Source organism: Micromonospora sp. NPDC050686 (assembly GCF_040654475.1).
GTDB lineage: Bacteria > Actinomycetota > Actinomycetes > Mycobacteriales > Micromonosporaceae > Micromonospora.
This window is the reverse complement of sequence record NZ_JBFAID010000051.1, coordinates 1-50,695: the sequence shown is the minus strand read 5'-3', so window position 1 is coordinate 50,695 and position 50,695 is coordinate 1. Positions and strand designations below refer to the sequence as shown.

Annotated in this window: 52 protein-coding genes and 1 pseudogene; 19 read left to right on the top strand and 34 right to left on the bottom strand. The window is 72.8% G+C overall.

The window, feature by feature from the left end:
- Nucleotides 1-67 precede the first annotated feature (67 nt).
- Nucleotides 68-1,084, top strand: coding sequence for an ABC transporter ATP-binding protein (locus tag AB0H57_RS26230; protein WP_357510834.1), 1,017 nt, complete (start codon nucleotides 68-70; stop codon nucleotides 1,082-1,084).
- A gap of 46 nt (nucleotides 1,085-1,130) precedes the next feature.
- Here AB0H57_RS26230 and AB0H57_RS26225 read toward each other — a convergent pair whose 3' ends face one another.
- The 6 genes from AB0H57_RS26225 to AB0H57_RS26200 all read right to left on the bottom strand — a co-directional run bounded on the left by AB0H57_RS26225 (nucleotide 1,131) and on the right by AB0H57_RS26200 (nucleotide 5,759).
- Nucleotides 1,131-1,760, bottom strand: coding sequence for an SAM-dependent methyltransferase (locus AB0H57_RS26225; RefSeq protein WP_357510846.1), 630 nt, complete (start codon nucleotides 1,758-1,760; stop codon nucleotides 1,131-1,133).
- 266 nt (nucleotides 1,761-2,026) lie between these two features.
- Nucleotides 2,027-2,977, bottom strand: a complete 951-nt coding sequence (gene tatC / locus AB0H57_RS26220) for a twin-arginine translocase subunit TatC (RefSeq protein ID WP_357510832.1) — start codon at nucleotides 2,975-2,977, stop codon at nucleotides 2,027-2,029.
- Between the two features lie 18 nt (nucleotides 2,978-2,995).
- Nucleotides 2,996-3,280, bottom strand: coding sequence for a Sec-independent protein translocase subunit TatA (gene tatA, locus AB0H57_RS26215; protein WP_357510830.1), 285 nt, complete (start codon nucleotides 3,278-3,280; stop codon nucleotides 2,996-2,998).
- Between the two features lie 214 nt (nucleotides 3,281-3,494).
- Nucleotides 3,495-3,743, bottom strand: coding sequence for a hypothetical protein (locus AB0H57_RS26210; protein ID WP_357510828.1), 249 nt, complete (start codon nucleotides 3,741-3,743; stop codon nucleotides 3,495-3,497).
- Between the two features lie 10 nt (nucleotides 3,744-3,753).
- Nucleotides 3,754-4,764: a YafY family protein gene (locus AB0H57_RS26205; RefSeq protein ID WP_357510826.1), complete on the bottom strand. Its 1,011-nt coding sequence runs from the start codon at nucleotides 4,762-4,764 to the stop codon at nucleotides 3,754-3,756.
- Nucleotides 4,761-5,759: a WYL domain-containing protein gene (locus tag AB0H57_RS26200; RefSeq protein ID WP_357510824.1), complete on the bottom strand. Its 999-nt coding sequence runs from the start codon at nucleotides 5,757-5,759 to the stop codon at nucleotides 4,761-4,763. Before AB0H57_RS26200 ends, AB0H57_RS26205 begins: the two co-directional genes overlap by 4 nt.
- Nucleotides 5,760-5,877: 118 nt before the next feature.
- On the opposite strand from AB0H57_RS26200, the gene AB0H57_RS26195 reads away from it, so the two are divergent.
- Nucleotides 5,878-6,861, top strand: a complete 984-nt coding sequence (locus AB0H57_RS26195) for a cation diffusion facilitator family transporter (RefSeq protein ID WP_357510823.1) — start codon at nucleotides 5,878-5,880, stop codon at nucleotides 6,859-6,861.
- 56 nt (nucleotides 6,862-6,917) lie between these two features.
- Nucleotides 6,918-8,003: a DUF3866 family protein gene (locus AB0H57_RS26190; RefSeq protein WP_357510821.1), complete on the top strand. Its 1,086-nt coding sequence runs from the start codon at nucleotides 6,918-6,920 to the stop codon at nucleotides 8,001-8,003.
- A 6-nt stretch (nucleotides 8,004-8,009) separates the two neighbouring features.
- On the opposite strand, the gene AB0H57_RS26185 is transcribed toward AB0H57_RS26190, so the two are convergent.
- Nucleotides 8,010-8,501 carry a peroxidase-related enzyme gene (locus AB0H57_RS26185; RefSeq protein ID WP_357510844.1) on the bottom strand — a complete coding sequence of 164 codons (492 nt, stop codon included), beginning with the start codon at nucleotides 8,499-8,501 and terminating at the stop codon, nucleotides 8,010-8,012.
- 302 nt (nucleotides 8,502-8,803) lie between these two features.
- On the opposite strand from AB0H57_RS26185, the gene AB0H57_RS26180 reads away from it, so the two are divergent.
- The gene (locus tag AB0H57_RS26180) at nucleotides 8,804-9,760 is read left to right on the top strand and encodes a hypothetical protein (RefSeq protein ID WP_357510819.1); all 957 of its coding nucleotides are present in this window, start codon (nucleotides 8,804-8,806) and stop codon (nucleotides 9,758-9,760) included.
- Between the two features lie 89 nt (nucleotides 9,761-9,849).
- On the opposite strand, the gene AB0H57_RS26175 is transcribed toward AB0H57_RS26180, so the two are convergent.
- The 8 genes from AB0H57_RS26175 to arc all read right to left on the bottom strand — a co-directional run bounded on the left by AB0H57_RS26175 (nucleotide 9,850) and on the right by arc (nucleotide 17,825).
- Nucleotides 9,850-10,044 carry a hypothetical protein gene (locus tag AB0H57_RS26175; RefSeq protein WP_357510817.1) on the bottom strand — a complete coding sequence of 65 codons (195 nt, stop codon included), beginning with the start codon at nucleotides 10,042-10,044 and terminating at the stop codon, nucleotides 9,850-9,852.
- 59 nt (nucleotides 10,045-10,103) lie between these two features.
- Nucleotides 10,104-11,462: a Pup--protein ligase gene (pafA, locus tag AB0H57_RS26170; RefSeq protein ID WP_357510815.1), complete on the bottom strand. Its 1,359-nt coding sequence runs from the start codon at nucleotides 11,460-11,462 to the stop codon at nucleotides 10,104-10,106.
- 300 nt (nucleotides 11,463-11,762) lie between these two features.
- Complete coding sequence (prcA, locus tag AB0H57_RS26165) at nucleotides 11,763-12,596, bottom strand: proteasome subunit alpha (protein WP_357510813.1); 834 nt, start codon at nucleotides 12,594-12,596, stop codon at nucleotides 11,763-11,765.
- A gap of 69 nt (nucleotides 12,597-12,665) precedes the next feature.
- Complete coding sequence (prcB, locus tag AB0H57_RS26160; RefSeq protein WP_357510811.1) at nucleotides 12,666-13,505, bottom strand: proteasome subunit beta; 840 nt, start codon at nucleotides 13,503-13,505, stop codon at nucleotides 12,666-12,668.
- Nucleotides 13,424-13,963 (bottom strand): endonuclease VII domain-containing protein, encoded by a 540-nt coding sequence (locus AB0H57_RS26155; RefSeq protein ID WP_357510809.1) that lies wholly within the window; start codon nucleotides 13,961-13,963, stop codon nucleotides 13,424-13,426. The genes prcB and AB0H57_RS26155 overlap by 82 nt, the downstream gene beginning before the upstream one ends.
- 77 nt (nucleotides 13,964-14,040) lie before the next feature.
- Nucleotides 14,041-14,250, bottom strand: a complete 210-nt coding sequence (locus AB0H57_RS26150; RefSeq protein WP_357510842.1) for a ubiquitin-like protein Pup — start codon at nucleotides 14,248-14,250, stop codon at nucleotides 14,041-14,043.
- Nucleotides 14,251-14,357: 107 nt separating this feature from the next.
- Entirely contained in the window at nucleotides 14,358-15,875 is a 1,518-nt protein-coding gene (gene dop, locus AB0H57_RS26145) for a depupylase/deamidase Dop (RefSeq protein ID WP_357510807.1), read from the bottom strand.
- A gap of 168 nt (nucleotides 15,876-16,043) precedes the next feature.
- A complete protein-coding gene (gene arc, locus AB0H57_RS26140; RefSeq protein WP_357510805.1) occupies nucleotides 16,044-17,825 on the bottom strand; it encodes a proteasome ATPase in 1,782 nt (593 codons plus the stop codon).
- A 178-nt stretch (nucleotides 17,826-18,003) separates the two neighbouring features.
- Between arc and AB0H57_RS26135 the strand changes: the two genes are divergently transcribed.
- A complete protein-coding gene (locus AB0H57_RS26135) occupies nucleotides 18,004-18,300 on the top strand; it encodes a ferredoxin (protein WP_357510840.1) in 297 nt (98 codons plus the stop codon).
- Between the two features lie 198 nt (nucleotides 18,301-18,498).
- Here AB0H57_RS26135 and AB0H57_RS26130 read toward each other — a convergent pair whose 3' ends face one another.
- The 3 genes from AB0H57_RS26130 to AB0H57_RS26120 form a co-directional block, all read right to left on the bottom strand.
- On the bottom strand, nucleotides 18,499-19,068 hold the full coding sequence (locus AB0H57_RS26130) for a hypothetical protein (RefSeq protein WP_357510803.1): 570 nt from the start codon (nucleotides 19,066-19,068) through the stop codon (nucleotides 18,499-18,501).
- Between the two features lie 220 nt (nucleotides 19,069-19,288).
- Nucleotides 19,289-20,260, bottom strand: coding sequence for a tRNA (adenine-N1)-methyltransferase (locus AB0H57_RS26125; protein WP_357510801.1), 972 nt, complete (start codon nucleotides 20,258-20,260; stop codon nucleotides 19,289-19,291).
- Nucleotides 20,257-21,411 carry a site-2 protease family protein gene (locus AB0H57_RS26120; RefSeq protein WP_357510799.1) on the bottom strand — a complete coding sequence of 385 codons (1,155 nt, stop codon included), beginning with the start codon at nucleotides 21,409-21,411 and terminating at the stop codon, nucleotides 20,257-20,259. Before AB0H57_RS26120 ends, AB0H57_RS26125 begins: the two co-directional genes overlap by 4 nt.
- An 81-nt stretch (nucleotides 21,412-21,492) precedes the next feature.
- Between AB0H57_RS26120 and AB0H57_RS26115 the strand changes: the two genes are divergently transcribed.
- From AB0H57_RS26115 to AB0H57_RS26100, 4 genes are all read left to right on the top strand, one after another.
- A complete protein-coding gene (locus AB0H57_RS26115) occupies nucleotides 21,493-22,416 on the top strand; it encodes a PD-(D/E)XK nuclease family protein (protein WP_357510797.1) in 924 nt (307 codons plus the stop codon).
- Between the two features lie 184 nt (nucleotides 22,417-22,600).
- A complete protein-coding gene (locus AB0H57_RS26110; RefSeq protein ID WP_357510795.1) occupies nucleotides 22,601-23,287 on the top strand; it encodes a response regulator transcription factor in 687 nt (228 codons plus the stop codon).
- A gap of 352 nt (nucleotides 23,288-23,639) precedes the next feature.
- Complete coding sequence (locus AB0H57_RS26105; RefSeq protein WP_357510793.1) at nucleotides 23,640-24,410, top strand: ABC transporter ATP-binding protein; 771 nt, start codon at nucleotides 23,640-23,642, stop codon at nucleotides 24,408-24,410.
- 52 nt (nucleotides 24,411-24,462) lie between these two features.
- Nucleotides 24,463-27,018, top strand: coding sequence for an FtsX-like permease family protein (locus AB0H57_RS26100; RefSeq protein ID WP_357510791.1), 2,556 nt, complete (start codon nucleotides 24,463-24,465; stop codon nucleotides 27,016-27,018).
- 51 nt (nucleotides 27,019-27,069) lie between these two features.
- On the opposite strand, the gene AB0H57_RS26095 is transcribed toward AB0H57_RS26100, so the two are convergent.
- Both AB0H57_RS26095 and AB0H57_RS26090 read right to left on the bottom strand, forming a co-directional pair.
- Nucleotides 27,070-27,717: an HAD family phosphatase gene (locus AB0H57_RS26095; RefSeq protein ID WP_357510789.1), complete on the bottom strand. Its 648-nt coding sequence runs from the start codon at nucleotides 27,715-27,717 to the stop codon at nucleotides 27,070-27,072.
- Between the two features lie 136 nt (nucleotides 27,718-27,853).
- Nucleotides 27,854-28,615 (bottom strand): neutral zinc metallopeptidase, encoded by a 762-nt coding sequence (locus AB0H57_RS26090; protein ID WP_357510788.1) that lies wholly within the window; start codon nucleotides 28,613-28,615, stop codon nucleotides 27,854-27,856.
- A 128-nt stretch (nucleotides 28,616-28,743) separates the two neighbouring features.
- Here AB0H57_RS26090 and AB0H57_RS26085 point away from each other — a divergent pair, with 128 nt between their 5' ends.
- Entirely contained in the window at nucleotides 28,744-29,166 is a 423-nt protein-coding gene (locus AB0H57_RS26085; protein ID WP_357510786.1) for a hypothetical protein, read from the top strand.
- A 4-nt stretch (nucleotides 29,167-29,170) separates the two neighbouring features.
- On the opposite strand, the gene AB0H57_RS26080 is transcribed toward AB0H57_RS26085, so the two are convergent.
- The 3 genes from AB0H57_RS26080 to AB0H57_RS26070 form a co-directional block, all read right to left on the bottom strand.
- Nucleotides 29,171-29,383, bottom strand: a complete 213-nt coding sequence (locus AB0H57_RS26080) for a hypothetical protein (RefSeq protein WP_357510784.1) — start codon at nucleotides 29,381-29,383, stop codon at nucleotides 29,171-29,173.
- Between the two features lie 111 nt (nucleotides 29,384-29,494).
- Entirely contained in the window at nucleotides 29,495-29,707 is a 213-nt protein-coding gene (locus tag AB0H57_RS26075) for a hypothetical protein (protein WP_357510782.1), read from the bottom strand.
- Nucleotides 29,708-29,787: 80 nt separating this feature from the next.
- On the bottom strand, nucleotides 29,788-30,699 hold the full coding sequence (locus AB0H57_RS26070; protein ID WP_357510780.1) for a LysR family transcriptional regulator: 912 nt from the start codon (nucleotides 30,697-30,699) through the stop codon (nucleotides 29,788-29,790).
- 70 nt (nucleotides 30,700-30,769) lie between these two features.
- Between AB0H57_RS26070 and AB0H57_RS26065 the strand changes: the two are divergent.
- The 4 genes and pseudogenes from AB0H57_RS26065 to AB0H57_RS26050 form a co-directional block, all read left to right on the top strand.
- Nucleotides 30,770-31,585 (top strand): annotated as a pseudogene (locus tag AB0H57_RS26065) (dihydrodipicolinate synthase family protein); the annotation flags it as partial.
- A gap of 12 nt (nucleotides 31,586-31,597) precedes the next feature.
- Complete coding sequence (locus tag AB0H57_RS26060; protein WP_357510838.1) at nucleotides 31,598-32,152, top strand: DinB family protein; 555 nt, start codon at nucleotides 31,598-31,600, stop codon at nucleotides 32,150-32,152.
- Nucleotides 32,153-32,310: 158 nt separating this feature from the next.
- Nucleotides 32,311-32,586, top strand: coding sequence for a hypothetical protein (locus tag AB0H57_RS26055; RefSeq protein WP_357510778.1), 276 nt, complete (start codon nucleotides 32,311-32,313; stop codon nucleotides 32,584-32,586).
- Nucleotides 32,587-32,904: 318 nt separating this feature from the next.
- Nucleotides 32,905-33,471 carry a snapalysin family zinc-dependent metalloprotease gene (locus AB0H57_RS26050; RefSeq protein ID WP_357510776.1) on the top strand — a complete coding sequence of 189 codons (567 nt, stop codon included), beginning with the start codon at nucleotides 32,905-32,907 and terminating at the stop codon, nucleotides 33,469-33,471.
- Nucleotides 33,472-33,583: 112 nt separating this feature from the next.
- Here the strand turns inward: AB0H57_RS26050 and AB0H57_RS26045 are convergent, their stop codons facing one another.
- From AB0H57_RS26045 to AB0H57_RS26035, 3 genes are all read right to left on the bottom strand, one after another.
- Complete coding sequence (locus tag AB0H57_RS26045; protein ID WP_357510774.1) at nucleotides 33,584-34,294, bottom strand: VOC family protein; 711 nt, start codon at nucleotides 34,292-34,294, stop codon at nucleotides 33,584-33,586.
- Between the two features lie 199 nt (nucleotides 34,295-34,493).
- Nucleotides 34,494-34,865 (bottom strand): VOC family protein, encoded by a 372-nt coding sequence (locus AB0H57_RS26040; protein ID WP_357510772.1) that lies wholly within the window; start codon nucleotides 34,863-34,865, stop codon nucleotides 34,494-34,496.
- A gap of 117 nt (nucleotides 34,866-34,982) precedes the next feature.
- Nucleotides 34,983-35,630 (bottom strand): TetR/AcrR family transcriptional regulator C-terminal domain-containing protein, encoded by a 648-nt coding sequence (locus AB0H57_RS26035; protein WP_357510770.1) that lies wholly within the window; start codon nucleotides 35,628-35,630, stop codon nucleotides 34,983-34,985.
- Nucleotides 35,631-35,738: 108 nt separating this feature from the next.
- Here AB0H57_RS26035 and AB0H57_RS26030 point away from each other — a divergent pair, with 108 nt between their 5' ends.
- The gene (locus AB0H57_RS26030) at nucleotides 35,739-36,845 is read left to right on the top strand and encodes an FAD-dependent monooxygenase (protein ID WP_357510768.1); all 1,107 of its coding nucleotides are present in this window, start codon (nucleotides 35,739-35,741) and stop codon (nucleotides 36,843-36,845) included.
- A gap of 15 nt (nucleotides 36,846-36,860) precedes the next feature.
- Here the strand turns inward: AB0H57_RS26030 and AB0H57_RS26025 are convergent, their stop codons facing one another.
- Nucleotides 36,861-37,358, bottom strand: a complete 498-nt coding sequence (locus AB0H57_RS26025) for a DinB family protein (RefSeq protein ID WP_357510766.1) — start codon at nucleotides 37,356-37,358, stop codon at nucleotides 36,861-36,863.
- A 138-nt stretch (nucleotides 37,359-37,496) separates the two neighbouring features.
- Here AB0H57_RS26025 and AB0H57_RS26020 point away from each other — a divergent pair, with 138 nt between their 5' ends.
- Nucleotides 37,497-38,108: a GNAT family N-acetyltransferase gene (locus AB0H57_RS26020; RefSeq protein ID WP_357510764.1), complete on the top strand. Its 612-nt coding sequence runs from the start codon at nucleotides 37,497-37,499 to the stop codon at nucleotides 38,106-38,108.
- Between the two features lie 122 nt (nucleotides 38,109-38,230).
- Here the strand turns inward: AB0H57_RS26020 and AB0H57_RS26015 are convergent, their stop codons facing one another.
- Complete coding sequence (locus AB0H57_RS26015; protein ID WP_357510762.1) at nucleotides 38,231-39,151, bottom strand: LysR family transcriptional regulator; 921 nt, start codon at nucleotides 39,149-39,151, stop codon at nucleotides 38,231-38,233.
- A gap of 230 nt (nucleotides 39,152-39,381) precedes the next feature.
- On the opposite strand from AB0H57_RS26015, the gene AB0H57_RS26010 reads away from it, so the two are divergent.
- On the top strand, nucleotides 39,382-39,735 hold the full coding sequence (locus AB0H57_RS26010; protein WP_357510760.1) for a DoxX family protein: 354 nt from the start codon (nucleotides 39,382-39,384) through the stop codon (nucleotides 39,733-39,735).
- Between the two features lie 158 nt (nucleotides 39,736-39,893).
- Here AB0H57_RS26010 and AB0H57_RS26005 read toward each other — a convergent pair whose 3' ends face one another.
- Nucleotides 39,894-40,538 (bottom strand): N-acetyltransferase, encoded by a 645-nt coding sequence (locus AB0H57_RS26005; RefSeq protein WP_357510758.1) that lies wholly within the window; start codon nucleotides 40,536-40,538, stop codon nucleotides 39,894-39,896.
- 298 nt (nucleotides 40,539-40,836) lie between these two features.
- Nucleotides 40,837-44,352, bottom strand: a complete 3,516-nt coding sequence (metH, locus tag AB0H57_RS26000; RefSeq protein ID WP_357510836.1) for a methionine synthase — start codon at nucleotides 44,350-44,352, stop codon at nucleotides 40,837-40,839.
- Between the two features lie 325 nt (nucleotides 44,353-44,677).
- Here metH and AB0H57_RS25995 point away from each other — a divergent pair, with 325 nt between their 5' ends.
- Together AB0H57_RS25995 and AB0H57_RS25990 are read left to right on the top strand one after the other, a co-directional pair.
- Entirely contained in the window at nucleotides 44,678-45,547 is an 870-nt protein-coding gene (locus tag AB0H57_RS25995) for a PAC2 family protein (protein ID WP_357510756.1), read from the top strand.
- A 132-nt stretch (nucleotides 45,548-45,679) separates the two neighbouring features.
- Nucleotides 45,680-46,471: a GntR family transcriptional regulator gene (locus tag AB0H57_RS25990; RefSeq protein ID WP_357510754.1), complete on the top strand. Its 792-nt coding sequence runs from the start codon at nucleotides 45,680-45,682 to the stop codon at nucleotides 46,469-46,471.
- Between the two features lie 60 nt (nucleotides 46,472-46,531).
- On the opposite strand, the gene mshC is transcribed toward AB0H57_RS25990, so the two are convergent.
- The 4 genes from mshC to AB0H57_RS25970 all read right to left on the bottom strand — a co-directional run bounded on the left by mshC (nucleotide 46,532) and on the right by AB0H57_RS25970 (nucleotide 50,184).
- Nucleotides 46,532-47,770 (bottom strand): cysteine--1-D-myo-inosityl 2-amino-2-deoxy-alpha-D-glucopyranoside ligase, encoded by a 1,239-nt coding sequence (gene mshC, locus AB0H57_RS25985; protein ID WP_357510752.1) that lies wholly within the window; start codon nucleotides 47,768-47,770, stop codon nucleotides 46,532-46,534.
- A gap of 67 nt (nucleotides 47,771-47,837) precedes the next feature.
- Nucleotides 47,838-48,656, bottom strand: coding sequence for an SCO1664 family protein (locus AB0H57_RS25980; RefSeq protein WP_357510750.1), 819 nt, complete (start codon nucleotides 48,654-48,656; stop codon nucleotides 47,838-47,840).
- Nucleotides 48,653-49,225, bottom strand: coding sequence for a DUF3090 domain-containing protein (locus AB0H57_RS25975; RefSeq protein ID WP_357510748.1), 573 nt, complete (start codon nucleotides 49,223-49,225; stop codon nucleotides 48,653-48,655). Before AB0H57_RS25975 ends, AB0H57_RS25980 begins: the two co-directional genes overlap by 4 nt.
- A gap of 245 nt (nucleotides 49,226-49,470) precedes the next feature.
- Complete coding sequence (locus tag AB0H57_RS25970) at nucleotides 49,471-50,184, bottom strand: histidine phosphatase family protein (RefSeq protein ID WP_357510746.1); 714 nt, start codon at nucleotides 50,182-50,184, stop codon at nucleotides 49,471-49,473.
- Nucleotides 50,185-50,695 lie beyond the last annotated feature (511 nt).

Genomic DNA, 50,695 nt, shown 5'->3' with positions numbered 1-50,695 from the left:
CGGGACGCCGTCTCATCTCAGTCCTCAAGGGACAAGCGCCGCAAGCGTTCCCGGAAGGGGACCTCTGATGAAGGAAGGTAATGCCATCAGCGCCGACGTGCTCGCCGAGCTCGACGACCTGCGGGTGTGGTTCCCGGCCGCCGGCAGCGCGCCGGTACGCGCCGTCGACGGGGTGTCGCTCCGGGTGCGCCGGGGCGAGACTCTCGGCCTGGTCGGCGAGTCCGGCAGCGGCAAGTCCACCACCGGCCTGGCCCTGCTCCGGCTGGTCGACCCCACCTCCGGCCGGGTCCGGGTGGCCGGGGAGGACGTGACCGGCTGGTCCCGTCGCCGGCTGCGCGCCGTACGCCGGCGGGTGGCCATGGTGTTCCAGGACCCGCAGGCGTCGCTGGACCCCCGGCACACCGTGGCGGCCAGCGTCGCCGAGCCGCTGGTGGTGCACCGGCTGGTCGACGGCGCGGACGCCCGGCGCCGCCGGGTCGCCGAGCTGCTAGACCTGGTGGGCCTGCGCCCCGAGCTCGGCGAGCGGCACCCGCACGAGCTGTCCGGCGGGCAGCGGCAGCGGGTCGGCATCGCCCGGGCGCTGGCCGGCGAGCCGGACCTGGTCGTCCTCGACGAGCCGATCGCCTCGCTGGACCTGAGCGTGCAGGCGCAGATCATGAACCTGCTGCGCCGGCTGCAACGGGAACTCGGGCTCACGTACCTGTTCATCTCGCACGACCTGGCCGCCGTGGAGCACATGAGCGACCGGGTCGCGGTGATGTACCTGGGGCGGATCGTGGAGACCGGTGACCCGGCGCAGATCTACCGCGAGCCGGCGCACCCGTACACTGCGGCGCTGCTGTCGGCGGTGCCGGTGGCGGACCCCGCGGTGGAACGGGAACGCCGGCGGATCATCCTGACCGGCGACATTCCCAGCCCCGTCGACCCGCCGAGCGGCTGCCGGTTCCGCACCCGCTGCCCGCGCGCCCGGGCCGACTGCGCGGAGACCGACCCGGCGCTCGACGTCGTCGCCGGCGACCACCGGGCCGCCTGCCTGTACGCCGGGGAGGCGGTCCGCGAGATGCGCGCGACGCCCTCGGCGTGACACCGCCCCGCCCGCGCGGCGGCGGGCGGGGCGGAACGGCCATCGGTCAGCCGTGCTTGCGGCCGACCGCGGAGTATTCGGAGGTGGGGGTGCTGTCGTTGCCGTCCGGCCGCCACCGCTCGCGGGTGGGGTGCGAGACGACGAGGTAGCTGCCGGCGGGCATCGCCGCCACCAGGCGCCGGACGATCGCGGTGGCCGCGTCGTCGTCGACCACGAAGTTGAGGATGCCCAGCAGCATGACCGCCATCGGCTGGTCGAAGTCGAGGGTCCGGGCCGCCTCCGCCAGGATCCGCTCCGGGTCGCGCAGGTCCGCCTCGACGTAGTCGGTGGCCCCCTCCGGGCTGCTGGTGAGCAGGGCGCGGGCGTGCACCAGCACCATCGGGTCGTTGTCGACGTACACCACGCGGGACTCCGGCGCGGTGGCCTGGGCGACCTGGTGGGTGTTGTTGGCCGTCGGCAGGCCGGTGCCGATGTCCAGGAACTGGCGGATGCCGCACTCGCCGGCCAGGTGGCGGACCGCCCGGCCGAGGAACTCGCGGTTGAACCGGGCCGACTGGACCAGCTCCGGCATGAGGGCGAGGACCTGCTCCGCGGCCTCCCGGTCGGCGGCGAAGTTGTCCTTGCCGCCGAGCAGGTAGTTCCACAGCCGGGCCGAGTGCGCGACGCTGGTGTCCAGTCCGGCGGTGCCGGCGCTGGTGGAGGGGTTCGTCGCTGACGCTCCTTTGTGTCCGTCAACGAACGATTCCGCCCAGCCTAGGCCGCCCGCCGCCCCCTCCGTTCCCGCACCCCCGCTCCCCCGCGCCCGCCCTCCTCGCGTTGATCATGGAGTTAGGGGGGAAGTCGGACAATTTCCCCGTGATCAACGGGGCGGGGCGGGTGGGGGCGGAGACGGCGAACGCCGCCCCGGGGTGAGGCGGCGTTCGGCGTTCGACGGGGTGGGGGTCAGGTCATGTCGTCGTAGCGGCGTTCGATCGGGGCCGGAGGGGCCACCGGCTCGGGCGCGTCGACCGGGGCGACCCCGTCGACCCGGTGCCCGGCCTCGACCGGCTCCGGGGTCAGGTCCAGCGGCGACACCTCGTCGTCGGCCAGGTCGGAGTAGAGCTCCTTGCCCCGGCCCCGGCGGCGGTCGTTGAGGAACGCCACCCCGACCGCGGCGAAGTACAGCGCGCAGAGGCAGATCGCCAGGGCGGTCATGCCGAACGGGTCCGGCGTGGGCGTGACGACGGCGGAGAACGCGAAGAACACGAAGACCGCGATCCGCCACCAGCCCAGCAGCCGCTTCGCGCTGGCCAGCCCGACGAAGTTGAGCATCAGCACGACCAACGGGAACTCGAACGCCACCCCGAACAGCAGGATCAGGTTGGTGACGAACGAGATGTACCGGGTGACCTCGAGGGTGGTGGCGATGTCGTCACCGGAGATGTTGAGCAGGAACTCCAGGCCCTTGGTGGTGACGAAGAACGCCAGCACCGCGCCGGCGGCGAACAGCGGCGCGGCCAGGGCGGTGAAGACGTACGCGTAGCGCCGCTCGTGCCGGTGCAGGCCCGGGGCGATGAACGCCCAGAGCTGGTACAGCCAGACCGGGGCGGCGATGATCAACCCGACCCAGAGCCCGATCTTCAGGTTCAGCAGGAAGAGGTCCGCCGGCCCGAGCTGGACGAAGCTGCATCTGCCGTCGACCATCCGCGCCTGCGGCAGGCTGCAGTACGGCTCGGAGAGCAGCTTGCGGACCGGCGTGGCCAGCCAGATGCCGAAACCGAAACCAATCAGGATCGCCAGCGAGGCGCGGAAGAGCCGGTTGCGCAGCTCACGGATGTGCTCGATGAGGGTCATCGAGCCGTCGGCGGCCCGTTCGAAGGTGCTCGGGCCGCGCTTGCGGAGGGCGAAGGCCACGGTGTCGGGGCCTCTCGGTCAGTTGTCGCGGACGCGCTGCACCGGGTCGACCGGCGGGGCGACCGGCTGCTGCTGCGGCTGGGCGTAGGGCTGCTGCTGGGGCGGCAGCGGCTGGTAGCCGGACTGGGCGTCGGCCTTCTCCGCCAGGTCGCGGTCGTCGTCCTGCAGGCTCTTGGTCTCCGCCTTGATGATCCGCAGCGAACGGCCCAGCGAGCGGGCCGCGTCGGGGAGCCGCTTCGCGCCGAAGAGCAGGATCAGCACGACCACGAGTACGGCGATGTGCCACGGCTTGAGGGCACCCATGGGAAGCTCCAGTCGCTCTGTGTCGGAGGGTGGGTCGCAGCCCATCGTACGTGCGCCGAGGGCCGTTGCCACCCGCCGGGCCGCCCCTGATGGGTCCCGGCCGGTGAAGTCTTGACCACCGCCGAGTGTCCCGTCAACCACCTACCGGGACCGTCCGGGCGCGAAACGGGCGGCAAACCCGCAGCTGAACCGCGGGTCGACCGACCGCGATCGATCACTCGCCCCGCTTGGCCTTGATCAGCTCCACCCGCTGCTGCGCCGTCTCCGCCCGGTGCTGGAGCGCCTCGGCGCGCTCGGTGAGCGCCTCGGCGGCCTCCCGCAGCGCCTCCGCCTCGACCTGCCGGCGTTGCAGGGCCACCGCCGCCCGGCGCAGCCGCGGCAGCCGCCCCAGCACCGGCCGGGCCGACAGGGCCAGCACGACGAGCGGGACCAGCACCAGCGCAAGCACGATCCACTTCACCACGGCGGTCAGCCTACTGGGTGCGCCCGGCCACCGCCGGGTCGGCGGGCGCCACCGGCGTCGCGTACGCCTCCAGCGCGGCCACCGCCTGGGCGCGGACCTGCTCGGCCAGCTCCGCCGGGGCGACCACGGTCACCTCCGGGCCCAGCCCGAGCACGAACCGCCGGGCCCAGCCCAGGTCGGTCACCCGCAACGACACCAGCCACTGCTCGCCGTCGGCCACCACCTGCTCGCACGGGTAGTACTCGGTGATCCAGCGCTCTCCCCGGCCGATCCGCAGGGTGATCAGCGGCAGGTCCGGCGACGGGCGGAACACCCCGCCGGTGAGGTCCTGCGGGCGGGCCTGCGGCGGCACCACGGCCGGCTCGTCCAGTTCGACGACCGCGTCGACCCGGTCGGCCCGGAACAGCCGCACCGCCTCGGCCCGGCGGCACCACGCCTCCACGTACGCCCGGCCGCCGACCATCAACATCCGCAGCGGGTCGATGACCCGCTGCGTGGTCTCGTCCCGGGCCGCCGTGTAGTACGTGATCCGCAGCGCCCGGCCGCGCTCCACGGCGGCGCGCAGCTCGCGGACCCGGGCCGTGTCGCCCGGCAACCGCACCTCCACCGGCGCGCCGGCGAGGTCGCCCGCCGCGTCCTCGATCTTCGCCAGGGCCCGCTCGACGGCCTCCCGGTTGGCCACCCCGGGCGTCTCGGCGAGCATCCGCAGCGCCACCACCAGGGCCAGCGCCTCGTCGGGCGTGAGCCGCAGCGGCCGGTCGATCCCGGCGTCGTAGGTGATCGTCACCCGGTCGCCGTCGAACGCCATGTCGATCAGGTCACCCGGCCCGTAGCCGGGCAGGCCGCACACCCAGAGCAGTTCCAGGTCCTCGCGCAACTGCCGCTCGGTGACCCCCAGGTCACCGGCCGCCTCGGCGATCTCGATCCCCGGGCGGGCCAGCAGGTAGGGCACCAGGTTGAGCAGCCGGGCCAGCCGGTCCGCCGAGGCGCGGGAGCCGCGCGCCGCGGCCGGGCGGGTCACCGGGCACCCCCGGCCACCATCAGGTCGTCGTGCCGGGTGGCGATCTCCTTGAGCCGCTGGATGACCGCCTCCCGCACCTCCGGCGGGTCGAGCACCCGCACGTCCGGGCCGTACCCGACGATCTGGCCGGCCAGATAGTCGGCGTCGGCGTACGGCAGGACCAGCCGATCGCCGTCCGGCCCGGCATCGGAGCGCACCGCCCAGCGGCGCAGCCCGGCCGCCCGGCCCGGCGCGACCAGCACGGTGGCCCGACCGGTCCGCTCGGCCGGCCCGGACCAGCGGGCGACGTGGCTGATCAGGTCGACGTCCGCGGGCGGCTGGTAGCTGCCCGCCGCGCCACTGGGCCGGACCGCCCCGACCACCCGGGACAGCCGGAAGCAGCGGGTGGCCGCCCGGTCCAGGTCGTGGCCGACCACGTACCAACGGCCCCGCCAGCAGACCACGCCCCACGGCTGCAACCGGCGCCGGGTGGGGGCGTCCCGGTCGGGCACCCGGTAGTCGAAACTGACCTCCCGCCGGTCCCGGGCGGCGGCGGTCAGCGGCGCGAACCCCGGGTCGACCGTCACCATCGGCTCCAGCCCGAGGGTGGCCTGCGGGTCCACGTCGACCCCCGCGGCGCGCAGCTTGGCCAGCCCCGAGGAGGCGGCGGCGGCCAGGCCGGCGTGCTGCCACAGCCGCGCGGCGATGCCGACCGCGGCGGCCTCGTCCGGTTCGAGCGGAATGTCGGGCAACGCGTATTCGCGGGGGGCGATCCGGTACCCGGGCTCGGCGTCGAACACGCTCGCCGTCCCGGTCTCCAGCGGCACGCCCAGCTCACGCAGCTCGGCCTTGTCCCGCTCGAACTTGCGCTGGAACGCCTCGTGGTCCTTGGCGTCGTCCGGGTCGTGCTCGTACCCGGGCACGGTCGCGGCGATCTGCGCGGCGGTCAGGAACCGTCGCGTGGACAGCAGACAGATCACCAGGTTGACCAGGCGTTCGGTGCGGGTCCGCGACACGGGTAGACGCTAGCAGCCCCGGCCGCACGCGCACGTACCCCGGCGGGCGTGCCGCGCCGTGCGCCACACCCTGCGGGACACCCGGCGGGGACGCCGTCGCGGACTTAGGGTGATCCGCATGCCGTCGGAAGCCGAAGCGAAGAGCGAGAGCGTGGGCACGGTGCTGGTGGCCGGCACGGCCAACCTCGCGATCGCCGTGGCCAAGCTGGTCGCCGGCCTGATCTCCGGCTCCGCCGCGATGCTCTCCGAGGCCGCCCACTCGGTCGCCGACACCACCACCGAGGTGCTGCTCTATCTGGCGCTGCGCCGGGGCGCGCGGCCCGCCGACATCCGCCACCCGTTCGGCTACGGCAAGGAGAGCTACGTCTGGGCGTTCCTGGCCGCGGTGTTCACCTTCGTCGCGGGCGCCGGCTTCGCCATCACCCACGGCGTCACCACCATCCTCGTGCACAAGCACAGCGGCAACTACCTCGCCTCGTACGTGGTGCTGGCGATCTCCTTCGTCATCGAGGCGGTGTCGCTGGCCCGGGCGGCCCGCCAGATCCGCCGCGAGTCCCGGCGCTGGCTGACCACCCCCGGCCGGTTCCTCCGGCTGACCGCGGACACCACCGTCAAGGCGGTCTTCCTGGAGGACAGCGCGGCGCTGATCGGCCTGCTGCTGGCCGGCGTCGGTGTCGGCCTGTCCCACCTCACCGGCGACGAGCTCTACGACGGGATCGCCTCCATCCTGATCGGCGTGCTGCTGCTGGTGGTCGCCGTCGTCCTGGCCCGCAGCAACATCTCGCTGCTGGTCGGCCGGGCGGTGCCGGAGCGGGTGCACCGCGAGATCGAGCGGGAACTGAGCGACCTGCCCACCGTGGACCGGATCGACACACTGATGACCATGCAGCTCGGCCCGAAGGACATCCTGGTCGCCGCCAAGGTCGACTTCCGGGACGAGGCCACCGGCGCCGACATCGAGGCCGCCGCCGACGAGGCCGAACGGCGGCTGGCCGCGCGCTACCCCGAGGTGGCGTACGTCTTCCTCGATCCCACCCACTCCCTGCCCCGCCTCGACGCGCACCGCGCCCGGCGTACCCAGGAATCCACCGACCAGCCGTGACGACGCGCGCGGACCCCGGCGACGGCGGCGGCACGGCCGCGGATAGCGTGCCGGTCATGGTGCGATGGCGGACCGGTTCGGTCACGGCGGTACGGCGGCGATGGACCGGCGCGGTGGAACTCGACGTCACCCTGCCCGACTCGACCGCCGTGCGCGCCCTGGCCTACCCGGCCCTGGTCGGCGAGCCGCGGCCCGGCGACCGGGTGCTGCTCAACGTCGGCGCCCTGCTGATGGGCCTCGGCACCGGCGGGTACGCCCTGGTGGTGGCCCTGCCCGACCGGCTGCCCGCGGACCCGCCGCAGGCCGGCGACACCCGCGACGCCGGTCACCTGGTCAAGGCCCGCTACACCCCGTTGCAGCCGATCCTGCTCGGCGTGGACGAGGAGGCCTCCCCGCACCACGACCTGCTCGCCGCGGCGGAGGACGTCGGCGGCATGCCGGTGGTCACCGCCGACCTGCATTCGGCGCTGCCGGCCGTGCTCGCCGGGATCCGGGCCGACGCCCCGGACGCGCGGGTGGCCTACCTGCTCACCGACGGCGGGGCGCTGCCCGCCTGGTTCTCCCGCACCCTGGCCGGGCTCGCCGGCCACCTCGCCGGCACGATCAGCGTCGGGCAGGCCTTCGGCGGCGACCTCGAGGCGAGCACCCTGCACAGCGGCCTGCTCGCCGCCCGCCACGTGCTGCGCGCCGACCTGGCGGTCGTCGCGCAGGGGCCGGGCAACCTGGGCACCGGCACCCGGTGGGGGTTCTCCGGGGTGGCCGTCGGGGAGGCGGTCAACGCGGTCGCCACGCTGGGTGGGCGACCCGTCGGCTCGCTGCGCGTCTCCGCCGCCGACCCCCGGCCCCGGCACCGCGGCGTGTCCCACCACAGCCTCACCGCGTACGGCCGGGTGGCGCTCGCCGGGGCGGACCTGGTGGTGCCCGACGGCCTGGACCGGGCGCTCGCCGCGCAGGTGCACGCGGCCCTGGCCCCGCTCGCCGCCCGGCACACCGTCGTCACCGTGCCCACCGACGGGCTGGACGCGGCGCTGCGGGCCAGCCCGGTCGGTCTGTCCACCATGGGCCGCGGGCTCGACGCCGACCACGCCTACTTCCTGGCCGCGGCCGCCGCCGGCCGGCACGCGGTACGCCTGCTCGGCTGACGGGCGTCAGTCCGCCCGGTAGCCGTGGGTGACGATCCGGTCGGCGGCCTGCGCGTACGCCGCCGGATCGCGGGGCGCCCAGGTGCCCAGGCCGTCGACGTAGCGGTTGAACATGCAGAACGCGGCGGCGATCAGCACCACGTCGTGGATCTCCAGGTCGGTGGCGCCCGCGCCCCGGGCCGCCTCGACCAGTTCGGTGGTGACCTCCCGGCCGTCGCGCCGCACCGCCGCCGCGATCCGCAGCAGCGCCCGCAGCTTCGCGCTCACCGGCGCGGTGTCGACGTCCCGGCGCACCTGCTCCACCAGCGACATCCCCGCCGGCAGTTGCGCGGCGGCGAACGCCGAGTGCGACGAACAGCAGAAGGTGCACTCGTTCAGGCCCGACACGTAGGCGGCGATGAGCTCCCGCTCGCCCGCCGTCAGCGTGGGGTGCGGGGCGCGCAGCAGCACCTCCGCGAGGTCGTTCAGCGGCCGCGCGGTCTCCGGACGGAACCGCATCGGGCCGTTGATGCCCGGGTGGGTCCGCTCGTCCAGGCCAAGATCGATGTGTGCGGTCACGGCACCCTCCGGTCGTCGCACGGTGGCCCGCTCGACGCTGCCAGCCGCCCCCGCCGGCCGCACCTTCCGTCGTGCCCAATCCGGCCCGGCGGCGCGGAGGTGCGCACCCTCGGAGACGCCCCGCGGGCGACGCCCGCCGGATCCTGAAGCAGGTACCCGGACCCCCTCCGCACCGGCCCCGGGCCCCGCGACCGGCACCGCCGCCGGCCCGGACCGCCGCGATCCGGTGTGACCGTCTGCGAATGCGAGGCGTCATGGCACTGCGCGAACTTCCCGACACCCACCGCCCGGTCGTCACCCCCGACCACCGGCCCGCGCACCCCCGCCGGGTGGCGCTGCTCAGCGCCGCGGCCGGCGTCCTGCTCGCCGTCCTGTGGTCGTTCGAGCTGGTCGACTCGGTCGTCGGCGACAACGTCGCGAACACGGTGCTCGGCCACGACGCCAAGGCCACCGCGATCAGCGGCACCCTCGCCGGCCTGCTCTTCGCGTTCGTCTCCGGCTTCGCCGGCACCTTCACCGCCTGCAACATCGCGATGGCCGCCTCGATCGGCCCGATGAGCCAGGTCTCCGGCGCCACCGGCGCCGAGGGCACCGGAGCCGCCCTGCGGTCCCTGCTCCGGCCGGTCGGCTGGCTCGCCCTGGGCATGGTCGCGGTCTCCGCCGGCTACGGCGCGATCGGCGTGCTCCTCGGCGACCGGCTGCCGCAGCTGTCCACCGAGGTGGTCGACGGCGTGCCGGTCCGGCTCATCCAGTCGTTCGTGGTGTTCGGCGTGATCGGCCTGGTCCTGACCTACCTCGGGCTGGCCACCCTCGGGCTGCTCCCCGACGTGCTCGCCGGCCGGCCCGTCGCCCGGGTGGTGCTGATGGGCGCGCTGGTCGGCGGTTTCCTCGTCGGACGCCCCTACCCGCTGTTCAACAAGCTCTTCCACTGGGCCGCCGAGACCGGCAACCCGCTGTACGGGGCGCTCGCCTTCACCCTCCAGTCGCTGGGCAACATCCTGCTCGTCACCCTGCTCATCGCGGTCGCGGTGATCGTCAGCCGGGGGCGGTTCCTGCGCTGGATCGCCCAGCGCCGCCGGGCCACCCTGATCGCCGGCGCGCTGCTCGTCGCCCTGGGCGTCTTCACCGTCGTCTACTGGGACCTGCGGGTCCCCGCCCACTTCGGCATCGGCTGGTTCCCCCGCATGCCGTACAACTGACCGGCGTCCCCCGGCGGCCCCAACGCCTCAGCCCACAGCCCCGGCGGCGCAGCCCACGGCTCTGGCGGCGCAGCCCACGGCCCGCCGGCTCAGCCCACGAAGAAGATCAACGCCAGCCAGCCACCGACGATCAACACCAGCGCCGCCGCCAACACCCAGGTGGGCACCGTGTACTCGCCACGCCGGTTGCGTTCGACCTCGGCGCGGATCTTCTCCCGCCGCCGGTCGATCCAGTTGGTCTTCTCGGTGCCGCTGTCGCGGTCGGAGGATTCGGAAGTGTTCATCGCGCCGCCAGCCTACCGGTCGGCCGCCGGCCGGTGCCCGCACCGGCCGGCGGCCGCCGTCACATGCTGGCGATCAACCGCTCCACCCGCTCGTCGTACGCCCGGAACGGGTCCTTGCAGAGCACCGTGCGCTGCGCCTGGTCGTTGAGCTTCAGGTGCACCCAGTCGACGGTGAAGTCCCGCCGCTTCTCCTGCGCGTGCCGGATGAACTCGCCGCGCAGCCGCGCCCGGGTGGTCTGCGGCGGCGTCTCCTTCGCCTCGAAGATCTCCGGGTCGGTGGCCACCCGGTCCACCGCACCGCGCCGTTCCAGCAGCCCGTAGAGCCCCCGCCCCCGGCGCAGGTCGTGGTACGCCAGATCCATCTGCGCCACCCGCGGGTGCGACAGCGGCAGGTCGTGCTTGCGCTGGTACCGCTCGATCAACTTCAGCTTGCTCACCCAGTCGATCTCCCGCGCCACCGGATCCAGGTCCCCGGTCTCCACCGCCCGCAGCACCCGGCCCCACAGCTCCACCACCCGCTTGGCGGTCTGGTCCCCGCCTCGGCGCTCCACGAACTCGGTCGCCTTCGCCAGGTATTCCTGCTGGATCTCCAGGGCGCTGACCTCCTTGCCGGAGGCCAGCCGGACCTTGCGCTGGCCGGTGATGTCGTGCGACACCTCGCGGATCGCCCGGATCGGGTTCTCCAGCGTCAGGTCCCGCATCACCACCCCGGCCTCGATCATCCGCAGCACGATGTCCGCGCTGCCCACCTTCAGCAGCGTGGTGACCTCGTTCATGTTCGAGTCACCGACGATCACGTGCAGCCGGCGGTACCGCTCCGCGTCTGCGTGCGGCTCGTCCCGGGTGTTGATGATCGGCCGGCTCCGGGTGGTCGCCGACGAGACCCCCTCCCAGATGTGCTCCGCCCGCTGAGAGAGGCAGTAGACCGCGCCGCGCGGTGTCTGCAGTACCTTGCCCGCCCCGCAGATCAGCTGCCGGGTCACCAGGAACGGGATCAGCACGTCGGCCAGCCGGCCGAACTCCCCGTGCCGGGACACCAGGTAGTTCTCGTGGCAGCCGTACGAGTTGCCCGCCGAGTCGGTGTTGTTCTTGAACAGGTAGATCTCACCGGCGATGCCCTCGTCGTGCAGCCGCTTCTCCGCGTCGACGAGCAGGCCCTCCAGGATCCGCTCCCCCGCCCGGTCGTGGGCGACCAGGTCCGTCACCGAGTCGCACTCCGGCGTCGCGTACTCCGGGTGCGAGCCCACGTCCAGGTAGAGCCGGGCGCCGTTGCGCAGGAACACGTTGCTCGACCGGCCCCACGACACCACCCGCCGGAAGAGGTACCGGGCGACCTCGTCGGGGGACAACCGGCGCTGACCCCGATAGGTGCAGGTGACGCCGTACTCGGTCTCGAGGCCGAAGATTCGCCGCTCCATGATGTGACACTAGCCGCCCGAGGCCCCAGATGGGCAGCGCTCGATCACCAGGAGCGCCCGAGTCGACCCCGCGGGACACCCCCGGCCGCGATCCCGCACCCAACGCGGGTCGAGTGGGGCCGCCCGCGGGCACGAACGCGGCCCAGGGCAGGACATGCGGCGCGGCATCCCGCCGCCCGGCCAAGGCACGACGTGCGGCATCCTGCAGGCGCCCTCGTCCTGGACGCCACCACGACGGCTGACACGGCTAGGCCCCGGGCGCGTCGCGCGCCCAGGGCCTCGTGGAACCGGTCCGGAGTGCTACTCCCCAGGCTGGTCGGGCTGCTGGCCCTCCAGGTCCGCCGAGCCGGCCGACGTGGTCGGCTTGTGCGCCTCCTCCGTCGGCACCGTCGGGGTCTTCGCCACCCCCGGCGCCGGCGCGGTGTCCCCCGCCTGGTCACCCTCCAGCAGCGCGGTCAGCGCCGCGCCGGTGATCCGCCGGAACGTACGCCCCACCCGGCGCCGGTCCAGCACCGCCACCTCAAGCTGGTTCGCGGCGATCGTGCGGGAGGCGCCGCCCTCCCCGCCCACGCTGCTCAGCGCCGCCACCGCCACCTTGACCGCCTCACCCAGCGACATGTCCGGCCGGTGCTGCGACTTGAGCACCCCGGCGATCGCGTCCGCCTGACCGCCCATCGCCATCCGGCCCGGCTCGTCGTTCACCGAGCCGTCGTAGGTCAGCCGGTACAGCTCGTCGTCGTCCGGGGTGGCGCCCACCTCGGCCACGCAGATCTCCACCTCGAACGGCTTCGACTGCTCGGTGAAGATCGCCCCCAGGGTCTGCGCGAACGCGTTGGCCAGGCCCCGGCCGGTCACGTCCCGCCGGTCGTAGCTCAGGCCGTTCAGGTCGGCCATCCGAACCCCGGCCCGGCGCAGGTTCTCGAACTCGTTGTACCGGCCGACGGCGGCGAAGCCGATCCGGTCGTAGATCTCGCTGACCTTGTGCAGGGCGCTGGAGAGGTTCTCCGCGACGAAGAGCACCCCGTCGGCGTAGCTCAGGACCACCGTGCTCCGGCCCCGGGCGATGCCCTTGCGGGCCAGCTCGGAGCGGTCGCGCATGATCTGCTCGGGCGAGGCGTAGAACTGCATGGCCACGGCGGCGGTTCTCCTTCAAAGGCGCTGTGCTGACGACTGCTGGTGTGGGGCGGGGGCGGGGCGGACGGTTCAGCCGCCTGGGTTCTCCATCCGACCGGCGACGACGCCCTCGGCGATCGCCGCGGTCTCGGCGTCGGTGAGCCGGTGGGTGCCCTCGGCCGTCGCGGTCATCACCACCGGGTAGATCCGCCGGGTCAGGTCCGGCCCGCCGGTCGCGGTGTCGTCGTCGGCCGCGTCGTAGAGCGCCTCGACCGCCAGCCGGACGGCGTCGTCGACGGAGATCCCCGCGCGGTAGCGCTTCTTCAACGCCGACTTGGCGAAGAGCGAACCCGAGCCGATCGCGTCGTATCCGGTCTCGCCGTAGGGGCCGCCGGTCACGTCGAAGCTGAAGATCCGGCCGGCCTTCGCCGGGTCGCTCGCGGCCAGGTCGAAGCCGGCGAAGAGCGGGACCACGGCCAGGCCCTGCATCGCCGCGCCGAGGTTGCCGCGGATCATCGAGGCGAGCCGGTTGGCCTTGCCGTCGAGGGAGAGCATCGCGCCCTCGATCTTCTCGTAGTGCTCCAACTCCACCTGGAACAGTCGCATCAGCTCGATGCCGATGCCCGCGGTGCCCGCGATGCCGACCAGCGAGTACGCGTCGGCCGGGTGCACCTTCTCGATGTCGCGCTGGGCGATCAGGTTGCCCATGGTGGCGCGCCGGTCGCCGGCCATCACCACGCCACCGACGGCCGAGATGGCCACGATCGTGGTGGCGTGCGGTGCCAGGTCGGCGGCCATCCCCGGCGGCAGCGGCCGGCGGCCGGGCAGCATCTCGGGGGCCACCCGGCTCAGGAACGTGGTGAAGGAGGACGTCCCCGCGTTGGTGAACACATCTGGTAGACGCCCGGATGGATCGAAAGCCGCTGCCACGTGGTTCCTCTCAGATACGTGATCGCCCTGGCCAGCGTCACGGGGCTGTCCCGGAACTGGCCAAGACCACCGTTACAGTTGAAGCAGAGTATCCCGCGCACCCATCCGGTGCGATGATCGTGGTCCAGATGTTGAGGATCTTCGCCGCCGCAGATGGCGCAGACGCCGCCCTGCTCGGCGAGGAGCTCGTCGAACTCCTTCTGCCCCACCCCGTAGCGCCGGCGCAGGTGGTACTCGCGACTGCCGCCGTAGAGCCGCAGCCGGGTTTCCTTTCCCTTCGCGTTGTGACACGGCTTGCAGTATCGGCCGTAGCCAGACGACGCGGAGCGGTTCTTCGGGAAGTCGTCAAGCGTTTGGCATAGCTGGCTTTCGACCGGACGTTGAAACACGGCTTGCAGTAGCTGCCACGACCATCGGGACGCCTGCTGTTCGAGCAGAACTCCTCGATCGGCTTCCACTCGCCACAGTCACGGCAGCGGCGGCGCCCGTCATGGTCATCAGATCGGCGCGGCATGCCCGGATTGCCCTATATGCCCTACTCGCCCCCTTTCTGGACATATCCACGAACAAATTCTTCTGCGTTCTCCTCCAGGACCGAGTCGATCTCGTCGAGCAGGTCGTCGACGTCCTCGGTGATCTCGGCGTGCCGCTCGGCCACTTCCGGGTTGGCCTGCGCGGTGGCCTCCTCGACCTCTTCGCCCTGGGTCGACTTGCCGGACTGGGTCTGGCCGCCCTCTTGCGCCATCAGGTCCTCCTCCACGATCGCCCTGCGATGAACTTACCTCGCGGGAGCGACGAAAAGCCCGCCGCGCGCCGGGTCGCGGCGCGCAGCGGGCTCCCGAGATACGCCGGTCAGCCGCCGGTCAACGCCTCCAGCAGGTCCTTGGCGCTCGCGCACCGGTCGAACAGCTCCCCGACGTGCGTGCAGGTGCCCCGCTCCGGCTCCATCATCGGCACCCGGACCAGCGACTCCCGGCCCACGTCGAAGATGACCGAGTCCCAGCTCGCGGCGACCACCTCGGAGGCGTACTGGGCCAGGCAGCGCCCCCGGAAGTAGGCCCGGGTGTCCTCCGGCGGCTCGGTCATCGCGGTGCGGGTCTGCTCGTCGGTGAGCAGGGTCTTCATCGAGCCGCGGGAGACCAGCCGGTGGTAGAGGCCCTTCTCCGGGCGGACGTCGGAGTACTGGAGGTCGACCAGCTGGAGCTTGTGCGAGCCCCAACCGAGCTTCTCCCGCTCCCGGTAGCCCTCCAGCAGCCGCAGCTTGGCCACCCAGTCGAGCTCGTCGGCGCATTCGAACGCGTCACGGCCGAGTCGGTCCAGCACGCTCTCCCAGCGATCCAGCACGTCCGCGGTCTGCGGGTCCACGTCGGCGCCGTACCGGTCGTCCACGAAGGAGCGGACCCGCTCCAGGTACGCCCACTGGACGTCCAGCGCGGTCAGCCGGCGGCCGTCGCGCAGCCGCATCCGGTGCGACAGCGACGGGTCGTGGCTGACCGCGCGCAGCTCGCTGACCGGGTCGGCGATCCCCAGGTCGGCACCGAGCGCCTTCTCCTCGATCATGGTGAGGATCAGCGCGGTGGTGCCGACCTTGAGGTACGTGGAGATCTCCGACAGGTTGGCGTCGCCGATGATGACGTGCAGGCGGCGGTACTTGTCGGCGTCGGCGTGCGGCTCGTCCCGGGTGTTGATGATCGGCCGCTTGAGGGTGGTCTCCAGGCCGACCTCGACCTCGAAGAAGTCGGCACGCTGGGAGATCTGGAAGCCGCTCTGGCCGCCGTCCTGCCCGATGCCGACCCGGCCGGCGCCGCAGACGATCTGCCGGGTGACGAAGAACGGCGTCAGGTACGCCACGATGTCGGCGAACGGGGTCTGCCGCCGCATCAGGTAGTTCTCGTGGGAGCCGTAGCTGGCGCCCTTGTTGTCGGTGTTGTTCTTGTAGAGGTGGATGGGCTGGGTGCCGGGGATGGTGGCGGCCCGGCGGGCGGCCTCGGCCATCACCCGCTCCCCCGCCTTGTCCCAGCGCACCACGTCCAGGGGGTTGGTCACCTCGGGGGTGGAGTATTCGGGGTGGGCGTGGTCGACGTAGAGCCGGGCGCCGTTGGTCAGTATGACGTTGGCCAGCCCGAGGTCCTCGTCGGCGAGCGCCTCCGCCGGGTCGTACGCGGCGCCGGAGTAGGTGAAGCCGCGGGCGTCGCGCAGCGGCGACTCCTCCTCGTAGTCCCAGCGGGCCCGGCCCCCGCGGTTGAGTTCCGGGCGGGCCCCGTAGGCGTTGACCACCTGGGAGGAGGTGACCATCGGGTTGGCCCCGGCCTGGGTCGGTACGGAGATGCCGTACTCGACCTCGGTGCCCATGATCCGTCTGACGCTCATCCGACCTACCGCTCTGCTCGCCGTCCCGGTCCCCCCGTCACGTCGAGCGTAGTCGCCGGGACGGCGGATGGGGGCGTGGCGGCGGCGCGGGCCGGTGGTGTCGCACGCGCGGGCCGGAACGCAGGTAGGCCCGCGGCGGGTGCCGCGGGCCTACCTGGTGCGCGTCGGTTACAGGTACTGACCGGTGTTGCTGGCGGTCTCGATGGACCGGCCGGCCTCCGCGCCCTTGCCGCCGGAGACGAGCGTGCGGATGTAGACGATCCGCTCGCCCTTCTTGCCGGAGATGCGGGCCCAGTCGTCGGGGTTGGTGGTGTTGGGCAGGTCCTCGTTCTCGCGGAACTCGTCGACGCAGGCGTCGAGCAGGTGCTGCAACCGCAGCCCCTTGCGGCCCGAGGTGAGGAACTCCTTGATGGCCATCTTCTTGCCCCGGTCGACGATGTTCTGGATCATCGCGCCGGAGTTGAAGTCCTTGAAGTAGAGGACTTCCTTGTCGCCGTTGGCGTAGGTGACCTCGAGGAAGCGGTTCTCCTCGGTCTCCGAGTACATCCGCAGCACCACGGCGTCGATCATCGCCGCCACGGTGGACTGCGGGTCGTTTCCGTGCTCGGTCAGGTCGTCGGGGTGCAGCGGCAGGCCGGGGAGGATGTACTTGGAGAAGATGTCCTTGGCCGCCTCGGCGTCCGGCCGCTCGATCTTGATCTTCACGTCGAGCCGGCCGGGGCGCAGGATGGCCGGGTCGATCATGTCCTCCCGGTTGGAGGCGCCGATCACGATGACGTTCTCCAGCCCCTCGACGCCGTCGATCTCGCTGAGCAGCTGCGGGACGATGGTGTTCTCCACGTCGGAGGAGACGCCGGAGCCACGGGTGCGGAAGACCGAGTCCATCTCGTCGAAGAACACGATCACCGGCGTGCCCTCGCCGGCCTTTTCCCGGGCCCGCTGGAAGATCAGCCGGATGTGCCGCTCGGTCTCGCCGACGTACTTGTTGAGCAGCTCCGGACCCTTGATGTTGAGGAAGAAGCTGGTGTGCCGATCCTTGCCCTCCCGCTCGGCGATCTTCTTGGCCAGCGAGTTGGCCACCGCCTTGGCGATGAGCGTCTTGCCGCACCCGGGCGGGCCATAGAGCAGGATGCCCTTGGGCGGCCGGAGCTGGTGCTCGCGGAACAGGTCGGCGTGCAGGAAGGGCAGCTCCACCGCGTCGCGGATCTGCTCGATCTGGGAGTGCAGGCCGCCGATGTCGGTGTAGTCGACGTCGGGCACCTCCTCCAGGACCAGTTCCTCGACCTCGCTCTTCGGGATCCGCTCGTACGCGTACGCCGAGCGGGGCTCGATCATCAGCGAGTCGCCGGCCCGGATCGCGCTACCGATCAGGGTCTCGGCCAGGTGGACGATCCGCTCCTCGTCGGAGTGCGAGACCACCAGCGCCCGGTCGCCCGGTGCGCCGTCGGGGCCCGCCAGCACCTCCTTGAGCATCACCACCTCGCCGACCCGCTCGTAGCCGAACGCGTCGACGATGTTGAGCGCGTCGTTGAGCAGGACCTCCTGGCCGCGCCGCAGCTCGTCGGTGTCGAGCGAGGGCGAGACGGCGACCCGGAGCTTGCGGCCGCCGGTGAAGACGTCCACGGTGCCGTCGTCGTGCTTGGCCAGGAAGACGCCGTAACCACTCGGTGGCTGCGCGAGGCGGTCGATCTCCTCCTTGAGCGTCACGATCTGCGCGCGAGCCTCCTTGAGGGTGCTCACGAGCCGTTCGTTGTTCTCGGTCAGCCGCGCCAACTGCGCCTGGGTGGCGGCCAGCCGCTCTTCGAGCTGCCGGACGTGTCGGGGGCTTTCGGTCAGCTTGCGCCGCACCAGTGCGAGTTCCTCTTGAAGGAACGCGACCTGCGTGGAGAGATCGTGGGCCTCCTTCTCCCACCGTGCGGCGCGCGAGTCCGCGTCGTCGCTGCGTGCCACGTCCCACCTCCCCGGGGGCTTGAACGTTCTTGCCTAACACTAGCCGCTGTGAGGGCGATTCGGTCCCACGCAACGCCCTCGTCACCGAACCTTGATCGCCAAGGGACGCCGGAAGGGGCCGGTCCGGGCGTTCGGGTACCGTCGGGGCGTGGGACGGGAGAACATGGGGGGTGCAGCAGTGGCGCAGGTCGCGACGGACCAGCTTCAGGTCTGGGTGGACCAGGACCTCTGCACGGGCGACGGGCTCTGCGTGCAGTACGCGCCGGAGGTCTTCGAGTTCGACGTCGACGGCCTGGCGTACGTCAAGGGCGCCGACGGGGAGCTGCGCTCGGCCCCGGGCAGCCGGGTCGACGTGCCGGAGCACCTGCGCCTCGAGGTGATCGACTCGGCGAAGGAGTGCCCGGGCGAGTGCATCCACGTGCTGCGCGCCGGCGACGGCGTCGAGGTGGCCGGCCCGGAGGCCGACGAGGAGTGAGCCGCGCCGCGCCCGAGTGACGTTGCGCACACTTCCCGCCACCCGGCGTCGCGGCCATCGGGCGGGACATGATCGATTCCGGAGCCGGCGGTCCGTACCGCCGGCTCCGCCCCGTTGCGGCTGCCACGAGCGGCGTCGGAACCCGCGGCGCCCGAGACCACGGCGTCGGAGCACCGGCGGGCTCAGAGCGCCACGGCGTCAGAGCACCGGCCGGCCGACCACCGAGGCGACCAGTCGGGCGAACTCCTCCAGCCGGGCGATCTGCCCGGCGCCGCCGTCGTCGAGGGTCTTGCCGAAGCGCAGCGCGTCGTGCCGCGGCGCGGCGACGACCTCGTCGCCGGGCGGCGCCTCGTCCAGCGAGGTGAGCAGCAGGTAGACGTCGATGCTGTCGATGCGGATCTCGCCGTTCTCGGCGCGGGTGAGCCGCCGCCGGCAGCCCACCTCGGTGACGGTGGAGACCGGCACCACCCGCAGCGAGGAGGTCATCGAGCCCGGCGGCCCCTCCCCCGGCGGGACGTCCTCACCGTGCCAGAGCACCAGCCGGCTGCCGTCGCAGACGACGACCTCCTGCCACACGCCGTTGACCTCGTTGACGAAGCGTTCCAGGGTGAAGCCGAGCACCGAGGCGCCGCGCAGCACCCCGCCGAGGGCCTCCAGGGCGACGTCCGGGTCGCGCAGGTAGGCGCGGGCGGCGGACTCCAGGTCCTGGTAGGGGGACCAGTCGGGAAAGACGGCGGGCACGTCGCCGTTGAAGCCCGGTCGGCTCACGCAGCCGCCCCCGACCGGTCGGTCCGGCGGCGGGGCCTCATCCCACCGCGCCGGACGCCGTTGCACCCGTCCATGCCACCGCCTCCCCAAGGCCGGTCCACGCCGGGCGGAAGGATACGCCCGCGCGGGACGGCGGCTCCAATCGCCCGGCACCCCGCCCGCGTGGCGGGGCGGCCCGGCCGCGGCCCCCGGTCCGTCCCGTCCAGCCCCGCCGGCGGGATCACCGCTGGTCCGGCTCCGCTGCGCCGCCCTCCGCCGTGTCGGCGGCGGCCTGGCGGGCCGCCTCGGCCTCGCGCAGCGCCTGCCGCCGCTGCACGTACGCCTCGGTGCCCTTGCTCGGCTTGCGCCGCCGCGGCGGCGCGGTGACCCCCGGGGCGAGCTTGCGGGCGGAGACCAGGAAGGCGGTGTGCGCGATCATCCGGTGGTCGGGCCGGACCGCGAGACCCTCGGCGTGCCAGTCGCGCACCAGCGACTCCCAGGCCCGGGGCTCGGTCCAGCCGCCGCGCTCGCGCAGCGCCTCCACCAGCTCGGACAGCTGCGGAGTGGTGGCGACGTACCCGATGAAGACGCCGCCGGGCAGCAGCGCCCGCTCGACCATGTCGAGGGTCTCCCAGGGGGTGAGCATGTCGAGGATGATCCGGTCGAAGCCGGTCTCCGGGCACTGCGCGACGTCGCCGACGTGCAGCTGCCAGGCCGGGTGCGGGCCGTTGAAGAACGCCTCGACGTTGCGCCGGGCGATCTGGGCGAAGTCGTCGCGCAGCTCCCAGGAGTGCAGCTCGCCCCCCACCCCGACGGCGCGCAGCAGCGAGCAGCTCAGCGCGCCGGAGCCGGCGCCGGCCTCGAGGACCTTCGCGCCGGGGAAGATGTCGCCCATGGCGACGATCTGCGCGGCATCCTTCGGGTAGATGACCTGGGCGCCGCGCGGCATGGACAGCACGTAGTCCGACAGCAGCGGCCGCAGGGCCAGGAAGGCGGTGCCGCCGCCCGCGGTGGTGACGACGCTGCCGTCGGGGAGCCCGATCAGGGTGTCGTGCTTGAGGATCCCGCGGTGGGTGTGGAACTCCTTGCCGGGCTCCAGCGTCACGGTGTGCATCCGGCCCTTCGGGTCGGTCAGCTGCACCCGGTCACCTGGCCGGAACGGCCCCCGGTGCACGGGAGGATCGGCCGGGACGGTGGAGGGATGTGCGGTCACGTGTTCATCTTCCGTTTGGGTTCCAGGAGCTGCGCCAGATCCGCGATGTGCAGAACGCCGACGACATCTTCGCCTGAGGTCACCACGTACTGCGCGCCCGGGTGGGTCTGCACGATCTCCATCACCCGTTCACCGTCGAGGCCGACCGGCAGGACGGGCAGCTGGGCCAGCGGCCGGGACACCTCGTCGACCGCCACCCAGGGCCGGCGTTCGGCCGGTACCCGGCCGGCCCGGACCGGGTCGAGCAGCGCGACGGTGCGCCCAGCGCCGTCGGCCACGCCGATCGCCACGCCGGGCGGAGTGTGCGCGTCGCGCCGGCGCTGCGCCTCCGCGAGGGGGGTGCCGGTGGGCACGGCCAGCACCGGCCGGGCGAGCCGGCGCAGGTCGACCAGGGGGAACCGGCGGCTGATCCGGGCGTAGCGGATGGACTGGCCGGCGCCGCGCCAGAGCGTGAACACCACCAGCAGCATCAGCGGCAGCGCCAACGGGACGAGGATCCGGGCCACGGCGAGCAGCACGACCAGGACCGCGGTGCCGACCGCGACGGCCCGGCCGACCCAGCCGGCGATCTCCGTGGCGCGGTGCCGGTCGCGGGTGAGCGCCCAGATGGCGGCGCGCAGCGCCCGGCCGCCGTCCAGCGGCAGGCCGGGCAGGATGTTGAACAGCGCGACGACGACGTTGCTCAGGGCCAGTTGCAGCGCCAGCTGGTGGGCCAGGGTGTGCGGGGGCAGGGCCAGGGTGGCGCCGACGGCGAGCAGCCCGAGTACGGCGGAGACCGCCGGCCCGGCCAGGGACACCTGCAGGTCGATCCGGGCGGTCGGGGGGTCCCGGTCCATCTCGGTGTATCCGCCGAGCAGCTCCAGGGTGATCCCGCGTACGCCGATGCCGTGCCGACGGGCGGTGAGCGCGTGGCCGAGCTCGTGCAGCAGCACGGAGCCGAGCAGGGACACCACGAAGCCGAGCCCGATCAGGTAGCCGCCGAGCGGCGGCAGGCCGAGCCGGTCCCGGGCGAACTCGGCGTAGATCACGGTGACCAACAGGGTGAGCAGCAGCATCGACGCGTCGAGGTGCAGCGGCACCCCGAACACCCGCCCCACGGTCAGGCCGGGGCGCCGCCCGGGTCGGCGCGGTGGTCGGGTCTGCTGGTCCACCGGGTCGATGCTACGCGGGGCGGATCATGCTCCGGTGCGGCGACGGCGGGGCTGTCACACCGGTGCCCTAACCTTCCGGACATGACGGCGCAACCGGTGATCGACGGACAGGACGCCCGCCCCGGCGACGGGTCGGCGGCGCTGCCACCCACGGTGCGGGCCTCGCTGTCGCCGTCGCGGGCCGCGGATTTCAAGACCTGTCCCCTGCTCTACCGCTTCCGCAGCATCGACCGGCTGCCCGAGCGGCCGACGGTGGAGCAGGCCCGGGGCACGCTGGTGCACGCGGTGCTGGAGCGGCTGTTCGACCTGCCGGCGGCGGCGCGCACCCCGGCGGCGGCCGGTGACCTGGTGGCCCCGCAGTGGGACCGGCTGGTCACCGAGGAGCCCGAGCTGGCCGGGCTGTTCGGCGCGGGCGACGACGCCGACGCCGCCGAGTTCCTGCGCACGGCCGCGGCCCTGCTGGAGGGCTACTTCGCGGTGGAGGACCCGCGCCGGCTGGAGCCGGCCGAGCGGGAGAGCCTGATCTCCGCGGTGGTCGACGACGAGCTGTTGATCCGCGGCTACCTGGACCGGCTGGACGTGGCGCCGGACGGCGCGCTGCGGGTGGTCGACTACAAGACCGGCGGCGCGCCGCGGGAGGCGTTCGAGGCGCGGGCGCTGTTCCAGTTGAAGTTCTACGCCCTGGTGCTGTGGCGCACCCGCGGGGTGGTGCCGCGGGTGCTGCGGCTGCTCTACCTGAAGGACGCGGAGGTCTGCGACTACTCTCCCGACGCCGACGAGCTGCTGCGCTTCGAGCGCACGGTGGTGGCGCTGTGGCAGGCCATCGAGCAGGCGACCGCGCGGCAGGATTTCCGGCCCCGGCCGAGCCGGCTCTGTGACTGGTGCAACCACCAGGCGCACTGCCCCACCTTCGGTGGCACGCCACCGCCGTTCCCGGTGGCCGGCCCGGCCGACCCGCTCACCGACGCCCGCTCCGGGCCGGCGGTGCCCGGCGCCGACGAGTGACCAGGGCCCGCCCGGCCCGGCGGGGCGGCCCGCCACCGGGCGGTGGGACGCGGCGCGCCAGGGCGGCACCGCCACAGTGGGACGCGGCGCGCCTGGGCGGTGACCGCCACGGGTAGGCGAGAATCCCCGTGACGCCCGCGGTCGACCGGCCGGATGCCGGGCCGTGGCGACGACGGGAGGGTGGATGACCGAGAGCGCGCGACCGCCCCGCCCGGTACGCGTCCTGCTCGCCGACGACCAGCCGCTGCTGCGCACCGGGTTCCGGATGGTGCTGGGCACCGAGGCCGACCTGGACGTCGTCGGCGAGGCCGCCGACGGGGTGGAGGCGGTGGAGCTGGCCCGCCGGCTGCTGCCGGACGTGGTGCTGATGGACGTCCGGATGCCGCGGATGGACGGGGTGGCGGCGACCCGGGCCATCGTCGCCGCCCGGCTGCCGGTGCGGGTGCTGGTGCTGACCACCTTCGAGCTGGACGAGTACGTGGTGGGCGCGTTGCGCGCCGGAGCGAGCGGTTTCCTGTCCAAGGACGTGCCGGCCGAGGATCTGGTGGCGGCGATCCGGACGGTGGCGGTCGGAGGGGCGGTGCTGGGCCCGCGCATCCTCCGGCGGCTGCTGGACCGCTTCGCCGAGGCGCTGCCCGACCCGGACGCGGCGCCGCCCCGACTGCTGAGCACGCTCACCGACCGCGAGCGGGAGGTGCTGGTGCAGGTGGCGCGGGGGTTGTCGAACGCGGAGATCGCCCAGGCGCTGTCGGTGAGCGAGACGACGATCAAGACGCATGTCGGGCACGTGCTGACCAAGCTCGGGTTGCGCGACCGGGTGCAGGCCGTGGTGCTGGCGTACGAGTCTGGTCTGGTGCGCCCCCGGGCGTAGCGGACCGGTGCGGCGGGCCGCCGGTCCGCGTACGCCGAAGGTTCACCGGCGGGGCAACGGCCTGTTGCGGTCGTCACGTACCGTGACCGTTGGCGGCGCGGCGGGGTTGACCCTCACGTGGCGTCAAGCCCTACCGTCGGCGACGGCGCGGTCCCGGCGGGCGGGGCGGCCGGTCTCGGGCACCGCCGATCGGGGATGACCCTGAGTCCGCCTCAGGGCCGTCCCGCAGCGGAAAATCCGCCGCGGGTCCCCCCTCAGGCGGACGGTTCGACGCCCGACGGCACGGAGGATGTAACTTGCCGCACCGACCAGCGGGGGCGGTGTGCGCGCGGATGTAGGAGGGGTAGACGACGTGACCGCTACGGTGGGCCGGCAGGCCGGGGTGGCAGCCCGGGCCGATGACGTGTGGAAGGTGTACGGCAGCGGCGAGGCTCAGGTGGTCGCGCTGCGGGGGGTCAGCGCGGAGTTCGAACGCGGCCGGTTCACGGCCATCATGGGACCGTCCGGCTCGGGCAAGTCGACGCTGATGCACTGCCTGGCCGGGCTGGACTCGGTGACGCGGGGCACGGTGGCCATCGGCGACACCACGGTCACCGGGCTGGGTGACTCCGGCCTGACGAAGCTGCGCCGGGACAAGGTCGGCTTCATCTTCCAGCAGTTCAACCTGCTGCCGACGTTGACCGCGCAGGAGAACATCCTGCTGCCGCTGTCGATCGCCGGGCGCAAGGCCGACCCGGCCTGGTACGAGACGGTGATCGACACGGTGGGGCTGCGGGACCGGCTGGGGCACCGCCCGGCCCAGCTCTCCGGCGGGCAGCAGCAGCGGGTGGCATGCGCCCGGGCCCTGGTCGGCCGCCCCGAGGTGATCTTCGCGGACGAGCCGACCGGAAACCTGGACTCGCGCTCCGGCGCCGAGGTGCTGGCCTTCCTGCGCGACTCGGTACGCGAGCACGGCCAGACGATCGTGATGGTGACCCACGACCCGACCGCCGCCGCGTACGCCGACCGGGTGGTCTTCCTCGCCGACGGGCAGATCGTGTCGGAGCTGATCGAGCCGACCGCGGACACCGTGCTGGACACCATGAAGAAGCTGGACACCGGGGCCGAGGTGGGACGGCCGTGAGCATGCCGCGGGTGCCCGTACCGGCGCCGGCCCCCGGACGGGGGTCGCGCTGATGTTCCGGGCGACGATGAAGAGCCTGCTGGCGCGGAAGGTGCGCCTGGTCCTGTCCGGCCTGGCCGTGGTGCTGGGCGTCATGTTCGTCTCCGGCGCGTTCGTGCTGACCGACACGCTCGGTCGGTCCTTCGACGCGGTCTTCGCCGACGGTTTCTCCGACATCGACGTCACGGTGTCGGCGAAGCCGAAGGTGGCGCTCAACGAGACCGAGGGCGAGCAGGTCGCCGCGCCACTGCCGGCGTCGGCGGTGGAGCGGGTCCGGCGGGACGTGTCGGGCGTGGCCGAGGCCGAGGGGGTGGTCAGCGCCGACGGCGCCCGCCTGATCGGCAGCAACGGCAAGGTGGTGACCTCGTTCGGGCCGCCGCAGCTGGGTGAGAACTGGCTCGGCGAGACCGACCTGGTCCAGTTGCGGCCCGGCGGCCGGGAGCCGCGGGCCGACGACGAGATCGTCGTCAACGCCGGCCTGGCGCAGGCGGCGAACGTGAAGGTCGGTGACCGGGTGGGGGTGCTCACCCTGGTGCCGAAGAAGGAGTTCACCCTGGTCGGGGTCTTCGGCTACAGCGGTGGCCGGGACTCGATCGGCGGGGTGAACCAGGTCGGCTTCACCACCCCGGTGGCGCAGCGGCTGATGCTCGGCAAGCCGGACGTCTTCACCAGCATCACGGTGCGCGCCGCCGACGGGGTGACCCCGCAGCGGCTGCGCGACGACGTGGCCGCCGCGCTCGGCGCCGACTACGTGGTGAAGACCGGCGAGCAGGCCGCCGCCGACCAGGCGGCCGGCCTGAAGCAGGGCCTGGACTTCTTCAACAAGGTGCTGCTCGGCTTCGCCGCGGTGGCGCTGCTGGTGGGCACCTTCCTCATCCTCAACACCTTCTCGATCATCGTGGCGCAGCGGACCCGGGAGCTGGCGCTGATGCGGGCCCTCGGGGCCAGCGGGCGGCAGATCGTCGGCTCGGTGGTGCTGGAGGCCGTCGCGGTCGGGTTGATCGCCTCGCTGCTCGGCCTGGCCGCCGGGATCGGGGTGGGCGCGCTGCTGGCGTACCTGTTCGGCAAGCTCGCCGGCGGGTTGACCCTGGCCGGGCTGGGCGTGCCACCGGCCGCGGTGATCGGCGCGCTCGGGGTGGGTCTGCTGATCACGGTGGTGGCGGCGCTGCTACCGGCGATCCGGGCCGCGCGGATCCCGCCGATCGCGGCCATGCAGGACGTGGCGAACCCGGACCGGCCGCTGACCAAGGTCACCGTCGCCGGGTCGCTGGTCACCGCGGTCGGCGCCGTGCTGCTCTTCCTCGGGCTCGACGGGCACGCCCGCGGCAACACGCTCGCGGTCATCCTCTCCGGGGTGCTGTTCGCGTTCATCGGGGTGGCGCTGCTGACCCCGGTGATCAGCCGGCCGGTGGTGGCCCTGCTCGGGTCGATCTTCGCCTGGTCGGTGCCGGGCAGGCTGGGTCGGCTGAACTCCGGCCGCAATCCGCGCCGCACGGCGATCACGGCGGCCGCCCTGATGGTCGGCATCGCCCTGGTCACCGGGGTGACGGTCATCCTGGACTCGGCCAAGGGCAGCATCGGCGCGCTGGCCGAGGACCGGATCAAGGCCGAGCTGGTGATCGCCGGGGCGCAGTCCGGGCCCCGGTCGCCGAGCTTCGACCCGGCGGTGCTCACCGAGGCAGCGAAGATCCCGGGCGTGCAGCTCGTCGACGGCGAGTACGGCGACATGGCCATGGTCGGCGGCAAGCGCACCTGGGTGGGCGCGGCGAGCGACGTGTCCGCGCTGGAGCGGATCTTCGGGGCGCGGGCCGCCGCCGGTGACATCGGCCGGCTGGGCCCGGACCAGATGCTGTTCAGCTCGGACACCGCCAAGTCCCGCAACGTGTCGGTCGGCTCGCAGGTCACCGTGCAGCTGACCCGGGGCGAGGCGCGCACCTTCACGGTCAGCGGAATCTACGAGAGCTCGCAGTTGACCAACCCGGTGATGCTGCCGGTGGAGGCGACGAAGGACTTCGCCATCCCGCAGCCGACGCAGGGCTTCGTGCAACTGGCCCCGGGCACCCGGGTCGCCGACGTGCAGCCGCAGGTGGAGCGGCTGCTGGCGGACAGCCCCGAGGTGTCGGTCGCCGACCGGGCGGCGTTCATCAAGCAGCAGACCAGCATGCTGGACACTCCGCTGCAGATGATCCAGATCCTGCTGGCGCTGGCCATCGTGATCGCCGTGCTGGGCATCGTCAACACCCTCGCGCTGTCGGTGCTGGAACGGACCCGGGAGTTGGGGCTGCTGCGGGCAATCGGCCTGCGCCGGGCGCAGACCATGCGGATGATCACCGTCGAGGCGGTGGTGATCTCGGTGTTCGGCGCGCTGCTCGGCGTCGCGGTCGGCACCGGTCTCGGCGCCGCGGTGGTCCGCGCGCTGCGCGACGAGGGCATCACCGACCTGCACCTGCCGTGGACCCAGATGGCCGTCATGCTGGGCCTGGCCGCCCTGGTCGGGGTGGCGGCGGCGGTGGTCCCGGCGATCCGGGCGGCCCGGATCAACGTGCTGGGCGCGATCGCCCACGAGTGAGCCGACGACGAGGGGCCCCGCCAGGTGGCGGGGCCCTTCGCCCGTTGCGGGTCAGCCCGGCGGCTCGCCGAGCAGCGCGGCCAGCAGTTCCAGGTCCGCGGCGGTCAGGCTCTCCAACTGGTGTACGCCGTCGGCCGGCTCGATCGGCACCTCCGCCGGCACCGCCAGCACCGCCGCGCCGGCGGCGAGCGCGCTGGCCACCCCGCTCGGCGAGTCCTCGATCGCCACGCAGCGGCCGATCGGCACGCCGAGCAGCCGGGCGGCGGTCAGGTAGGGCTCGGGGTGCGGCTTGGCGGAGCCCACCTCGTCGCCGCAGACGATCGCGTCGAAGCTGTCCCGACCGAGGGTGTCCAGGGCCACCTCGACCAGCGGCCGACCGCTGGAGGTGACCAGCGCGGTGGGGATGCCGGCGGCGCGCACCGCGTGGAGCAGGGCCAGCGCGCCGGGCCGCCAGCGCAGGCCGGTGCGGAACAGCTCCAGGATCCGCGCGTCGATCCAGGCGGCGCTGACCTGCGGGTCCCGCTCCGGCTGGCCCAGGTCGTCGTGCAGGATGCGCATCGAGACGGCCATGCTGGTGCCGACGATGGCGCGGCGGGCGGCGTCGGAGAGCGTGCCGCCGTACGTCTCGGCCAGCTCGGTGAGCGCGACGTCCCACAGCTTCTCGCTGTCGACCAGAGTGCCGTCCATGTCGAAGAGCACGGCGGCGGGGTGCGGGCTGCTCAGCGGATCCTCCCAGGGTGCGGTGTGACCCGCCGATCCTGCCAGCCGGGCCGCCGGCCCCAGTGGCCGTCCCGGCGCGGGGTGACGCAGCCGACGTTCTGCCCGCCGGGCAGGCTCAGCCCAGGTCGCAGGCCTCCAGCGACCGCTCGTAGCCGCGGAAGAACGACTCGGTGCGCTGCTCGGCGGTGCCGTGCGAGCCCTCGGCGAACCAGGGCTGGTCGGGGTCGTCGCCCACCGCGAGCAGCCCGTCGCGCAGCTCGTCCAGGTCACCGTCGTCCAGGGTGAGGGTCTTCGCGCGGACCGAGTCGCCGAGGTACGCCCCGGCCATGCAGTCGGCCTGCAACTCCTGCTGGATGGTGAAGTTGTAACGGATGCCGAGGCGCACCTGCACGCCGTGGGCGTACTCGTGGCCGAGCAGGTAGAACAGGAACGCGTCGCCGATCTGCCGGAACGCCGCGACCGACCAGTTGACGTCGTAGGCGATGAAGTCGCCGGCCGAGCAGTACACGGCGTTGTTGCGGGGCAGCGGCTGTCCGCCGCAGGCCAGCTCGCCCTCCCGCTGGTAGGCGACCACCCGCCGGATCGGCCGGAACCGCTCCCCGGACGCCTTGAACTGGGCGGTCCAGTACTCCTGGGCGGTGCCGACCGCACCGTTCATGTCCCGCTTGAACTCGGCCACGCTGGTGGTGCCGTCGGCGCCCGGGCCGTCCGAGCCGGAGTCGTCCGGCGCCGCCGCGGAACGGCGGGGCTCCTGCGGGCCGTCCGGCCCGGGGTCACCGCCGTCGACCCCGCCCACGGCGCAGCCGGCGGCCACCACCGCGGCGACCAGGAACCCGGCGAGCGGCCCCCGCCGCCCACGTCCCGTCTTCTCCCCCACGGTCGCCTCTCCGGCCGAAATCGACGTGCCAGCGCATTACCCCGGGCGGGTGCCGATGATGCCCACCCATGATCACGAAAACCTGGTGCCGATGGTTCACCCGTCGACCGCCCGCGTACAGTGCGGCGGTGACTGGGCAGGTGGCGCACGCGAGCATCGTCTACTGGCGACGGAGCATCTGGAACGGCCGGCGCTGCGTGCCGGTGGCGATGATCCTGGACGAGGGATGGCTGCGGGCCCGGGACGCCGACGGCAAGGAGCTGTTCGCCGTGCCCGTCGGTCAGGTCGGCGGCCGGCTGTCCCGGCTCGGCACGCTGCTGCTCACCGTCGACGGGCGGCGCTACGCCCTGGTCGGGCGGGGCTCCGACAGCTCGCCGGAGCCCGGCGCCGACCAGCGACGCGCGGTCACCGCGTTCTGGGCCGTCCGGCCGGCACCGGGCCCCGCGGGCGGGCCCGGGCTCCTCGACCAGATCTTCAACGGCTCCGCCGCCTGGCACACCCGCACCTGGCGGGACGTGCTGGCCGCCGCCGGGGCCGGCATCCGGCGCTGACCGCTCAGCCGGTGAAGCCGTGACCGCCCCGGTTCCAGCCGTCGTGCTGGGCCTGCGCCCGCTCGGCCGCGCGCCGGTGCCGCTCGGACCGCGCACCGCGGACCGCCGCCTCGTCCTCGCCCCCGGCGGACCGGCGCCGGTGTCGCAGGCGGACGTAACCGACCACCGCGGCCACGGCCACGGCGAGCACCGCGAGGGTCACCAACACCGTCGTCATGACGAAACGGTACGCCGCGGCGGCCGGCCGGTGGGGGCGGCGGTGGCAGCCATGACCGGCTCTCGGGGTCGGTCCCCTCCCGGTGGTCCGACCGCACGTCGGGGCAGGGGCTCAGCCGCCGGATGCACGGTCGTCGCGCTGCCACACCTCACCCTGGATCCCGTGCCGTCCGGCGGCGTGCCCCTCCTGCTCCGCCCGGGCGTCCCGGGCAGCCGCGGTGTCCTCCGCCGAGCTGAGCCGGGCCCGGTCGCGCCGGGCGACGTACCAGAACGAGGCGGCGCCGAGCAGCACCAGCACACCGAGCACGATCCACACTGTCCGCATGGCCGGCAGGATAGCCGGCCCGCGCTCGCCCCGAGGGCCGGCGAGACGGCCAGCCGGTCGGCGAACCTGCCGCGGCAGCGCTATCCGCACGCCCGGCTGTCCAGGTACCCGGCGGTGGACGCGCGCAGCGCCGCGACGCAGGCGGCCACCGCCGGGTGCCCGCCGCCGCCCCGCCGGTACGCCACCCGGGTGAACCGGCGCAGCGCCAGCGGGACCAGCCGCACCCCGGCAGGTGGCCCGTCCACCCCGAGCTGGGGCACCAGCGCCACCCCCTGACCGGCGGCGACCAGCGCCAGCACGGCCGTGAAGTCGTCGGCGTGGTGGCGTACGGCCGGGGCGAAGCCGGCCAGCTGGCAGGCGCGGACGGCCATGGTGTGGCAGAGGGTGCCGGGGCTGCCCAGCACCCAGTCGTCGTCCCGGCTGGCGGCGACGGGGTCGTCGGCCGGCACCGGCGGCCGGTCGGCGGCGACCGCCAGGTAGACCGTCTCGGTGAGCAGCGGCTCGGCTTCCAGGGCCGGCTCGGGCGGCACGGGCACGACGTCGTAGTCGTGCACCAGGGCCACGTCGAGGCGACGCTCGCGCAGCGCGGCCGGCGCCGCCGTCGGGTCCAGCTCGGTGATCATCAGGTCCAGCGCCGGATGGTCCCGGCCCAGCGCGGCCAGGGCGGCCGGCAGCAGGGTGCGTACCGCGCTGGGGAAGGCGCCGATGCGTACCGTCCCGGACAGCCCGGCGCGGGCGGCGGCCAGCGTGGCCTCGGCCGACTCCAGGACCGCCAGCACGGTCTCCGCGTGCCCGACCAGCGCGGCGCCGGCAGCGGTGAGGGTGACCCGCCGGCCGGCGCGCGCCAGCAGGGGCACCCCGGCCTGGCGTTGCAGGGCGGCCAGTTGCTGGGACACCGCCGACGGGGTGTACGCGTGGGCGTCGGCGACGGCGGCGATGGTGCCCAGGTGGGCGAGGTCGCGCAGCAGGACCAGGCGACGGACGTCGAGCATAAGCTCAGCTTACGGTTCCGTTGAGGAATCGGAACTGGTGCTGACGGGTCCGGTGGCCGACGCTGGGGTCATGACGTTGACCGGCCTGTTCGTTCCGCTGATCACCCCGTTCGACGAGGCCGGGGCGGTGGCCCCGGACGCGCTGTCCGCCCTCGCCCGCCGGGCGCTGGACGACGGCGCCACCGGCCTGGTGGCGCTGGGCACCACCGGCGAGCCGGGTGCGCTGACCGGGGACGAGCGGCGAGCCGTGCTCGACACGGTGGCCGGGGTGTGCCGGGAGCGGTCCGCGCCGCTGCTGGTCGGCGCGAACAGCCCGGACGAGCTGCGCGCGCTGGCCGACCGGCCGGAGGTCACCGCCGCGCTGACCCTGGTGCCGCCCTTCCTCCGCCCCGGCGAGGCGGGGGTGCTGGCCCACTTCGCCCGGCTCGCCGCGGTCAGCCCGGTGCCGCTGGTGGCCTACCACGTCCCGTACCGGACGGGGCAGCCGCTGTCGGCGGACGCGCTGCGCCGGCTGGCCGCGACCCCCGGCGTGGTCGCGGTGAAGCACGCCGTCGGGGGCATCGACCCGACCACGGTGGCGCTGCTGGCCGACCCGCCGCCGGGCTTCGCGGTGCTCGGCGGGGAGGACGTGGTGCTGCCGGCGCTGCTGGCGCTCGGCGCGCACGGCGGCATCGTCGCCTCCGCGCACCTGGCCACGGCCCGCTTCGCCGAGTTGGTCGAGGCGTGGTGCGCCGGTGACATGGCCCGGGCCCGGCCGCTGGGGCACCGGCTGGCCACCCTGGCCGCGGCGCTGTTCGCCGAGCCCAACCCCACGGTGATCAAGGCCGTGCTGCACGCCCACGGCCACATCCCGACCCCCGGCGTACGGCTGCCGTTGCTGCCGGCGGCGGCCGAGAGCGTGGCCGTGGCGCTGCGGGCGCTGGCGGCGGCCGACGGCCCGGCGGCGGTCCCACCGGACCCGGTCGACTGGACCTTCGTCATCGACCGGGGCTGCGGTGAGTGCGGGTTCACCCCGCCGCCGGCCGAGGCCACCGGCGAGCGGCTGCGGGCCACGCTGCCGACGTGGCGCGCGGCGCTGGCCGGCCCGGCCGCCGGCCGGCGGCCGGCCCCGACGGTCTGGTCCCCCGTCGAGTACGCCTGCCACGTCCGGGACGCCTGCCGGATCTTCCGGCAGCGGCTGGAGCTGATGCTGCGCGAGGACGACCCGACGTTCGCCAACTGGGACCAGGACACCACCGCCGTCGCCGAGGACTACTTCCACCAGTCCCCCGGCACCGTCGCCGGGCAGCTCGCCGCCGAGGCCGAGGCGACCGCCGCCGCCTTCGACGCGGTCCGCGCCGACCAGTGGGAGCGGCCCGGACGGCGCAGCAACGGGTCGCTGTTCACGGTGCGCAGCTTCGCGGTGTACTTCCTGCACGACGTGCTGCACCACGTGCACGACGTGACCCGGTGACGATTGCGGGCGGTAGGACCGCGGGGCCTCACCAGGCGTCGGGCGGGAGGTCGCCACGCAGCGCCCGCGCCAACCGGGCCCGGGTCGTCGCCCGGCGGTCCCGCCGGCCGGGATCGACGCGATCGCCGCGTGAGTGGTCACCGTGGCATCCTTGGTCGATGTCGCGCCCCCACCCGGCGCTGATCGCCGGGGTCCTCCTGCTCATCGCCGCCTGTGTCCTGCCGGGCATTCCGTTCGCCGACCTGGCCGGCAAGTCGCTGCCGTACCAGGATGCGCCGCCGCACCTGGTGGAGCAGCACGCCGCCGAGGTCGCCGCGACCGAGCACCGGCTGCTCGTCGCGGCGGCGATCGCCGTCGTCCTGGCCGTGCTGGGGGTGACCGCCCTGGTGCACGGGTGGCGGCAGCGGCGGCCGGGCACGCGCGGCCGGCGGTAGGTTCGGACCGGCGGCCGGCCTCGGGTCACGGCTCCTACTACGACAACGCCTACTGAACGCTCGCCAGCGACGTGGACATCGAACACATGGTGCCGCTGGCCGAGGTGCGAACAACTGCCCGAGCACCACGGTCTCCATGACGTACGCCTACTGGCCGGGGCCCGGCCAGCCGCGAGGGGCGCGACCCACCGGTCGCGCCCCTCGCCGCGTGTTCACCTCTTCTGCGATTGACTTATCTCAATACTTGATATCGATGGGCAGCGATTAATAAGCTGGCCTGGTCCCCGCTCGACCCATTCCCCCACTGGAGCGTGAACGATGCGTCTGCCCAAGCTGTCCCGAGTCCTCGCCGCCCTCGCCGCCACCACCATGGCGGCGTTCGGCGCCGTCGCCGTCGAGGCGACCCCGGCCTCCGCCGCCGTCCGCAACGTCTGCTACAACACCAGCCAGGCCGGGCCGTTCGCCAGCTACGCCAACCAGGCCGCCAGCATCTGGAACAACGCCACCGCCAACATCAACATGGCGCAGTGCGGCTCGAACCTGATGATCTACTACACCTACGGCGGCGGCTCGTACGCCCAGCGCACCAGCCTCGGCAACGGTCGCGTCGTCATCGACTACTACCAGGCCCAGCAGTACTCGCCGCTGCGGATCATGACCCACGAGATCGGCCACATCCTCGGCCTGCCCGACAACTACAACGGCAACTGCGCCATCCTGATGTCCGGCGGCAGCGCCGGCACCAGCTGCACCAACCCGTACCCGAGCTCCGGCGAGGCCGCGGCGGTCGACCGCAACTTCAGCTCCTTCGCCCGCACCGCGGCGACCTCCGGCGTCTTCGCGGACAGCTGGCCCGCCCCGGCGGCGGTGGGCGCCGCCCGCTGACCCCGCACGGCGACGGTCGGGCCGGCGTTCGCGCCGGCCCGACCGGCCGTGCCATCGGCGGAGGGCGAGCGTCCTGGTGGCCCCGGGCCCACCACTGAGCGGCGTACCGGGCTCATCGACCGGTTCCGCTCAGCCGGAACTCGTTGCCGTCGGGATCGGCCAGCGCGACGGCGCCGTCCGCACCGACCCCGAGCCGGGTGGCCCCCAGCGAGACCAGCCGGTCGACCTCCGCCTGCTGGTCGCCACCGGCCAGGGCGAGGTCGAAACGCTGCCGGTTCCGCCCCCGCATCGGGGCCACCGGCGGGCCGCCCCAGGCGACCTTCGTGCCACCGTACGGTGACTGGACCGCCGTCTCCTCGTCCTGGTCCCACACCAGCGGCCAGCCCAGGGCCTCGCTCCAGAAGATGCCGACCGCCCGGGTGCCGTCGCAGGCCAGCTCCCCGAGCAGGCCGCACCCGGCGAGGAAGTTGTTGCCCGGCTCGATCACGCAGAACGGGTTGCCCTCGGGGTCACCCAGGACGATGTGCCCCTCCTCGGGGCGCTGCCCGACGTCGAGGTGGCCGCCGCCGAGCTCCAGCACCCTCGCCACCATGTCCTGCTGGTCGGCGTCGGTGGCGCTGGTCAGGTGCAGGTGCAGCCGGTTCGACCCCGCCCGCTCCGCCTGGCTCGCGACGAACCGGAGGCCGAGCTGGGTGTCGTCGCCGGGCACGAGGGCGGCGCCGGCGTCCTCGACGACCTCCCGGCCGAGCACGGCGGCCCAGAAACCCGCCAGGCGACCCGGGTCGTGCGCGTCGAAGGTCACCGTGAGATGTGGGGAGAGCATCGCCATACGGTAGGCAGCGGCCGACGCGACGACAACGGGATTACGGACCCGCCCGTCAGCCTGTGCCAGGGCACACGCCACGGTGGATGGGGCGAGCAACTGCAGGCCCCCGTACTCTCGCGGTCATCTTCGCCGGCCTGAAGCGCGACTGGCCGCCAGCCCCGTCAATCAGGTGCGCCCGGCTGTTGTGGGCCGCCGGTCAGCCGTTGGGGCGTGACGCGATCGCCTGCAGCGACCACCTGTTGCCGTCAGGGTCGCCGAAGTAGACGAAGTTGCCCCATGGCTGCACCTCGACCTCGCTGGCATCGACGCCGGCGTCGAGCAGTTGCCGGCGCGCCGCCTCGGCGTCGGCGACCACGACCTGGATTTCCTGCGTACCGGGAGTCTTGTCGGTGATGCCCTCGCCGATCACGATCGAGCAGGCCGAGCCGGGCGGCGTCAGCTGGACGAACCGCAGGCCCTCGTGCACCCGGTGATCGTGGTCGGCGGTGAAGCCGACCTTCTGGTAGAACGCCTTGGCTCGGTCGACATCGGTCACCGGAACGGGGATGAGTTCGATCTTCCAGTCCATGGCTCCACCGTAGGACGTGGTCACGACACTTCGGGCTCGCCGCACCATCCGGCGCAGATGCGGCTGCCCGATCTGGGTGTCCCGGTGCTCGGCCGACCACGGCTGACTGAGCAGAGGTCACGTGGAGGGACGGCTGGTGAGGCCGTCCAAGATGGTGGTCAGGTTGCGATCGAAATTTTCCTCGGCGTCGAGGTGGGCGCCGTCGATGACGAGCCGGGCGATGGTGGGGTACCTGCCGGTGTCCAACTGACGTGTCAGGTAGGGGCCGAGGCTGGCCTGCCAGGCGAGTTCGTCGGTGCCGGTGGAACGGGCGGTGCGCCGCTCGGTGACCTCCCTGCGCAGTGCTCCGATGATGAAGGCGTTGAGGGTTCCTACCGCCCGCTGCAGGTCGGCGACGTCGCGTACGCCCGGGGCCTGGCTGAGCGCCGCCGCGGTCGATTCACCCACGGCGAGCGCGTTCGGACCCAGGTGTGGCCTTCCACCGAGCAGGTCGGAGAACCACTCATGGTCAAGCGCGGCGACCCGGGTCAGGTGGGCGATGGCCAGGACCGTGGCACGCCAATCGGACTGCCGGCCGGCCTCGGCGATCCGGGCATAGACGGCGTCGACCATGAGATCGAGCAGTTCGGATCTGTTGACCACGTAGGCGTAGAGCCGCATCGGACCGACGCCGAGCTCCTTGGCGATCTTGCGAACCGACAGCCCGTCGAGGCCGCACTCGTCAGCCACCCGGATCGCCGTCGCGGCGATCTTCTCGCGATTCAACGGGACGGGCGCCGCTCGCGTCCGGGGTTCGGGCCGCTCCCAGACAGGCTCCGCTTCGCTGCGGTACGGTGTATTCATAAGATACAGCGTACGTTAAGGAAGTTGATGATGCGCGTAGCGATCGCTGGTGGCGGCCTCGGCGGGCTGACCCTGGCCCGGATCCTGCACCGCCACGGCATCGATGCCGTGGTGTACGAGCGCGAGGCCAGCCGATTTGCCCGATCGCAGGGCGGCTCGCTCGACCTGCACCCGGAGTCCGGGCAACACGCCCTGGCGGAAGCGGGCCTCACCGGCCAGTTCCGAGCCGAAGCGCGACCCGAGGGCGAGGAACTTCGCATCCTCGACCCGGCCGGCCGGACCCTCCTGCACCACAAGCCGCAACCCGGCTCGTTCTCCGGACGACCCGAGATCGACCGGAGCACACTGCGTGATCTTCTGCTCGATTCACTCCCCGACGACGCGGTCGCGTGGGGGCACCGCCTCGTCGCGGCGACACCGGGACCTGACGGAGGTTTCTCGCTGGAATTTCATGGCGGCCACCGAGCAGACTGCGAGATCCTCATCGGCGCGGACGGTGCACGGTCAACAGTCCGGTCGCTGCTGACCGACGCGGAACTGACCTACGTGGCCACCTTGGCGGAGCTGAGCATCAGCGACGTTGACCGGCGCCACCCGGACCTCGCCGAGTTGGTCGGCCCCGGGAACCTGTGGTGCGTCGGCGTGAGCCAGATCCTGGCGGCGCAACGCGGCGGCGACGGCAGCCTGCGAGTCGCGGCGTCCTTGCGCGCGGACGACCGCCACATCGAAAGTAAGCGTGCTCTGCTGGACATGTTCGACGGCTGGGATGCAAGCCTCACCGCACTCATCGAAGCCGGCGACAGCGCGGCGACGCCGCGCCGGATCGAGACCATGCCGATCGGTACGCGCTGGGCCAGTCAGCCGGGCGTCACCCTGATCGGCGACGCCGCGCACCTCATGCCGCCGGTCGGCGAGGGCGCCAACCAGGCCATGCTCGACGCCGCGGAAGTCGCCCGCGAACTGGTCGCCAACCCCACCGACCCGCACTCAGCGATCCGGGCGTACGAACAGGAAATGTTCACCAGGACCCGTCCGATCGCCGAAATGTCCGCACGGGTCCACGCGATGATGCTGTCCCCGACCGCAGCGGAAGACCTCATCCGCTTCTTCACGGCTCGGCCCGCCGAGCCGGCATGAGCGGAGGTCCGCGCACTACTCGTTGAGGAGCTGCTCGCGAAGAATGTCCGCGTGCCCACAATGCTGGGCGAGCTCGCGCAGCACGTGCAGATACACCCACCGCAGCGGGAGCGGGCCCCGCCGGTTCCCGTGCAGGATGTCGTCCAGGCCCAGCGATGCCGTCGCCCGGCGTGATGCTTCACAGGCTTCGCGGTGTGCGTCCTGGACGGTGGCGATCGTGTCGTCGTCGTCGAGGATGAACGACTCGTCCGCCGTCGCGGGGAGGCCGATCTCAGCGCGCGACCGGCACGTGATTGCTTCGTCGAACCAGACCTTCTCGACGAAAGTCGCGTGCTTCACCAAACCCAACAGCGTGGTTTCGGAGGCCACCAACGATCGGCGTACCTGTTCCTCCGTCAGCCCGTCCAAGCAGCCGTCGAGCGCGCCGCGGTGCTCGTCGAGGAACGCCTCGAACTGGGCACGTAGTGGCTGTGCGACGACCTGGTCGGCGAAGGTAGGCGGATAGGAAGGCATGAGCGAAGCATTCCAGACCGTCGCCCAGGAGCGACCAGCGAACTCGGGAGAGCCGTGCGGCGCGTACAACGAGCCGACCGGCAGGCGGTTGGATAAACCGGTCGTGTCGCGGCGGCGCGTTCGCTAGCCTCCCACCTCGTGGCCAGCGCGAACATACACACCGAACGCCTTGAGCTTCGCCCCGTGCGGGACGAGGACATCGACCGCATCCTGGAGTATCGCAACCTGCCGGAGGTCACCCGTTGGCTGCTGCGCACCGATGTCGACCCGGTGTCCTTTCGGGCGGCGTGGCGACGCGCGGCGGAGAACCCCGACGACCACAGCGTGGCGGTGCTCCTTGACAGCGTGGTGATCGGGACCGTTTCGCTCGACGTGCTCGACGGCATGGGGCAGCCCGGCATGCCGTCGCGCACGGAGGCCCAGCTCGGCTACATCTTCGACCCAGCGTACGGCGGCAAGGGCTATGCGACTGAGGCTGTCACCGCGATGGTGGCGTACTCGTTCGACCAGCTGGGCGTTCGACGGATCACCGCTGGCTGCTTCGCGGACAACCTGCCCTCGGTGCGGATCCTCGAGAAGGTCGGAATGCGTCGTGAGCAGCATGGCATCGGCGACTCCTGGCACGCCGAGTTGGGCTGGGTCGACGGCTACACGTATGCCGTGCTTGCCGAGACATGGCGCCACGGGCGACACCATGGGGCCGGCGACGGTGATCGGGCTGACACGCCGGAGGCGTTGCCCCTTCCCTGAGTGCGACAGGCTGCCGTTCCAGCCGACACCCTCTCATCATCGGCACGAGCGGTCGGCTGACTTGTCGGTCTCGCAGGTGTGGTCCCTGACGTCCGGCCGCTCTGCTTGACCGCCATCGTCGGTCAGGTGATGCGATCGGGGTGCTGTGGTGGCCTGTTGGCCAGGCAGCAACGGATGAAGTCCTGGATGACGGGGTTGGTGTCGGCGGTGGGCGGCCAGGCAACGCCGACCTGACTGGGGCTGACGCCGCTGACGGGCCGATAGGTGACATCAGGGCGCGCATAGTAGCGAGCGGCGGATTCGGGGGCCAGGGCGATGCCGTAGCCGTTGGCGATCGCGGTTAGCCAGTCGTCGGGCTGGCCGCTGTCGGTGACAGCTCCGATTTGGACCGGGTGGCCCTCCCGCTCGCCGGCGGCCAGCCACCAGTCGCGCCACCAGCCGGTTTCGGCGGGAGCGGCGACGAACGGCTGATCCCACAAGTCACGAAAGGCGATGTGGTCGCGCGCGGCCAGCGGGTGGGTGACGGGCAGCGCCACCCATCGGGGCTCGGTGAACAGCACCTCGGTACGCAGGCTGTCCTGGCCGGGAAAGGGCAGCCGCAGCAGGGCGACATCGGTGTCGCCGCTCGCCAGCCCGGCGGTGGGGTCGGTCCAGGGGGCGGCCTGCATCTCCACCCGCCAGTCGGGCCGGCGGCGGCCGAAGGCGGCGATGATCCGCTGGGTGGCCTCGTTGGCGGCGCCGGCCAGGAATCCAACCCGCAGCACCCGGGCGGCGCGGCTGGCGGCGCTCTTGACCTCCTGCAGCGCCTGGTCGAACCCCGCCAGCACGGCGGGCACCCCGTCGGCGAGTGCCTGGCCTGCCGCGGTGAGCGTCATCCCGGCCCGGGAGCGGGTGAACAGCCGCACCCCTAGCTGGCTCTCCAGCTGCCTGATCTGCTTGGTCAACGCCGGCTGGGACACGAACAGCCGCTCGGCCGCGCGAGTGAGATTCCCTTCCTCGGCGACGGCGGCGAAGGAGCGCAACAGCCGGGTGTCGACGTCCATGCCATCAGGTTATGGATGCGTGTATTGGACCCAGGCCTGGCCCCCAGGGAGTCTTGATCCCGTCAGCCAGCAATCTACTGCTGCCGGTGGCAGACCGCCGTGAGCCCAGCCATAGGCGGGTGGCTCCACAGAACCCGACCCGGTGCCGCCGTCGGTGAGGCTCCCCCGGCCGCGGAAGACGGCCGGGCCTGCCAACGGCGCGCAGAGACCTTAAGGGAGGAGCAAGAAGGGTGTTCACCACATACGTGCTCATCACCGTCGTAACCATCGTGGCCAACGCCTCGGTGGCGCTCGCGGATCTCACCCGCGCCAGATTCGTCCTCGCCAATATGGAGGAGGTCGGCCTGCCGCGGTCCTGGCTGGCGCCACTCGGACTCCTCAAAGGCGCCGGAGCAGCCGGGCTCCTGCTCGGGCTGCTGGGCCTGCGGCCCCTCGGGATCGCAGCCGCGATCGGACTCGTCCTGTTCTTCGCCGGCGCCCTCGCTACCCACGTCCGCGCCCGCGTCTTCCACAACATCGCGTTCCCCGGAGCCTACTTCGCACTGGCCATCGCATCCGCGGCCCTCGCCGTTGGCGTCCGTTGACGCCCAGCCTCTCGAAGGTGCAGGACATGCCCGTCCAGACGCGCGTTCTTCGACAGCTCCGGTCGTCTCGGGGGCGCTGAACAGCGGTGATGAGCGGACGTTCGCAGGGGTTGGGTCTATCTCTCGACCTCGGGCAGTGGGAGTGCCTCAGTGTCCCGTCAGACGGCGCCGGGTGATCGGTTGGCGGTAGGCTGCGACGTGGAGTCCAGCACGAGCTTCATCGACACGAGTTCGGTGAATCCGGCGCGTCGCGCGAAGCGCACTTTCCGGCGCTTGTACACCGTGAAGTTGAGCTTGGTGTAGAGGCCGAGGGCGGGTGCGTTGGTGTCCTTGATGTCTTCGAGCACGTACTCGCGATACCCGGGCAACGCCAGCAGGTGACGCAGCAACGCGGTCGCGACGCCGCGACCCTGATAGGCCGGTTCGGTGGCGACGAACCCGATCTCGGCGAGCCGGGGCCGGGCGCCGTCGGAGGGACGCATGAACCATCTCCGGATCACCACGTAGCCGAGCAGCCCGCGCGCCAGCCCGAGATGACGCCGGATCTCCCGCCAGCGCGGCGCGAACAGCGTCTGGTCGCCCTCGGTGAGCGAGGCGAGGCCGGCGGGCTCCCCATCCACGAGCGCGATGTAGAACCGTTCGAGCAGCAGCATGTGCTCGAACGCATCGGCCAACTTGCCGGTGTCGCGCGAGAACGCGACGAAGTCCGCTGCGAAGCTGCGCACGTAGACCTCGGTGATGCGGCGCCGGTATCCCTCGCCGAGTTCGTCTCCCCGCTCGACCACGACCATCGTCTCGACCATCCCGTCCACCCACGAGTCACGCGCCCGTACGGGCTCGACCATATCCCCCGGCACGCACGCTGAAGCACGCCCGAGGTTAGCTATGGCGACCACTCTGGGCGGAGTGACGCGCGCTCATCGATTTTTGAGCATGTCTCGCTCATTGCGGACCCACAGGCAGGTGCTGGGGTAGGTACGAAGTTGACAGACGGATTCGAGAACCTGTTCCGACTACGACTCCAAGCCGCTGATAGCAGACGGCATGATCGAAATCACGCCGTTTCGGGCGCTCCGTCGCACCTCAGCGCACCTGCGCCGCTCACTTGGCGTTGAAGTAGTTCGCCTCCGGGTGGTGCACCACGATCGCGTCCGTCGCCTGCTCCGGCACGAGCTGGAACTCCTCCGACAACTGCACTCCGATCCGCTCCGCGCCGAGCAGGTCCACGATCTTCGCCCGGTCCTCCAGCTCGGGACAGGCCGGATAGCCGAACGCGTACCGGCAGCCGCGGTAGTCGTTGCGCAGCAGGCCGGCCAGGTCCGCCGGGTCGCCGTCGGCGACGGTCCGCCCGCCGGGCAGGGTCAGCTCGGTGCGGATCCGGCGGTGCCAGTACTCGGCCAGGGCCTCGGTGAGCTGCACGGACAGGCCGTGCACCTCCAGGTAGTCGCGGTACTCGTTGGCGGCGAACATCTTCGCCGTGTAGTCGCTGATCGGCTGGCCGACGGTGACCAGTTGCAGGGCCACCACGTCCAGCTCGTCGCCCTTGGGGCGGAAGAAGTCGGCCAGGCAGAGCCGGCGTTCCTGCCGCTGCCGGGGGAAGGAGAACCGGGCCCGCTCGGCGTGTCCGTTCTCGTCCAGCACCACCAGGTCGTTGCCTTCGGCGTACGCGGGGAAGTAGCCGTACACCACGGCCGCCTCGAGGATCTGGTCGGAGGTGAGCCGGTCCAGCCAGTACCGCAGCCGGGGCCGCCCCTCGGTCTCCACCAGTTCCTCGTACGACGGGCCCTGGCCGCCGCGGGCACCGCGCAGCCCCCACTGGCCGAGGAAGGTGGCCCGCTCGTCCAGCAGCGCCGCGTAGTCGGCCAGCGGCAGCCCCTTGACCACCCGGGTGCCGAAGAACGGCGGCTTCGGCACCGCCACGTCGGCGGCGACGTCGGACCGCACCGACGCGTCGTCCAGCTCCGGCAGCGACTCGTTGACCATGGCGCGCTGCTTCTCCCGGCGGGCCCGCCGGGCGGCGAGGGCCGCCTCCCGCTCCGGGTCGACCACCGGCGCGCCGCCCCGCTTGGCCGCCATCACCCGGTCCATCAGGGCCAGCCCCTCGAACGCGTCGCGCGCGTAGTGCACCTGGCCGGGGAACATCGACCGCAGGTCGTCCTCGACGTACGCCCGGGTCAGTGCCGCCCCACCGAGCAGGACCGGCCAGCGCTCCGCGACCCCGCGCGACGCCATCTCGACCAGGTTCTCCTTCATGATGACTGTGCTCTTGACCAGCAGCCCGGACATCCCGATGGCGTCGGCCCGGTGCTCCGCCGCGGCGTCCAGGATCGCGTTGATCGGCTGCTTGATGCCGATGTTGACGACCTCGTAGCCGTTGTTGGACAGGATGATGTCGACCAGGTTCTTGCCGATGTCGTGCACGTCGCCCTTGACCGTGGCCAGCACGATCCGGCCCTTGCCACCGTCCTCGGTGGCCTCCATGTGCGGCTCCAGGTACGCCACCGCGGTCTTCATCACCTCGGCGGACTGGAGCACGAACGGCAGCTGCATCTGCCCCGAGCCGAACAGCTCGCCGACCACCTTCATCCCGTCCAGCAGGATGTCGTTGATGATGGACAGCGGGCTACGCCCCTGCGCCATGGCGGTGTCGAGGTCGGCCTCCAGGCCGTTGCGCTCGCCGTCGATGATCCGCCGCTTGAGCCGCTCGTCCAGCGGCAGCGCGGCCAACTCCTCGGCCCGGGTGGCGCGCGCCGAGGCGGCGTCCACCCCCTCGAAGATCTCGATGAACCGCTGCACCGGGTCGTATCCTTCGCGGCGCCGGTCGTAGATCAGGTCCAGCGCGAGCTCGCGCTGCTCGTCGGGGATCTTCGACATCGGCAGGATCTTGCTGGCGTGCACGATCGCCGAGGTCAGGCCGGCCTGCTGGCACTCGTGCAGGAAGACCGAGTTGAGCACCTGGCGGGCGGCCGGGTTCAGGCCGAACGAGACGTTCGACACGCCCAGGGTGAAGTTGATCCCCGGGAACCGGGCGGCGATCTCCCGGATCGCCTCGATCGTCTCGATGCCGTCGCGGCGGGTCTCCTCCTGACCGGTGGCGATCGGGAAGGTCAGCGCGTCGATCAGGATGTCCTCCCGGCGCATCCCCCACCGGCCGGTCAGGTCCTCGATCAGCCGGACGGCGACGCGCACCTTCCAGTCCCTGGTGCGGGCCTGGCCCTCCTCGTCGATGAGCAGCGCGACCACCGCGGCCCCGTGCTCGGCGACCACCGGCATCACCCGGGCGTAGCGGGACCCCGGCCCGTCGCCGTCCTCGAAGTTCACCGAGTTGACCACACAGCGCCCGCCGAGCATCTCCAGCCCGGCCTCGATCACCGCCGGCTCGGTGGAGTCCAGCATGATCGGCAGGGTGGACGCGGTGGCGAACCGGCCGGCCAGCTCGCGCATGTCGGTGGTGCCGTCCCGGCCGACGTAGTCGACGCAGAGGTCCAGCAGGTGCGAGCCGTCCCGGGCCTGGCTGCGGGCGATCTCCACGCACGCCTGCCAGTCGGCGGCCAGCATCGCCTCCCGGAACGCCTTCGAACCGTTGGCGTTGGTCCGCTCCCCCACCATCAGCACGCTGGCGTCCTGAGCGAACGGCACGTGATGGTAGATCGACGAGACGCCGGGCTCGGGGCGCGGCTCGCGGGCCACCGGGGCGGCGCCGTGCAGCCGCTCGGACAGCACCCGGATGTGCTCCGGGGTGGTGCCGCAGCAGCCGCCGACCAGCGCCACGCCGTACTCGGTGACGAACCGCTCCAGCGCGTCGGCCAGCTCCACCGGGCTCAGCGGGAAGTACGCGCCGTCGGCGGTCAGCACCGGCAGGCCGGCGTTCGGCATCACCGAGATCGGGATCCGCGAGTGCTGCGACAGGTAGCGCAGGTGCTCGCCCATCTCGGCCGGGCCGGTGGAGCAGTTCAGCCCGACCAGGTCCACCCCGAGCGGCTCGATCGCGGTCAGCGCGGCGCCGATCTCGCTGCCCAGCAGCATGGTGCCGGTGGTCTCCATCGCCACCTGGCAGATGATCGGGACCTCTCGGCCCAGCTCGGCCATCGCCCGCTTGCAGCCGACCACCGCCGCCTTGACCTGGAGCAGGTCCTGCGACGTCTCGATGATCAGGGCGTCCGCGCCGCCGGCGATCAGGCCGGCGGCGTTGTCCAGGTACGCGTCGCGCAGCGCCGCGTACGGGGCGTGGCCCAGGGTCGGCAGCTTGGTGCCCGGCCCGATCGAGCCGAGCACGAACCGGGGCCGCTCCGCCGTGGCGTACGCGTCGGCGGCCTCCCGGGCGATCCGCGCGCCCGCCTCGGCCAGCTCCCGGATCCGGTCGGCGATGCCGTACTCCCCCAGGTTGGGCAGGTTGGCGCCGAAGGTGTTGGTCTCCACGCAGTCCGCCCCGGCGGCCAGGTACGCGTCGTGCACGCCGCGCACCACGTCCGGGCGGGACACGTTGAGGATCTCGTTGCAGCCCTCATGACCCTCGAAGTCGTCGAGGGTCAGGTCGGCCGCATGCAGCATCGTGCCCATCGCCCCGTCGGCGATGAGGATCCGATCTGACAGCACATCCAACAACGAAACATCCAGCAACGAAGTCCGCACCCCGCCAGGTTAGTGCGGCTTGCCCCGGCCGTGCCGCTCCACCCGTGCCCTTCCCACATCGTGTCGGCGCAATCGGTGCGTACCTTTGACGCGTTTCGCCCTGTCCGGCTGGGGGCGACCGGCGCGGCCGGCGGGCCGCCCCCCGCGCCGCCACGTAGGCTACGGACGTGAAGGACAACAGGGACGCCACCGGGCGACGGCGCCAGGCCGCGGCGCGGCGCCAGACGCGCCGAACGGGAGTCGCCGCGGGCGGCCGGACGACCGGACCGCCTCCCGGCGCCGTCTCCGACGAGCAGGGCGAGGTGACGGCGTGACCGAGTTCGACGGACTGCCGGTACTGCGGTCCCCGGTGGCGATCGCCGCGTTCGAGGGCTGGAACGACGCCGCGGACGCCTCCACCGCCGCGGTCGAGCACCTGGAACAGGTCTGGCAGGCCCGGCAGGTCACCGAGCTGGACCCGGAGGACTTCTACGACTTCCAGGTCAGCCGGCCGACCATCACCATGGCCGAGGGCGAGACCCGACGGGTGGAGTGGCCCACCACGCGGTTCATGGTGGCCAGCCCGGAGGGCACCGAGCGGGACGTGGTGCTGATCCGGGGCATCGAGCCCAGCATGCGCTGGCGCACCTTCTGCGAGCAGGTCCTGGAGATCTGCCACAGCCTGGAGGTCGAGCGGGTGGTGCTGCTCGGCGCGCTGCTGGCCGACGTGCCGTACACCCGGCCCCTGCCGATCACCGGCAGCGCGTCGGACGCCGACGCGGCCCGCCGCTACCAGCTGACCCCGACCCGGTACGACGGGCCGACCGGCATCGTCGGCGTGCTGCACGACGCCTGCGGCCGGGCCGAGGTGGACGCCGTCTCGTTCTGGGTGCACGTTCCGCACTACGCCAACAACCCGCCCTGCCCCAAGGCCACCCTCGCCCTGCTGCACCGGGTCGAGGAGGTGCTCGACCTGCCGGTGCCGATGGCCGACCTGGCCGAGGAGGCCGCCGAGTGGGAGCAGCGGGTCCGCAGCGCCGCCGAGCAGGACGCCGAGCTGGGTGAGTACGTCCGCGAGCTGGAGGAACGGGTCGGCGACGCCGGCATCACCCCGCTGACCGGCGACGAGATCGCCCAGGAGTTCGAGAAGTACCTGCGCCGCCGCGGCGGCTCCGCCGGTCCCACCGCCGGCTCCTGGTAACTCGATCCGCCTGCTGGTAGCTCCGTCCGCGAAGGCCGGGTCCCGTTTCGGGGCCCGGTTTCTTCGTGTCCGGGGTGGCGCGGCCACCCCCTCTACGGCATCCTAGGAACCTAGCTGTTCGAGGAGGCGGGCGTGCAGATCAACCCGGGGGCCGCCGAGTTCCCGCACCGGCAGATCGCGGCGCAGCTCAAGGCCCAGGTGCGCCGCGGCGACTGGGCGCCGGGCGAGCGGCTGCCGTCCATCCCGGCCATCGCCGAGATGTTCGGCGTCGCCAAGCAGACTGTGCAACGCGCCGTCGACCAGCTGCGGGTCGAGGGCATCCTGATCACCAAACCCGGCTCGGGTACGTACGTCCGGGGCACCCGGCGCCGGCTCAACCGGCTCGCCCGGGGCCGGTACGGCGGCTTCCGCGGCTACCACACCGACCTGGCCGCCCGGTACCGGCAACAACTGGTCTCCGTCGGCCGCTCCCCCGCCCCGCCCGAGGTCGCCGACGCGTTCGGGGTCGCCGACGGCACCGAGCTGCTCTGCCGCCGGCACCTGGTCCGCACCGAGGACGCGCCGGTCGAGGTCGGTGCCTCCTGGTTCCTGCCCGCCGACACCGCCGGCACCTCCCTCGAACGGGCCGAGGCGTTCGGCCGGCCGCTCTACCAGGAGGCCGAGGAGGCCACCGGGCGCCGGTATGTCACCGCCACCGACACGATCAGCGCCCGCCAGCCCTCCCGGGAGGAGTCGGAGACGCTGCAGATCCGCCCCGACACCCCCGTGCTGCACCTGCTGCACGTGGCGTACGACGAGCGGCGCAAGCCGATCGAGGTGGCCCAGGCCACCTGGCCCGGCCCGATGACCACGCTCACCGAGGAGTACAAGATTCCGGCGCCGGCCCCGGAGCAGGACCCCGACCCCGGCCTCGTCCTCGGCTGAGCGCTCCCGCGCCGACGGGCGGGCCCGCCTCTACCGAATGCGTTAAGCGGGGCCCCCGCCTTACAGGCGGATGCCGAGGAGGGCGTCGACGGTGTCGGCGAAGAGGCGCGGGGCGTCCGCGTCGTCCGCGATGCCGGCCAGGGCCCGGTCGGCCCAACCGTCGGCCACCGCCAGGGCGCCCGGGGTGTCCAGGTCGTCGGCGAGTCGGGCGCGTACGGCGGCCAGCAGCTCGGCCCCGGACGGCCCGGCGGGCACCGCGGCGGCCCGGCGCCAGCGGTCCAGCCGCTTCCCGGCCGCGGCGAGCAGTTCGTCGGTCCACGACCGGTCGGTCCGGTAGTGCCCGCTCAGCAGGGCCAGCCGGACCGCCATCGGGTCCACCCGGTCGGCCCGCAGCCGGGAGACGAAGACCAGGTTGCCCCGGGACTTCGACATCTTCTCGCCGTCCAGGCCGATCATGCCCGCGTGCACGTAGTGGTCGGCGAACGGCGCCGCGCCGGTGAGCCGCTCGGCGTGCGCGGCGGAACACTCGTGGTGCGGGAAGAGCAGGTCGTTGCCGCCGCCCTGCACGTCGATCCGGTCGCCGAGCAGGTTCAGCGCGATCACCGCGCACTCGATGTGCCAGCCCGGGCGGCCGGCGCCCAGCTCGCCGCCCGGCCAGGACGGCTCGCCCTCCCGGGCGCCGCGCCACAGCAGCGGGTCGAGCGGGTCGCGCTTGCCGGCCCGGTCCGGGTCGCCACCGCGCTCCGGGAAGATCTCCAGCATCTGCGCCCGGGACAGGTTCGACTCGTAGCCGAACGCGGGGGCGGCGGAGATGTCGAAGTAGACGTCGCCGGTGCCGTCGTCGAGCCGGTACGCCGCGCCGTCCTTGAGCAGCACGAGCACCTTCTCGGCGATGTCCGGGATGGACTCCACCGCCCCGACGTAGTGCGCCGGCGGGATGATCCGCAGCGCCTCCATGTCCTCCCGGAACAGCGCCGTCTCCCGCATGGCCAGGACCTTCCAGTCCTCGCCGTCGCGCTCGGCCCGCTCCAGCAGCGGGTCGTCGATGTCGGTGACGTTCTGCACGTACCGCACGGTCAGGCCGGCGTCGCGCCACATCCGCTGCACCAGGTCGAAGGCGATCATGGTGGCGGCATGCCCGAGGTGAGTGGCGTCGTACGGGGTGATGCCGCAGACGTACATCGAGGCGGCCCCGTCGGGCCGGCTGGGATGGACACCTTGCCGCGCCGAGTCGTACAGCTTCGGTGGTGTGCCCTCGCCCGGCAGCCGTGGCACCTCGTGTCCCGCCCAAGACTCCATGACCATCAGCCTAACGAGCCGTCAGGCCGTCGCGGGCCGCCCTACGGGTGATCAACGCGACAACGACTCACATGGGCGGCCAGGGAATCGCCGGCCACTCCTGGGAAGGTTGCGGGAAGGTGCCGGCCGCGCGCAGCCGCTCGATCCGCTCGGCCAGCCCGGCCACCTCCGAGACGGTCAGGTGCTCGGCCAGCTCGTCGCCGAGCGCCCCGCCCACCTGACCGGCGAGAGCGGCGAGCATCGCCACGACGTCCGGCGGCAGCTGCCGGCCGGCCCAACCCCAGAGCACCGTACGCAGCTTCTCCTCGACGTGGAAGCTCACCCCGTGGTCCACGCCGTAGACCCGGTCGTCCGGGCCGACCAGCACGTGCCCGCCCTTGCGGTCCGCGTTGTTGATCACCGCGTCGAGGACCGCGAGCCGGGCCAGCCGGGGATCGTCGGCGTGGGCGAGAGCGTACGCGGCACCGTCGTCGTCCCGGGCCGCCGCGATCGGGAACCAGCGCGGCGGCACCGCGTCCGCCGGCACGAAGCCGACCAGCGGCTCGCCGTCGTCCGGCTCGTCGATCCAGAGCTGACAGGAACCGGGGCCGAACGGGCCGTCCCGCAGCACCGTCGGCGGCACCAGGTCCCAGCCGGTGGCCCGGGAGACGAGGTACGCCGCCACCTCCCGGCCCGCCAGGGTGCCGTCCGGGAAGTCCCACAGCGGCCGCTCGCCGCGCACCGGCTTGTAGACACAGCGGGCGGTCACCCCGTCGAGGGTGAGGATGCCGCGCAGGGTGGTGTTCGAGGCGTCCACGAGACGCCCCTCCAGGTCCAGCTCACCGTCGTGCAACAGCCGGAGCGCGGCGCGCTCGTCGTGCCGTGGCCGCAGCTCCGACGACGTCACCGGTGGTAACCGTTGTGCCGCGGGCAGAGGTGCCCGGCGGGGTCCAGCGGTTGGCCGCAGAGCGGGCAGGGCGGGCGACCGGCGTTGACCACCCGGCGGGCCCGGGCGATGAACTCCCGGGTCGCCTCGGGGGTCAGCCGCACCCGCAGCCGGTCGAGGTCCTCGTCCGGCTCCTCCGCCTCGTCCTCGTCCTCGTCCTCCAACTCGGCCTCGGCCTCGGCCTCGCCGGCCGCGATCGCCTCGATCACCACGGTCGCCGTGTCCACGTCGAAGGCCAGGCCGAGCGTGCCGACCCGGAACTCCTCGTCGACCGGGGTGTCGAGCGGGTCGTTGTCACCGCCGGGGCTCGGCGCCGCCTCGGGCAGATCGACGCCGAACCGGCGCTGCGCCTCGGAGAGCAGCTCCTCCAGCTTCTCGGCCAGCAGGGAGACCTGCACCTTCTCCAGCGCGACGCTGACCAGCCGGCCACCGCCGCGCGCCTGAAGGAAGAACGTACGCTCCCCAGGCGGGCCGACGGTCCCGGCGACGAACCGCTCCGGCGGCTCGAAGGCGTGCACCTGGTGGGTCATACCCACGACCCTATCCGGCCCGCCCGCGCGTCGCGCACCGCACTCACGGTGATTCGCCGCCACGCGGCGCGCCGGGTGCGGCAGGGCGACGCGCCGGGCGTGGCGGGGCGGTGCCCGGGCGTGGCGCTCCCGGGGCGGCCTGGGTTCGCGACCGCGGGGCTCGCAGAACGGGCTCGCTCCTCGCGCTCACGGGGCGGCCTGGGTTCGCGACCGCGGGGCTCGCAGAACCGGCTCGCTCCTCGCGCTCACGGGGTCGCCCCCGCGCCGCCGCCCACGGCCGCGTCCGAGTCGGCGGTACTCGCCGCCCGGCGGCGCCGCTTGCGCGGCGGCGGCACCAGCCCGGCCAGGTCGCCGCCGGTGTCGTTGAGCCGGACCAGGAACGGGCGCAGCGGCGTGTAGCGGATCACGGTCACCGACGCCGGGTCCGCCACGATCCGCTGGAAAAGATCCAGGTGTACGCCGAGCGCGTCGGCGACGATGGCCTTGATCACATCGCCGTGGCTGCACGCCAGCCAGACCGCCTCCGGGCCGTGCTCGGCGGTGACCCGGGCGTTCCAGGAGCGCACCGCGGCCACCGCCCGGGCCGCCATCGCCGCCATCGACTCCCCGTCCGGGAAGACCGCCGCGCTCGGATACTGCTGCACCACCGGCCAGAGAGGTTCCTTTGCCAGCTTCTTCAGCGGCTGCCCCTCCCAGCTGCCGTACCCGCACTCGATCAGCCCCTCCTCCACGGCCGGCTCGGCCGCCGGCAGGGCCAGCTCCAGGGTCTGCCGGCAGCGGACCAGCGGACTGGTCACCACCGCCGCGAGCGGCAGAGCCTTCAGCCGCTCGCCGACCGCCGTGGCCTGAGCCCGACCGGTCTCGTCCAGCTCGACCGGCTGCCGGCCGGCCAGCCCGCCGTCGGCGTTCGCGGTGGTCCGGCCGTGTCGCAGAAGCAGAAGGGTCGCCACGCTGACCACCCTATGACCTCGATCGGCCCGCCCGGGGACGGCGTCCCGGGGTGCAAGGCGAGGTCCCTTGTTAACGCTTTCGGTAGAGGAGGGCCCCTTGTTAACGCCGGCCGGGGGTGCCGTGCAGGTGTTGGTCGGCGTTGTGGGGCCGGTGGGTGGTTGTGGGCGGGGTGTCGGGTTTCGGGGTGTGACCGGCCGCATCCGGGGGGTGGAATGGCGGGCGGGGTGGGGTCGTTACATCACCCGGACGACCGTGCCAGCAGCCCAAACCCCTTCGGGTGGAGGCCGCCGCCGGGAATGACGGCGGGCCGCCGGTCGTTACACATGGTCCGGCGCCGGGTAGCGGCCCCGCCCCGCGAGCCGCCGGATCCCCCCAAGACTTTTGTGAGCGCCTGACGTGGTGCTTGCACCCCACGCGCGCCGACCCCCGTCGGCCGTCGGGTGCCGAACCCCGGAATGGAGCTACCCCCATGAACACGACCCTGCGTAAGAGCGTCCTCGGTATCGCTGGTCTGGCGTT

What these genes read in the sequence shown, in the direction of transcription:
- AB0H57_RS26190 (WP_357510821.1), top strand. Translation starts at nt 6,918, where the DNA reads ATGGTGCGATGGCGGACCGGTTCGGTCACGGCGGTACGGCGGCGATGG.
- AB0H57_RS26175 (WP_357510817.1), bottom strand. Translation starts at nt 10,044, where the DNA reads ATGAACACTTCCGAATCCTCCGACCGCGACAGCGGCACCGAGAAGACC.
- AB0H57_RS26150 (WP_357510842.1), bottom strand. Translation starts at nt 14,250, where the DNA reads ATGGCGCAAGAGGGCGGCCAGACCCAGTCCGGCAAGTCGACCCAGGGC.
- AB0H57_RS26040 (WP_357510772.1), bottom strand. Translation starts at nt 34,865, where the DNA reads ATGGACTGGAAGATCGAACTCATCCCCGTTCCGGTGACCGATGTCGAC.
- mshC (WP_357510752.1), bottom strand. Translation starts at nt 47,770, where the DNA reads ATGGAGTCTTGGGCGGGACACGAGGTGCCACGGCTGCCGGGCGAGGGC.
- AB0H57_RS26100 (WP_357510791.1), top strand. Translation starts at nt 24,463, where the DNA reads ATGTTCCGGGCGACGATGAAGAGCCTGCTGGCGCGGAAGGTGCGCCTG.
- tatA (WP_357510830.1), bottom strand. Translation starts at nt 3,280, where the DNA reads ATGGGTGCCCTCAAGCCGTGGCACATCGCCGTACTCGTGGTCGTGCTG.
- dop (WP_357510807.1), bottom strand. Translation starts at nt 15,875, where the DNA reads ATGAGCGTCAGACGGATCATGGGCACCGAGGTCGAGTACGGCATCTCC.
- AB0H57_RS26055 (WP_357510778.1), top strand. Translation starts at nt 32,311, where the DNA reads ATGTCGCGCCCCCACCCGGCGCTGATCGCCGGGGTCCTCCTGCTCATC.
- AB0H57_RS26070 (WP_357510780.1), bottom strand. Translation starts at nt 30,699, where the DNA reads ATGCTCGACGTCCGTCGCCTGGTCCTGCTGCGCGACCTCGCCCACCTG.
- AB0H57_RS26230 (WP_357510834.1), top strand. Translation starts at nt 68, where the DNA reads ATGAAGGAAGGTAATGCCATCAGCGCCGACGTGCTCGCCGAGCTCGAC.
- AB0H57_RS26050 (WP_357510776.1), top strand. Translation starts at nt 32,905, where the DNA reads ATGCGTCTGCCCAAGCTGTCCCGAGTCCTCGCCGCCCTCGCCGCCACC.
- AB0H57_RS26080 (WP_357510784.1), bottom strand. Translation starts at nt 29,383, where the DNA reads ATGACGACGGTGTTGGTGACCCTCGCGGTGCTCGCCGTGGCCGTGGCC.
- AB0H57_RS26180 (WP_357510819.1), top strand. Translation starts at nt 8,804, where the DNA reads ATGCGAGGCGTCATGGCACTGCGCGAACTTCCCGACACCCACCGCCCG.
- AB0H57_RS26115 (WP_357510797.1), top strand. Translation starts at nt 21,493, where the DNA reads ATGACGGCGCAACCGGTGATCGACGGACAGGACGCCCGCCCCGGCGAC.
- AB0H57_RS26195 (WP_357510823.1), top strand. Translation starts at nt 5,878, where the DNA reads ATGCCGTCGGAAGCCGAAGCGAAGAGCGAGAGCGTGGGCACGGTGCTG.
- AB0H57_RS26045 (WP_357510774.1), bottom strand. Translation starts at nt 34,294, where the DNA reads ATGCTCTCCCCACATCTCACGGTGACCTTCGACGCGCACGACCCGGGT.
- AB0H57_RS26005 (WP_357510758.1), bottom strand. Translation starts at nt 40,538, where the DNA reads ATGGTCGAGACGATGGTCGTGGTCGAGCGGGGAGACGAACTCGGCGAG.
- AB0H57_RS25975 (WP_357510748.1), bottom strand. Translation starts at nt 49,225, where the DNA reads ATGACCCACCAGGTGCACGCCTTCGAGCCGCCGGAGCGGTTCGTCGCC.
- AB0H57_RS26030 (WP_357510768.1), top strand. Translation starts at nt 35,739, where the DNA reads ATGCGCGTAGCGATCGCTGGTGGCGGCCTCGGCGGGCTGACCCTGGCC.
- AB0H57_RS26015 (WP_357510762.1), bottom strand. Translation starts at nt 39,151, where the DNA reads ATGGACGTCGACACCCGGCTGTTGCGCTCCTTCGCCGCCGTCGCCGAG.
- AB0H57_RS26185 (WP_357510844.1), bottom strand. Translation starts at nt 8,501, where the DNA reads ATGCGGTTCCGTCCGGAGACCGCGCGGCCGCTGAACGACCTCGCGGAG.
- AB0H57_RS26075 (WP_357510782.1), bottom strand. Translation starts at nt 29,707, where the DNA reads ATGCGGACAGTGTGGATCGTGCTCGGTGTGCTGGTGCTGCTCGGCGCC.
- AB0H57_RS26110 (WP_357510795.1), top strand. Translation starts at nt 22,601, where the DNA reads ATGACCGAGAGCGCGCGACCGCCCCGCCCGGTACGCGTCCTGCTCGCC.
- AB0H57_RS26025 (WP_357510766.1), bottom strand. Translation starts at nt 37,358, where the DNA reads ATGCCTTCCTATCCGCCTACCTTCGCCGACCAGGTCGTCGCACAGCCA.
- pafA (WP_357510815.1), bottom strand. Translation starts at nt 11,462, where the DNA reads ATGGAGCGGCGAATCTTCGGCCTCGAGACCGAGTACGGCGTCACCTGC.